Here is a 57671-nt window from a genome sequence, read left to right on the forward strand (position 1 = left end):
GCGGCGCCAGGTCGGCGGGCCGCTGCAGGGCGCAGGCGCGGTAGAAGGCCAGCACCTCGTTGACCAGCACGCCCATGGACCAGCCATCGGACACGATGTGGTGCATGGCGAAGCAGACCTGGTGGTGGTCGGCCCCCAGGCGCAGCACGTGGACCCGCAGCAGCGGCGCCGTCTCGATGTCGATGCGCTGCGCCAGGCAGCGCGCCAGCCAGTCCACCCGCGCCGGTTCCCGGGCGGCCGGCGGCAGGTCGGCGATGTCCTCGAAGGCCAGGGGCAGCTCTACCCACTCGGCCACCACCGCTTCCGGGTCGCCCTCCTCGTTCTGCCGGTAGGCGGTGCGCAGGATCTCGTGGCGCTGCAGCAAGCGCTCGAAAGCCTGGGCCAGGGTCGGCAGTGCCAGCGGCCCGCGCACGTCCAGGGCAGCCGGCATGATGTAGGCGGCGCTGGGGGCGGAAATCCGATCCACCAGCCACAGCCGCTGCTGGGCCAGGGACAGAGGGAGCGGCGCGAGACGCGGCTGTGGTGCCAGGCTCGGCAGCCCGTCATCGGCCGGCACGCGGGTGGCCCCCTGCCGGGCGATGCGCTCGGCCTGGGCGGCCAGGTCGCGGCACTCGAAGAAGTCCCGCAACTGCACGCCTTCCAGCCCCTCGGCCCGGGCCAGGGATACCGCCCGGGTGGCCAGCAGCGAATGACCGCCCAGGGCGAAGAAATTGTCGTCGCGCCCCACCCGCGAGATTCCCAGCACCCGGCGCCAGAGGTCCGCCAAGCGTTGCTCCAGGGCACCGACCGGTTCGGCGAAGGCCCCGTCCCCGGCGTCCTCGGAAGGCGCGGGCAGGGCCGTGCGATCCAGCTTGCCGTTGGGCCCCAGGGGGAAGGCGTCCAGCATCACCCACTGGGCGGGCACCATGTAGTCCGGCAATTGAGCCTGCAGGTGCGCCCGCAGAGCCGTGCGCAGGGCGGCGGGATCGCGGTGGTCCGCCGAGGCGCCTGGCACCCAGTAGGCCACCAGGCGCTTGTCGCCTTCCTGCTCCAGGGCCAGCACCAAGGCCTCGCGGACATCAGGGTGATCGGCGAGGCACGCCTCGATCTCCCCCAGTTCGATGCGGAAGCCGCGGATCTTCACCTGGTGGTCGGCACGGCCGACGTACTCGATCAGGCCATCGGCGCGGTAGCGCGCCAGGTCACCGGTGCGGTACAGCCGGCCGCCCGGCTGCGCGCCGAACGGGTCGGGCAGGAAGCGCTCGGCGCTCAGCCCCGGGCGGCCGAAATAGCCCCGGGCCAGCAGCGCGCCACCGATCAGCAGCTCGCCGGTCACGCCCACCGGCACCGGGTTCAGGCTCGCGTCCACCAGGTACACGCAGCGTCCGTCCAGGGGTCGCCCGATGGGCATGGTGGCCGGCAGCGGTTCGCGTCCCGCCAGGTAGTCGGCGCAGTCCAGGGCCGTGGCGGACACGGTGGTCTCGGTGGGGCCATAGGTGTTGAGCAGGCGCACGTGGCCGAGCCCCGCGCGGGCCCAGTGCTGCAGGCCGTCCGGTGGCATCGCCTCGCCGCCGATGTGCAGCTGGCGCAGGCGGCCGAAGTCCTGGGGCCCCCGCTCGGCGACGTCGCGCACCAGCATGTACCAGTAGGCGGTGGTCACGTCGATGACGCTGACGCCCTGCTCCACCACCTGGCGGCGGAAGGTCTCGCTGTCCCACAGCTCCGGTCCGCGCATCAGCACCGAGGCGCCACAGGTGAGGGCCGGGTACAGCTGTTCGACGAAGGCGTCGAAGTTGAAGGTGCCGAACTGCAGCGCGCAGTCCTCGGGCTGCAGGGCGAACAGCGCGGTGATCACCTGCACGTGGCGCGCCAGGGCGGCGTGCTCGATGCCGACCCCCTTGGGCCGCCCGGTGGAACCGGAGGTGAACATCAGGTAGGCCAGGTTGCGCGGCTGGGCCAGGGGCGCCGGGTCGTGGTCGGCGCCCGCCTGCAGGTCCTCCTGGTCCAGGCACAGGCAGCGCACGCCCGCGGGGACCGGCAGGCGCTCCACCAGGGCGCTGTGGCTGAGCAGCAGGCGCAACCCGCTGTCCTCCATCATCCAGCCCAGACGTTCGGCGGGGTATTGCGGGTCCAGGGGCACGTAGGCGCCGCCGGCCTTGAGGATTGCCAGCAGGCTCACCACCAGGTCGAGGGAGCGCTCCAGGGCGACGCCCACCGCCACGTCGGGGCCCACGCCGCGCTCGCGCAGCCGGTGGGCCAGGCGATTGGCGCGGCGGTTCAGGGCGTCGTAGTGCAGCACCTCGCCGTCCAGCTTCAGCGCGACCCGGGCCGGGGTGCGGGCCACCTGGGCCTCGAAGGCCTGGTGCACGCAAGGCAGCGCCTGCGCCGTTTCCAGGGGGCTCCAGGCCTCCAGCAGGGTCCGGGTCTCGGCCTCGCCGGTGAGACGCAGGGCGCCCAGGCAGCCCTCGGGCGAATCCACGAAGCCCTGCAGCAGGGTCACCAGGTGGTCGTCCAGGCGCGCCATCGTGTGCTCGGTGAAGCGGTCGCGGCGGTAGCCATAGTCCAAGGACAGCCGCTCGCCCAGGTGCACGGTCAGGGTCAGCGGGTAATTGGTGCGCTCGTGGTTGGCCGCCGCGGAGAAGCGCAACCCGGCGCCGTCGCTGCGTTGCAGGCTTTGCGCCACCGGGAAGTTCTCGAACACCAGGATGCTGTCGAACAGGGCGTCACCGGACGCCCCGGCCCAGCGCTGGATGTCGTACAGCGGCGTGTATTCCTGCTCCCGCAGCGCCAGGTTCAGGGCCTGCACCGTCTGCAGCCAGTCGCTCACGGTCTGGGTGGGCCGTGGCGCGGCGATCAGCGGCAGGGTGTTGATGAACAGGCCGATCTGCCGCTCGATGTCCGGCAGCTCCGCCGGGCGGCCGGACACGGTGGTGCCGAGGGCCACGCAGCGCTGGCCGGTGTAGCGCTGCAGGAGCAGCAGCCAGGCGGCCTGGATCAGGGTGTTGACGGTCACCTTGTGTTGCCGGGCGAAAGCGGCCAGGCGCGCCGACGTGGCTGCGTCCAGCAGGCGCTGACGCTCGCCATGGCCAGTGGCCTCCGGCGCAGGACGGGGCAGCGCCGCGGCCAGTTGAGTCGGTCCCTCCAGCGCGGCCAGCTGGCTGCGCCAGAAGGCCTTGGCGGCATCGGCGTCGCGCCCCCGCAGCCAGGCGATGTAGGTGCGGTAGGCGCCCGGCGCGGGGGGCTCGGGATCGCCGGCGTAGCGGCCGAGGATTTCCCCCAGCAGCTGCGCATTGCTCCAGCCGTCCATGAGGATGTGGTGGCTGGTGTGGATCAGGTGATAGCGGGTGTCGTCCAGGCGGATCAGGGTCAGCCGCAGCAGCGGCGGCCGGGCCAAGTCGAAGCCGCGCTGGCGGTCCGCCTCGGCGAAGGCATCCAGTGCCTGCTCGGAGGCCTGGCCCCGCCAGTCCAGGCATTCCAGGGGCAGGGCCAGCCCGCGCCGGACGAATTGCAAGGGTTGGGCACCATCGTTCAACCAGACGAACCCGCTGCGCAGGATGTCGTGGCGCGCCATGCCGGCCTGCCAGGCGGCTTCGAAGCGCGCCACGTCCAGGCCCTCGACGTCCACCCGCAACTGGTTGACGTAGGTGTCCTGCTCACCTTCGTACAGGCTGTGGAACAGCATGCCCTGCTGCATCGGCGACAGTGGGTAGAGGTCCGCCAGCTCGGCGGCCGGCAGCGGCAGGCTGTCCAGCTGGTCCTGGCTCAGGCCGGCCAGCGGGAAGTCCGAAGGCGTGGCGCCCCGCGGGCCACCGGCGGCGCAGTGCTCGATCACCGCCAGCAGCTCGTCGCGGTAGGCGTCCAGCAAGGTCTGGATGGTCGCCTCCCGGTACATGTCGCCGCTGAAGGTCCAGTCCAGGCTCAGGGCGCCGTCGTAGACCTGGCCGTCGATGGCCAGCCAGTTGAGGACTTCCGAGTCCTCGCTCTGGCCGGCGCCGCTGCTCTCGCCGGCGGGACGCAGCAGGGCCTCCGCGTCGAAGCTGGCGTCGAACTGGCCCAGGTAGTTGAAGGTGACCCGTGGCTCGGGCAGCCCGGCCAGTTCCTGGCGCGTCTCGGGTTCGGCCAGGTGCCGCAGGATGCCGTAGCCGAGGCCCTTGGACGGCACCGCCCGCAGCTGCTCCTTGACCGCCTTGAGGGTGCCGGGCAGGTCGTCCGCCGGGGTCAGGCGCAAGGGGAACAGCGCGGTGAACCAGCCCACCGTGCGGCTCGGGTCCAGGTCGTCGAACGGTGCCTCGCGGCCATGGCCCTCCAATTGGATGCGCACCGACGGCGCCTCGGTCCAGCGGCACAGCACCCGTGCCAGGGCCGCCAGCAGCAGGTCGTTGACCTGGGTCCGGTAGGCGGCCGGGGCCTGCTTCAGCAGGCGCTCGGTCTGGGTACGGTCCAGGCGCAGGTTCAGGCGCCGGGCATGACGCTGGGCCAGGCTGCCGCCGGGATGGTCCCGGGGCAGCTCGGGCAGGTCGTCCGCCAGTTGCTGGCGCCAGTAGTCCAGCTCCGCCCGCAGGGCCGGGTCGGCGGCATGGGCCTGCAACCGTTGCGACCAGGCCTGGAGGGAGCTGCTGCGCGGCGGCAGGACCACGTCGCGCCCGGCGAGGCGCTGCTGGTAGGCGCTCTGCAGGTCCTCCAGCAGCACCCGCCAGGACACCCCGTCCACCGCCAGGTGATGGATCGCCAGCAGCAGGCGCTGGCCGTCCGGCGCCTGGATCAGCGCGGCCCGCAGCAGCGGCCCCTGGCGCAGGTCGAGACTGGCCTGGGCGGCGTCACAGACCGCGGTGATCGCCTCGGCGTGCGCCACCTCGCGCACCCACAGGCTCTGGACACCGACGCCCGGCTGCCAGTCCCGGTAGCGGGCGCGCCAGTCACCCCGCTCGTCCTGGAAGAAGCTCAGGCGCAGCGCATCGTGATGCGCCAGCACGGCGTCCAGGGCCTCGGCCAGGCGGTCGCCGTCCAGGGGAACGCGGCTGCGCAGCAGCACCGACTGGTTCCAGTGGTGGGGCTGCGGCACCTGCAGGTCGAAGAAATGCCGCTGGATCGGCAGCAGCGGCAGCTCACCCTGGGGCGGCGCCTGTTCTCTTGACGGCGCCCCACCCTGCCCGGCCGCCGCGGCGAGGCTCGCCACCGTCTGGTGCTGGAACAGGTCGCGGGGGCTCAGTTGCAGGCCGGCCTCCCGGGCGCGGCTGACGATCTGCAGGGAGACGATGGAGTCGCCGCCCAGCTCGAAGAAGTTGTCCTCGCGGCCCACCCGGGCCATGCCCAGCACTGCCTGCCAGATGTCCGCCAGGGCCTGCTCGGCGGCGTTGGCCGGCGCCTGGTAGTCGCTGCGGGCGACCTGTTCCGGCTCCGGCAGCGCCTTGCGGTCCAGCTTGCCGTTGGGGGTCAGGGGCAGGCGCGGCAGCAGCAGGAGATGGGCCGGCACCATGTAGTCCGGCAGGGTCTGGCGCAGGTGCTCCCGCAGCTCCGCCAGCAAGGCGTCGTCGCCTGCCGTCTCGCCCAGCGCCACGTAGGCCACCAACTGGGCGCCCTGGCCGGTGTCCCGGGCCAGCACCGCCGCTTCCTGCACCCGCGGGTGGGCCAGCAGGCGCGCCTCGATCTCGCCCAGCTCGATGCGGAAGCCGCGCACCTTCACCTGATGGTCGATGCGCCCCACGTAGTCGATGCGCCCATCGGGCAGGTAGCGTGCCAGGTCGCCGGTGCGGTACAGCCGCCCGCCGGCAGGGCCGAAGGGATCGGGCAGGAATTTCTCGGCGGTGAGCGCCGGGCGATCGAAGTAGCCGCGGGCCAGGCCGGCACCGCCCAGGTACAGCTCGCCTGCGACCCCGACCGGCACCGGCTGGCCGCCGCCGTCGAGAATGTAGGCACGGGTGCCGTCCAGGGGCCGGCCGATGTTCGGCATGCCACCCGCCTCGCGCAGGGCGAAGGTGGAATAGGTAGTGTCTTCCGAAGGGCCGTACAGGTCGTGGACCCGCTGGATGCCCGGCACCTGGTAGAGGGCGTCCACCAGGCTCTGCTTCAGTGCCTCGCCGGCCAGGTTGACGATGCGCACGCTGGCCGGGATGCCGTCGGCCCGCAGCAGCGCGGCGATGGCCGAGGGCACGGTGTTGATCAGCCGTACCCGGTCTCGGGCCGGCAGCGACGGCAGCGCCAACGCGTTGTCCGCCAGTACCGCGAAGCCCCCGCGACAGAAGGTGACGAAGAACTCCCAGACCGACAGGTCGAAGCACACCGAGGTGGCCGCCAGCACGCCGCTGAGGTCCTCCCGGGTGTAGTGCCGCCGCGCCCAGTCCACCAGGGCGGTGGCGTTGCGGTGCTCGATGGCGACGCCCTTCGGCTTGCCCGTAGAGCCGGAGGTGTAGATGAGGTAGGCGAGGTCTTCCGGACGGGCACGGGCCGGCGGGTCGAGTTCCGCCGACGCCTGGGCGGCGTCCGGCTCGTCCAGGCAGAGGACCCGGGCCTCGCTGGCCGGCCAGCGCGAGCGCAGGGCCGAGACGCTCAGCAGCACCCCGGCGCCGCTGTCGGCGAGCATGTAGGCGACGCGCTCGGCGGGGTAGTCCGGGTCCAGGGGCACGTAGGCGCCGCCGGCCTTGAGCACTGCCAGCAGCGCCACCGGCAGGTCCACGGTACGCGGCAGGGCCACGCCCACCCGCGCGCCGGGCGCCACGCCCAGGGCGATCAACCGATGGGCCAGGCGGTTGGCGCGGCGGTTCAGTTCGGCGTAGGTGTAATGCGCCTCGCCGACGATCAGCGCCAGGGCGTCCGGGGTGCGCTGCACCCGTGCCTCGAACAGCCGGCCGAGGGTCTCCGGCTCGGCCAGGGGCTCGCTGTCGTTCCAGGTGTCCAGCAGCGTGCGGCGCTCCTGGGGATCGAGCATGTCCAGCTCGCCCAGGGGACGCTCGGGATGGCTCACCATGGCCTGCACCAGGTTGCGCCAGTGGTTGGCCATGCGCCGCACGGTGGCGGCGTCGAACAGGTCGCTGGCGTAGGTCAGCGCGGCATGCAGGTCGCCGTCCCGCTCGTAGGTGTCCAGGGTCAGGTCGAACTGGGTGACCCGGGTCTCCCCCGCCAGCCGGCCCAGGCGCAGGCCCGAGCGAGTGGCCAGGGCGTCCACCGCGCGCACCTCGGGCTGGTGGTTGTACATGGCCTGGAACAGCGGGTTGCGGCTCAGGCTGCGCTCAAGCTTGAGGGCCTCCACCAATTGCTCGAAGGGCAGCTCCTGGTGGCTCTGGGCGCCCAGGGCGGTATCCCGCACGTCCTGCAGGAAGGCCTCCACCGTGCGGGTCGGGTCGAGCTGGGTGCTCAGCACCTGGGTGTTGACGAAGAACCCGATGAGCCCTTCCACCTCGGCCCGGTTGCGGTTGGCGATGGGCACGCCGACGCGGATGTCGGCCTGGCCGGAATAACGGTGTAGGAGTAGCTTGAAGGCGCCCAGCAGGAGCATGAACGGCGTCAGGTTGCGTTGCCGGGCGAAGGCCCGCAGGCGCTCTACCCAGGCGCCCTCGAGGGCGAATTCGACGCGCTCGCCGCGGTGCGAGGGCACCGCCGGGCGCGGATGGTCCAGGGGCAGCTCCAGGGCCGGGTGCTCGTCACCCAGGCGCGCCTGCCAGTAGTCCAGCTGGCGCTGCAGCTCGCCCGCCCCGAGCCAGCAGCGCTGCCACAGGGCGTAGTCGGCGTACTGCACGGGAAGCGCCGGCAGCCCGGGCGCCTCGCCCAGGGCGAAGGCGTCGTAGAAGTGGGTGAACTCGTCGATCAGCACGTTCATCGACCAGCCGTCGGAGACGATGTGGTGCAGGGTCAGCAGCAGCACGTGCTCCGCCTCGCCGAGGCGTACCAGCACGATGCGCAACAGGTCGCCGCCCACCAGGTCGAAGGGCGCGCGGGCCTCGTCTTCGGCCAGCCGCGCGACCCGAGCCTCGCGCTCGGCCTCGGGCTGCCGGCTCAGGTCTTCGCGGCGGATCGCCGGCTGGAACGGCGGCCGCACCTGCTGGCGGACCTGGCCGCCTTCTTCGACGAAGCCGGTGCGCAGCACCTGGTGCCGCTCCACCAGGGCGGCGAAAGCCTGAGCCAGGGCGTTTTCATCCAGGGCGCCGTGCAGGCGCACCGCCCCCGGCAGGTTGTAGGCGCCGCTGTCGGGGGCCAGCTTCCAGAGGAACCACATGCGCCGCTGGGCATAGGACAGGCCGTCGCGCTCCGGGCTGTCCACCCCGGCCGGGATCGGCAGCAGGCTGAAATCGATGCCTTCCTGGCCCAGCACGTCGAGGAACATCCGGCGCTTCTCGGCGGGCAGCCCGATGAAACGTCGGGCCAGGTTCAGGGCGTCTTGTGCATTCATGTGTCGATCCGTCCGGCTGTCCGGGGGACGCCACGCATCCCCGCCATACCCAGTTGAACGAAACAACCTCGGCATCATTTAGCGGGGGATGGCCGCCGTTCGGGTGAAGGGGAATACACGCTGCACCGAGCCCCACGGCATGCGGCAGGGTTGCCCCCGGCGCAGGCGCCGGAAACGACGAGGCCGCCCGGCGCGGAGCAGCGGGCGGCCTCGTCGGGCAGAGGGGAAGGCTCAGGCTTCCAGAGCGGCCCGCAGCGCACGGGCGAAGCGCGTCGCCACCTCGTCCACCTGCTCGGCGCTGATCACCAGCGGCGGCAGAAAGCGCACCACGCTACCGTGGCGGCCGCCCAGCTCCAGGATCAGCCCGCGGCGCAGGCACTCCTGTTGCACCCGGGACGCCAGGCGGCCGTCGGCGGGCGGGTGGCCAAGAGCATCGGCGCGCCCCGCCGGGTCCACCAGCTCCACCCCCAGCATCAGCCCGCAGCCGCGGATGTCGCCCAACTGCGGGTAGTCCCGCTGCAGGGCGCGCAGGTGGCCGGCCAGGCGCTCGCCTATGGCGGCCGCGTGGGCGGGAATGTCGTGTTCCACCAGGTAGCGCATCACCGCCGAGCCAGTGGCCATGGCCATCTGGTTGCCGCGGAAGGTGCCGGCATGGGCCCCCGGCTGCCAGGTATCCAGGTGCTCGCGGTAGACCATCACCGCCAGGGGCAGGCTGCCGCCGATGGCCTTGGACAGCACCACCACATCGGGGACGATGCCGGCGTGCTCGAAGGCGAACATCCGTCCGGTGCGGGCGAAGCCGCTCTGGATCTCGTCGACGATCAGCGCCACGCCCGCCGCCTCGGTGATCCGCCGCAGACCGCGCAGCCAGTCCAGGTCGGCCGGGATCACCCCGCCCTCCCCCTGCACCGCCTCGACGATCACCGCGGCCGGCGGCTGCACGCCGCCCTCGGGGTCGTTCAGCAGGTTCTCCAGGTAGTGCAAATTGGCCTGCACGCCGGTGGCGCCGCCGAGGCCGAACGGGCAGCGGTAGTCGTAGGGGAACGGCAGGAACTGCACGCCGTTGCCCAGCAGCGCGCCCAGGGCTTTCTTCGGCCCCAGGTTGCCCATCAGCCCCAGGGCGCCCTGGCTCATGCCGTGGTAGCCGCCCTGGAACGCCAGGACGGTGCTGCGCCCGCTGGCGGTGCGCACCAGCTTGAGGGCAGCTTCCACCGCATCGGTGCCGGTGGGGCCGCAGAACTGGACCTTCGCCTGGCGGGCGAAGGCCTCCGGCAGCAGGCCGAACAGGTCCTGGACGAAGCGGTCCTTCACCGGCGTGGTCAGGTCGAGGGTGTGCAGCGGCAGTTCGTCGTCCAGCACCTGGCGGATGGCGTCGATCACCACCGGGTGGTTGTGGCCCAGGGCCAGGGTCCCGGCGCCGGCCAGGCAGTCGAGGAACACCCGGCCCTCCACGTCCTCCACCTCCAGGCCGCGGGCCCGCTTGAGGGCCAGGGGAATGCGCCGCGGGTAGCTGCGGGCGTTGGATTCCTGCTGCGCCTGGCGGGCCAGCAGCGGCGATTCCTCGAACCGGTAGAGCGTTTCCGTCGGGGCCGCGGCGGCACCGGCCTGCTGCGGGCGTTCGTCCACCTCGCGTGTAGCGACTTGCATAGCTGAACCCTCGATGAGTGTGGGGTGCCGGCACCGCCCCGTCCGGGGGCGGCGTGCACGGCTGTTCTGGTAACGGGTGGCCGGTGTGGCGATTTAGCGCGCCCGCCCGGCGTCGCGGGGACACCGGGCGAGGCACGGCCCTCAGAGCGCTTCCAGGCGGCTCATCAGGTCGTTGAGGCGCTCGGCCTTCTGCTCGGTGATGGCCGAGGCGTCCAGGGCGTCGATGTAGGCCGCCAGCTCCGCCACCGTGGCGGACTCGAACATCGCCCGCAGCGGCACGTTGCGTTGCAGGACCTTCTGCACCCGCGAGGCGATCTGCGTGGCCAGCAGGGAATGCCCGCCCAACTCGAAGAAGTTGTCGTGGACACCGACCCGCTCGACCTTCAGCACCTCGCTCCAGATCTGCGCCAGGCTGCGCTCCAGGTCGTTGCGCGGCGGCGTGTGGGCGCCCTGGGCCTGGCCGATCTCCAGGGCCGGCAAGCCGCGCCGGTCCAGCTTGCCGTTGGCGTTCAGCGGCAGGCGCTCCAGCAGCATCCAGTGCAGCGGCACCATGTAGTCCGGCAGGTCGGCGCGCAGGTCCTGCTTGAGCCGTTCGCGCAGGGCGCCCTGCTCCACCAGGCTACGCGCCGCCTGGTCGCCGTCCAGGAGCAGCAGCGCCGGGTCGGCCGGCACCACGTAGCCCACCAGCTGTTTACCGTTGGGCCCCTCCTGGACCGCCACCGCGGCGTCGCGCACCTCCGCGTGCTGGTGCAGGCGCGCCTCGATTTCCCCCAGTTCGATGCGGAAGCCGCGGATCTTCACTTGGTGGTCGATGCGCCCGACGTATTCCAGCACCCCGTCCGGCCGGCGCCGGGCCAGGTCGCCGGTGCGATACAGGCGCTCGCCGGTGGCGCCGAACGGGTGCGGCAGGAAGGTCGCCGCGGTGCGCCCCGGATCGCCCACGTAGCCACGCCCGACACCGGTGCCGGCCACGCAGAGTTCCCCCACCGCGCCCACCGGCACCGGCTGCAGGTCTTCGTCCAGCAGGTACAGGCGGTTGTTGTCGGTGGGCGTGCCGATGGGCAGGTAGGTGCCGCCGGTGGAAGCCTCGTCGACCCGGAACAGCGCCACGTCGTCGGAGCACTCCGCCGGCCCGTAGGCGTTCACCAGGCCGACCCGCGGGTGGCGTTGCAGCCAGGCCCGCGCCAGTTCGGGCGGCATCGCCTCGCCGGTGGGCAGCATCCAGCGCAGCGACGGCAGCGCGGCGTGCTCCTCGGCCAGCAGGCCCTGGATCAGCGACGGCACGCTCTCCAGCACGGTGATGCCGCGCTCGGCCACGTGCCGCAGCAGCGCCGCCGGGTCATGGGCGACCGTGTTGGGCACGATGTCCACCCGGGCGCCGCAGAGGGCGGCGGTGAGGAACTGCCAGACGGAGATATCGAAGCTCTGGGACGCGGTCTGGGCGATCACGTCGCGCTCGTTCAACCCCAGGTACGGCAGCTTGCTCAGCTGGTTGTTGAGCATCCCCGCCTGTTCCACCATCACGCCCTTGGGCAGGCCGGTGGAGCCGGAGGTGTAGATCACGTAGGCCAGGTGGTCCGGGCCGGTGACGATGCGCGGGTTGTCCGCCGGGCCGGCGGCGGCCTGCAGGGTTTCCCAGACCAGCAGGTGCGGTCGCGGTGCGTCGCCCAGCTCGTCCAGCAGCCCCTCGGCCTGGGCCTGGCTGGCGCGGGTGCAGACCAGCAGCGGGGTGCGGCTGAGGGCGAGGATGCGGGTCAGCCGCGACGACGGGTGCGCCGGGTCCAAGGGCAGGTAGCCGGCGCCGGACTTGAAGCTGCCGACGATCATCCCCAGCAGCGGCAGGTCGCGCTCCGCCAGCAGCGCCACCGGCTGGTCCGGGCGAACCCCGGCGGCCAGCAGCCCGTGGGCCAGGCGGTTGGCCCGCTGGTTCAGTTCGGCGTAGCTCCAGCAGCGTTCCAGGCAGGCGGCGGCGATGCGCTCGGGGTGGGCGGCGACCCGGCCCTCGAACAGCTGTGCGTAGCTGCGGCCCAACGGGTAGTCGCGCTGGGTGCGGTTGCAGGTGTCCAGCAGGAAGTCGCGCTCCGTATCCCCCAGCAGCGGCAGGTCGGCGAAGTCGCCGTGGAAGCCATCCACCAGCGCCAGCAGCAGGCGCTTGAAGTCCCCCAACAGGCGCGCCATGGTCGGTTCGTCGAAGAACCGCTGGTCGTAGGACAGGTGCAGGCCCAGGGCGTCGCCCGGGTAGCAGACCACGGTCAGCGGGAAGTTGGTGTGGGTGCGGCCCGACTCGGAGCGCGCGTTGAGGCTCTGGGCGCGGTCCAGCACCGACACTTCCACCGGCGCGTTCTCGTAGACGAACAGGCTGTCGAACAGCGGCTGGCCCTTGGGCAGTTCGCTGCAGGCCTGGATGTCCACCAGGGGCAGGTATTCGTGCTCGCGCAGGGCCAGGTTGCGCTCCAGCAAGTCCCGCAGCCAGTCGCCGACCCGGCGCCGTTCGCCGGCGGCGGGCATCGGCACCCGCAGCGGGATGCTGTTGATGAACAGGCCGACGGTGCGCTGCATCTCCGGCATGCCCACCGGGCGCCCGGCCACAGTCACGCCGAACAGCACGTCGCGCTCGCCGCTGTAGCGGCGCAGCACCAGGGACCAGGCCGCCTGGGCGAAGGTGTTGGCGGTGAGCTGGTGCCGCTGGGCCAGTTCCCGCAGGCGGCGACCATCGGCCACGTCCAGGCGCTCGTGCAGGTCGGCGACCCGCATGGCGCCGTTGTCGTGGAGGATCGGCCGGTCGCTGGGGATATAGGTGGGCCGTTCGAAACCACTCAGGGTCTCGCGCCAGAACGCCAGGGCGTCGCCGCGGTTCTGCCGCTGCAGCCAGGCGATGTAGTCGCGGTAGCGCGGCGCCGGCGCGAGGCTCGGCTGCTCGCCACGGCCCAGGGCCTGGTAGACCTCGAGGAAATCGCCCATCAGCAGCGAGCGGCACCAGGCGTCGATGAGGATGTGGTGGTTGCTCATGACGAACCAGTGGCGCGCCGCCCCCAGGCGGATCAGGCGCAGGCGGAACGGCGGCTCGCGCAGCAGATCGAAGCCCGCCTCGCGCTCCTCCACCAGCAGCTGCGCCAGGCGCGCCTCGTGATTCGCGTCCGGCTCGCCGCTCCAGTCGAGGAAGGCCATGTCCACCCGGCCCGGCCGGTGGATGATCTGCTGCATGCCGTCGCCGGCGTCCCAGCGGAACGACGCCCGCAGCGCTTCGTGACGCGCCACCACGGCCTCCCAGGCCAGGGCGAAGCGTTGCGTGTCCACGTCGCTGTCCAGGGTGTAGCGGTCCTGCATGAAGTACACGCCGGAGCCCGGCTCCAGCAGGGTGTGCAGCAGCAGCCCTTCCTGCATCGGCGTCAGCGGGTAGACATCGTCGATCTCGGCGAACGGCACCGGCAGCGCGTCCAGCTGCGCCTGGTCCAGCTTCGCCAGGGGGAAGTCGGACGGCGTGACGCCGCCCGCCTCGGGTTCCAGGCAATGGGCGATCAGCGCCTGCAGTTCGTCCAGGTAATCCTTGGCCAGGGCCTCCACCGTGGACGCGTGATACAGCGCCTCGCTGAAGGTCCAGCGCAGCTGCAGCTCGCCGGCGAAGACCTGGCTGTCCACCCCCAGCCAGTTGGGCAGTTCGGACTGCTCGTCGTGGGCGGTGCCGGCGGGTTCCTCCAGGGGCCGGAACAGCGCGTCCTCGGCGAAGCTCTGGTCGAACTGGCCCAGGTAGTTGAAGGTGATCCGCGCCTGGGGTAGCGCTTGCAAGACGGCACATCGCTCGGCGTCCGCCAGGTAGCGCAGCACGCCGTAGCCCAGGCCTTTGTGGGGCACCGCGCGCAGTTGCTCCTTGATGGCCTTGAGGGATTCGCCCGGGGTGGCCGCGGGGGTCAGGCGCAGCGGGTAGGCACTGGTGAACCAGCCGACGCTGCGGGTCAGGTCGATGCTGTCGAACAACGCCTCGCGGCCGTGGCCCTCCAGCTGCACCAGCGCCGAATCGCTGCCGGTCCAGCGGCACAGGGTGCGGGCCAGGGCGGCGAGCAGCAGGTCGTTGACCTGGGTGCGGTAGGCTGCCGGTGCCCGTTGCAGCAGGTCGCGGGTGCGCGCCGCATCCAGCCGCACGCTGACGCTGCGGGCCTGGCTCCGCCGATTGCCGCCCTCGGGCATGTCCCGCGGCAGGCTGGCCGGCGCACCGTCCAGGCGGCTGCGCCAGCCGTCCAGTTCCTCACGCAGGGATTCGCTGCTGGCGTAGGCCTGCAGGCAGCGGCCCCAGTCGCGGAAGGCGCTGGTCTTCGCCGGCAGCCGCGGCGGCTCGCCGGCAGCCAATTGGCGATAAACCGTCTGCAGGTCCTCCAGCAGCACCCGCCAGGACACCCCGTCCACCACCAAGTGGTGGATCGCCAGCAACAGGCGCCGGGTGTCCCCCGGACCCTCCGCCAGCACCGCCCGCAGCAGCGGCCCCTGGCCGAGGTCGAGGCTGCGCTGGGCCTGTTCGAACAGCGCCAGGCGCTCCGCCTCGTCCGCCACCTGGCGGGTCCAGAGCAGGTCGTGCGCCTCGGCGACGGGCCGGTGGTCGGCGCGCCAGGTGCCCGCGGCATCGCGAACGAAGCCCAGGCGCAGGGCGTCGTGGTGCTCACAGAGCAAATGCAGTGCCCGCGCCAGGTGCTGTGGCTCCAGGGCCATGGTCGGCTCCAGCACCAGGGTCTGGTTCCAGTGGGACGGCGTCTCGCCGGCCTGCTGGAAGAACCACTGCTGGATCGGCGTCAGCGGCGCCTCGCCCTGCACCGGGCCCTGGTCGATATCGGCCCGCGCGCTCACCTGGGCGGCCGCCGCCAGGGTCTGCACGGTCTGGAAGCGGAATAGCTCCTTGGGGGTGAAGTGCAGGCCGGCCTGGCGGGCCCGGCTGACCACCTGGATGGACAGGATGGAATCGCCGCCCAGTTCGAAGAAGTTGTCGTGCAAGCCCACTTGGTCGACGTTCAGCACCTCGCGCCAGATCTCGGCCAGCAGCCGCTCCGACTCGCTGCGCGGGGCGACGAAGGCCTGCCGCCCCTGGGTGACGTCTACCGCCGGCAGCGCCTTGCGGTCCAGCTTACCGTTGGCGGTCAGGGGCAGGCGCTCCAGCAACAGCAGGTGCGCCGGCACCATGTAGTCCGGTAACTGCACCTGTAGGCCGGCCTTCAGGGCGTCGCGCCAGGCCACCTGGGCGTCCTCGTCCCGCAGCGGCTCGGGCGTGCCCGGCACCACGTAGCCCACCAGGTGGCCGTCCAGCGCCAGTACCACGGCGTCCTGTACGTCGGGCAGGCCCTGCAAGCGCGCCTCGATCTCGCCCAGTTCGATGCGGAATCCGCGGATCTTCACCTGCTGGTCGGCGCGTCCCACGTATTCCACCTGGCCGTCGCGGCCCTGGCGCACGCGGTCGCCGGTGCGATACAGGCGGCCGCCGCCCCGGGGATCGAAGGGGTCGGCGACGAAGCGCTCGGCGCTCAGGCCGGGCCGCGCGTGGTAGCCCCGGGCGAGGCCGGCGCCGCCGACGTACAGTTCGCCCACCGCGCCCGGCACCACCGGGTTGAGGTCGGCGTCGAGGATGTACAGGCTGCGCGCCCCGATCCCGCGGCCGATGGGTACCCCGCTGGCCTCGGCCGGCAGCGTGTCCGCGACCCGGCTGGCCAGGGGCATCACCACGGTCTCGGTGGGGCCGTAGGCATTGAAGAAGACCTGGGGGACGAAGGCGGCGCGGATCACCCGCACGTGCTCGGGGGTCAGTGCCTCGCCGCCGGTGATGCACACCCGCACCGGCAGGGTCTCGCCACGCTGGCCGAGCCACTGGGCCAACTGCCCGCCGTAGCTGGGGGTGAAGCCGACGATGGTCACCCGCTCCTGGCCGATCAGCCCGCAGATCTCCTCGGCGCCCCACTGGCCCTGGGCCCGCAGCACCACCCGGGCGCCGCACAGCAGCGGGGTCAGCAGGCGCTCGCTGGCAGCGTCGAAGTTGATGGAATAGAAGTGCAGCTCGCAGTCGTCCGGACGCATGCCGAAGCGCTCGATCACCGCCTGGCAGTGCATGGCGATGGCACCGTGGGCCACCGCCACGCCCTTGGGCTGGCCGGTGGAACCGGAGGTGTAGATCAGGTAGGCCAGCTGGCGGGGGTCGACCGCCACCCCCAGGTCATCATCGGCCAGGGCGTCCAGGGCTGCGCCGTCCCGCTCCTGGCACCAGCCCTGCACGCCCGCGGGCAGCTCGCCCAGCGCCTCGAACAGCGCGGCATGGCCCAGCAGCAGGCCGATGCCGCTGTCCTCCAGCATGTAGCGCAGGCGCTCGGCCGGGTATTCCGGGTCGAGGGGCACGTAGGCGCCGCCGGCCTTGAGGATCGCCAGCAGGCCGATCACCAGCTCCGCCGAGCGCTCCAGGGCGAGGCCCACCCGCACTTCGGCACCGACGCCCCGTTCCCGCAGGTAGCGCGCCAGGCGGTTGGCCCGGGCGTTCAGCTGGCGGTAGCTGAGGGTCTTACCGGCGAAGGTCAGCGCCGGAGCGTCCGGAGTGGCCGCCACCTGCTGCTCGAACAGGCCGTGCACGGTGTCGGGCAGCGCCGACTGGGCCTGGGCCGCGCCGCTCCAGTCCAGGCCGGCCCGGCGTTCCATGGCGTCCTGCAGGGGCAGCTCGCCGAGACGCTGCTGCGGTGCGTCGATCATCGCCTTCAGCAGGGTCTGCCAATGACGCGCCATGCGCTCGATGGTGCCGGCGTCGAACAGGTCGCTGCTGTAGGTCAGGCAGCCATGCAGGTGGGCATCGAAGTCGGTCACCTCCAGGTTCAGGTCGAACTTGGTGGCCCGGGCATCGTTGACCAAGTACTCCAGGCGCAGCCCGCCGGCGATCTCGCGGGTCTGCTGGAACTCCCAGCGCTGCACGTTGCACATCACCTGGAACAGCGGGTTGTAGGCGGCGCTGCGCTGGGGCTGCAGAGCTTCCACCAGGTGGTCGAACGGCAGGTCCTGGTGGGACTGGCCTTCGATGGCGGTCCGCCGCACCTGCTCCAGCCACTCGCTCACCGTCATCCGCCCCTGGGGGCGCAGGCGCAGCACCTGGGTATTGAGGAACGCGCCGATCAGCCCTTCGCTCTCGGGGCGGATGCGGTTGGCCACCGGGGTGCCGATACGCAGGTCTTCCTGGCCACCGTAGCGGTACAGCAGCAGGCCGAGGGCGGCGGTCATGGTCATGAACAGGGTCAGGCCGTGCTCGGCGTTGAACGCCTTCAGGCGCCGCGCCAGGTCGTCGTCCAGGCTGAACCGGTAGAGGTCGCCGCGGTGGCTCTGCACCGGCGGACGCGGGCGGTCGAACGGCAGCTCCAGCAGCGGCTGCTCGCCCCCCAGTTGCTCGGTCCAGTAGGCCAGCTGGCGTTGCAGCTCGCCGGCTTCCAGCCATTCCCGCTGCCAGACGCTGTAATCCAGGTATTGCACCGGCAGCTCCGCCAGGGGCGAGGGACGCCCTTCCAGCTCGGCCTCGTAGAGGGCCGCCAGCTCCCGGGCGAAGATGTCCATGGCCCAGCCTTCGGTGACGATGTGGTGCAGGGTCACCACCAGGTAGTGATCCTGCGCGGACGCCCGCAGCAGGCACACCCGCAGCAGCGGGCCGCGCTCCAGGTCGAACGGCGCGTGGGCCTCCTGATCGGCGAAGCGCTGCAGCTCCGCCTGGAACGCCGCGGCGTCCAGGGCGGAATGGTCGATGCGTCGAAGGGGCAGCCGCTGCTCGGCGGCGACCTGCTGGCAGGGCACGCCGTCGACGCTGGGGAAGGTGGTGCGCAGGGTTTCGTGGCGGCGGATCAGCGCCTGCAGCGCGGCGTCGAAGCGCTCCACGTCCAGCGGGCCGCTCATGCGCGCCACGCCGCCGACGTTGTAGGCCGGGCTGTCGGGCTCCAGTTGCCACAGGAACCACATGCGCTGCTGGGAATAGGACAGCGGCACCGGCCGGTCGCGGTCGATGCGCGGGATCGGCCCCAGGCGGTTGCGGGCGCCGGCATCGCGGGCCTGGCGGACCTCCTGGACGAACGCCTCCAGGCGGCTGGCCTCGAACAGGCTGCGCAGGGGCAGGTCCACGTCGCAGGCCTGGCGCACCCGGGACACGATGCCGGTGGCCAGCAGCGAGTGGCCGCCCAGCTCGAAGAAGTCGTCGTCGAGGCCGGGCTGCTGGATGCCGAGCACTTCGCTCCAGATGGCGGCGACCCGGCACTCCAGTTCGTCACGCGGCGGACGGTGGCTGCGGGCCGTCCACTGGGGCGCTGGCAGGGCCTGGCGGTCCAGCTTGCCACTGGGGCTCAGCGGCAGGGTCTCCAGGCCCATGACCAGGGCCGGCACCATGTAGTCGGGCAGGCTGCGTTGCAGCGCCTGGCGCAGGTGCTCGTTAAGCTGGGCTTCGTCGCCCTCGGCCACCACGTAGCCCACCAGTTGATCGCCGGCGGCCCCCTGGCGGATCGCCACGGCCGCCTGGCGGACACCGGCCTGGGCCAGCAGGGCGGACTCGATCTCCTCCAGCTCGATGCGGAAACCGCGCAGCTTCACCTGCTGGTCGATGCGGCCCAGGTATTCCAGCACGCCATCGGCGCGCCAGCGGGCCTTGTCGCCGGTACGGTACAGGCGCTCGCCGTTGCCGTCGGGGCTCGGCACGAAGCGGCTGGCGGTCAGCCCCGGACGCCCCAGATAACCGCGAGCCAGACCACTGCCGCCGATGCACAGCTCGCCGGCCACGCCCACCGGGGACGGCTGTAATCCGGCGTCCAGCACCAGGCAGCGCACGTTGCCCAGGGGACGGCCGATGGGTACCAGCGGGCGGTCCTCCGCCACGCACGGCCAGTGGGTAACGTTGATGGCGGTTTCCGTGGGGCCATAGCGGTTGTGCAGCGCCACCGCCGGCAGGCGCGCCAGGATGCGGTCGCGCAGCTCGCCGGACAGCGCCTCGCCGCCGGAGAACAGCAGGCGCAGGCGCTCGCAGCGGTCGACGTCCGGTTCGTCGACGAACAGCCGCAGCAGCGACGGCACGAAGTGCAGCACGCTGACCCCGTGGGCCGCCACCCGCTCCACCAGGCGACGCGGGTCGCGGTGCTCGCCCGGCGCGGCCAGCACCAGGCGGCTGCCCGCCAGCAGCGGCAGGAAGCATTCCCAGACCGACACGTCGAAGCTGATGGGCGCCTTCTGCAGGAACACGTCCCGCTCGTCGAAGCCATAGGTCTCCAGCATCCAGTGCAGGCGCTCGCTCATGGCCCGCTGGGTGTTGCCGACGCCCTTGGGCTGGCCGGTGGAGCCAGAGGTGTAGATGACGTAAGCCAGTTGCTCGCCGTGGACCACCGCCTGCGGCGCAGCACCGTGGCCGGGTTGAGGCTCGAAACGGTCGAGCGCCAGGACCGCCAGCCCCGCCGGCACGGGCAGCGCGGTCAGGTGGCTCTGGGTCAGCAGCAGCGCCAGGCCGCTGTCCTGCATCATGTAGGCCAGGCGTTCGGCCGGGTAATCCACGTCCAGCGGCACGTAGGCGGCGCCGCGCTTGAGCACCGCCAGCAGGCCGACGATCAGCTCGGGCGAGCGCTCCAGGGCGATGCCCACCCGCTGCTCCGGGCCGATGCCACGCTCGGCCAGGGCACGGGCCAGGTCGTCCGCGCGGCGGTGTAGCGCCTCGAAGGTCAGCTCGCCGCCGTCCCAGGTCAGGGCGACCCGCCGGGGATGGCGGCGGGCCGTCTCGGCCAGAGCATCGGCCAGCAGCGGCCGCGTGCCGCCATCCGGGCCACGTCCCCAGGTGTCGAGCTGCGCGCGCTCGGCGTCGTCCGCCAGTTGGAAGGCGCCAATGGGGGTGTCCGGTTGCGCCACGGCCTGGCGCAGCAGCGCCTGGAAGTGGGCGGCGAGACGCTGCACGGTAGCGGCGTCGAACAGCGCGGTGGCGTAATCGAACGCCAGGGCGATGCGGCCGTTCTCGTCTTCCTCGGTCTGCAACTGCAGCTCGAACTTGGCGTCGCGGCTGTGCCAGGGCAACTCGTCGGCCAGCAGGCCGGGCAGGCGCTGCAAGGCGCGGCGGTCGCGTTGCTGGTGGTTGAACAGGACCTGGAACAGCCCCGGCGACTGGCCGCCCTGGGCGCCCAGGGCCTCCACCAGGTGGTCGTACGGCAGGTCCTGGTTGGCCTGGGCGCCCAGGGTGGCGGTGCGGGCCGCGGCGAGCACCTGGGCGAACGTCATGTCCGGGTCGAGGCGGCCGCGCAGCACCAGGGTATTGATGAAGAAGCCCACCACGCCTTGGGTCTCGGCGCGGCCGCGGTTGGCGGCCGGCACCCCGAGGCGGATATCCTCCTGGCCGCTGTAGCGCTGCAGCAGGCTCTGCCAGGCGGCCAGCAGCACCATGAACGGGCTGGCGTCATGGTCCCGGGCCATGGCGGCCAGGGCCTGGCAGAACGCCGGCTCCAGGCGCAGCGCCAGGCGCTCGGCACGGCCGTCGACGGCGGCCCCCCGGGGCCGGTCCAGGGGCAGCGCCAGGGCGGGATGCTCATCGCCCAGGGTGTCGCGCCAGTAGGCCAGCTGCCGCTCGCCCTCGCCGGCCGCCAGGGTCTCGCGCTGCCACGCCGCATAGTCGGCGTAGTGCACCGGCAGATCGGCGAGGCTCGGCGCCTGGCCCTGGGTGAAGGCTGTGTACAGGCGGGAGAACTCGTCCATCAGCAGGTTCAGGGACCAGCCGTCGGCGATGATGTGGTGCAGGGTCACCAGCAGCAGGTGTTCCTGTTCGTCCAGGCCGACCAGGCGCAGGCGCAGCAAGGGGCCCTGGGTCAGGTCGAAGGGCCGCAGCGCCTCCTCTTCACGCAGGCGACGGGCCTCGGCGTCACGGGCGTCGACCGGCAGGTGCTCCAGGTCCAGGCGGGCGAAGTCCAGGGGCATGTTCGGGTGGATGCGCTGCCAGGCGCTGCCCTCCCCGTCGAAGAAGGTGGTGCGCAGGGACTCGTGGCGCGCCACCAGGGTTTCGAACGCCCGGCGCAGGGCGCTTTCATCCAGGCGCCCGCGCAAATGCAGGGCGCCAGGGATGGTGTAGGCGGCGCTGGCGGGGTCCAGTTGCCAGAGGAACCACAGCCGTTGCTGGGCTGCGGACTGGGGCAGCGGCGTCGCGCGGGACTGGCGTGGCATCGCGTGGGCGACGGCACCCTGCCCCCGCTGCTGCGCCACCAGGGCGAGGAACCCGGCGAAGGTGGGCGCCTCGAACAGTTCGCGCGGTGTCAGCGCCAGGCCGAAGGCTTCGTTGACCCGGGCCACCACCTGCACGGCGCGGATCGAATTGCCGCCCTCGGCGAAGAAATGATCGTCGTCCGCGACGTTCGCCACGCCCAGGTGTTCGCGCCAGATTCCGGCCAGCACGTCCCGCAGGCCGTGGCCGGCGTTTTCGTGCTCCGCGGGCGCGGCCGCCCCGGCCCGTTCGTCACGGTGCAGGGCATACAGGTCGAGGCTGCCCTCGTCCAGGCCCTGGCGGCAGGCAGAACGCTGCAACTTGCCGCTGGAGGTCTTCGGCAATGCGCCGGGGTTGAGCAGCGCCACCACGTGGGGGGTTTCCCCGTGGACTTCCGCCACCGCCTGGCGGATCAGCCCGACCAGGGTCTTGGCCGGCACCAGCTTCTGCACCCGGCGCCCCACCTCGGCGGCGATGCCGATGCCTTCCTGTCCCTCCACGGTCACGGCGAACGCGGCTACCCGCCCCTTGCGCACGCCTTCCACCTGCCCTTCGACGGTCTGCTCGATGTCTTGGGGATAGAGGTTCTGCCCGCGGACGATGAGCATGTCCTTCAGCCGCCCGGTGACGTACAGCTGGGCGTCACGGCGGAAGCCCAGGTCGCCGGTACGCAACCAGGTGCGCCCGTCCCGCTGGACGAACGTGGCGGCGCTGGCTTCGGGGTTGCGCCAGTAACCGTGGGCGATGCTGGGGCCGGCGGCCCAGACTTCCCCGACCCGATCATCGGGCAGGCTGTCGCCGCTCAGCGGGTCCACCAGCATCACCGCATGTTCCGGCTGGGCGAAGCCGCAGCTGGCCAGGGCCAGGTTCTCGCCGGCCTCGGCGCGGTGCTCGCCCAGGGCCCGGGCGTCCAGATGCAGGCTCGGGATGCCCTCGCCGCGGCGGCCGCCGCTGACGAACAGCGTGGCCTCCGCCAGGCCGTAGCAGGCGAAATAGGCCGAGGCCTCGAAGCCGCAAGCGGCGAAGCGTGCGGCGAAGTCGTTCAGGCTGTCCTGGCGGATCGGCTCCGACCCGGAGAACGCCACCCGCCAACCGCTCAGGTCCAGCCGCGCCAGGGCGCTGTCGCTGATGCGCTCGGCGCACAGGCGGTAGGCGAAGTCCGGACCGCCGCTGACGGTGCCGCCGAAGCGGCCGATGGCGTCCAGCCAGCGCAGCGGCCGTTCGAGGAAGTACGCTGGAGCCATCAGCACCACCGGGATGCCGCTGTACACGCCCTGCAGCAACCCGCCGATCAGGCCCATGTCGTGGTAGAGCGGCAGCCAGCTGACGATCACGTCGGTCTCGGTGATGCCGAAGCCGTGGCGGATCAGCCGCTCGTTGGCCACCAGGTTGCCATGGCTCACCTGCACGCCCTTGGGGGTGGCGGTGGAGCCGGAAGTGTATTGCAGGAAGGCGATGTGCTCGCCACTCAGCGCCGGGGAGTGATAATCCTGCGGGGCTGGTCCAACCTCATCCACCGCCAGCCACTGTAGGCCCGGGTGGGTATCGGTGAAGGCAGCGAGGCCCTGGCCCAGGGCCGACGACGTGAGGATCAGAGTCGGCTCGGCGTCCGCCAGGATCGACAGCAGCCGCTCCTGGTGATGGCGGCGGGCGGACTCCGGCGGATAGGCCGGCACCGCGATCACCCCCGTGTAGAGGCAGGCGAAGAACGCCGCAACGTAGTCCACTCCGCTATGGAACAGCAGCACCGCCCGGTCACCGGGTGCGGCGCGGACCGCCAGGGCCGCCGCGATGCCACGCACCCGCTCGTCCAGCTGCCGGTAGGTCAGGCACTCACCGTCGCCGTCGTCAGACAGGAACCGCAGCGCCAGCCGATCCGGGGCCTCGGCCACGCGCAGGCGCAGGGCGTCGGCCAGGGTATCGAGGCGCGGCGCGCCCGGGAGATCGAATACGTCCTTCATGTCTTTACCTGCCTGGATCGGCTGCGTGTCGGTGGGTGGTGAGGGAGGGAGTCAGTGACTCGGCAGCGGCGCCCGCGCCGCCCCGTGGGGGCTGGCCGGCCGCGCATAGGCGTGCCCGTGGCGTTCGAGGAGGGCCAGGACCTCGGGCTCGCGCTCATGGATGAAAAAGTGGTGGCCGTCGAACAGGTCGACGGAACAGGGACCGCGGGTTTCCTCGCCCCAGGCCTGCAGATCCTCAGGCTCGACGTCGTCCTCGTGGCCCCCCAGCACGTGGATGGGCAGGTCCAGGGGTGCGCGGATCTGGTGGCGGTAGCGGCCACAGAGCAGGAAGTCCGCACGCAGGATCGGCAGCGCCATTTCCAGCAGCTCGCGGTGGGCGAACACCTCTTCCGGGGTGCCCTTCAGCGCCCGCAGGCGCTCCACCAGCTCATCGTCGCTCTTGGGCCTGGCGTAGTCCTGGAAATCCCGCCGGGCCGGCGCGGCGCCGCCGGAGACGAACAGCGCCCGGGGCGCGGGTGCGCCGTGCTGGCGCAGGGCGTGGGCAACCTCGAACGCCAGCAGGCTGCCAAGGCTGTGGCCAAACAGCGCGTAGGGCGCGTCCAGCTGGGGCAGCAATTCCATGGCGAGGCGGCCGGCGAGCGCCACGGCGTCCTCGGCGAAGGGCTCGGCGGCGCGCACGCCACGGCCCGGCAATTCGACCGGGCGGACCTCCAGCCAGGTGGGCAGACGGCGACGCCAGCGGGCGTAGACCATGGCGCTGGCCCCCGAATAGGGCAGGCAAAACAGGCGAAGCCCAGGCATGTCGGCCATCTCAGGCGATCGCTTGGTCCTGGTCCATCTTCTGCCGCAGGCTCAGCGGTCGCATGTCGGTCCACACCTCTTCGATATAGGCCAGGCACTCGGGCTTCAGCCCGCGCTTGCCGACCGCGCGCCAACCATTGGGAATCTCCTTGTACTCCGGCCAAATGGAGTACTGCTCTTCGTGGTTGACCACTACCTGGAACACCACGTCGTCACGATCGAAAACCATGTTCTCCCCTCGATTGCTGCGGGGGCACGGGCCCCTGCCCGACCTCCCACTGAGAAGAACGGATGGGTTTTGCGAATAATTAGCGTGGGAAAAAAGGGTTTCACATCCTCGGGATTGGCGCGTTCCCAGAGGGGACGCAGGTGAGCGAAAGGCCTCGACCGCTGCCAGAAAAGCAACGACTGATCAAGCACGCTCGATAATGATTCTCATTTGACAATAATCATCAGTCGCCCTATTTTGTCCGGCGTCTCAGGGATCCCAGACGTTCACCTTGCGTACCAACCTTCGCCGTACAGGTAAATTCCCATGCAGAAACAAGGATCCGTTGATTGTCTGGCCAACGGGTTACACGCCCCGTCGTTGCAGGCGTTCCTCGAACATCGTTCGGTTCTGGTGAAGACCGCTGCACGCATCACGGGCTGCCATTACCGGGCCGAAGACATCGTCCAGGACGCGTATTTCCGCCTGGAATCCGCCCCGCTGGTTTCGCTGTCGTTCAAGGCACAGATCAGCTACATGTTCCGTACCGTGCGCAACCTGGCCATCGACCATTATCGAAAGCAGGTGCTGGAGCGGCGGTATTCGGGGAGCGAGGCGGAAGGCCTCGAGGTGGAGATCAACGAGAGCGCGTCCCCCGAAGCGACTCACATCCATCAAGAGACCCTGGACATGCTCGAAGGCGCCCTGGGCCAGTTGCCTAAGCGAACGCGCTACGCATTCGAGATGTATCGCCTGCACGGCGTGCCGCAGAAGGAAATCGCCAAGGAACTGGGCGTGTCACCGACGCTGGTGAACTTCATGGTGCGCGATGCGCTGGTGCACTGTCGCAAGACGGTGGAAGCCGAACGCGCGCGGCTGGACAAGACCGCCTGACGCGACGAACGCGCGCCGGCTGGAATCAGGCGCGCTCGTCCCGATGGGGAATCTGGGGCGCATGCCCCTGGTTGTCATGGGTGCCGCCGGTCAGCTTCTCGCTGCGGCGTTCTTCCTGCCCGCGCTCGCGTTCGTCGGCGATATCGGCGGGGCTGGCATCCGGATCGTTGAGGGTTCGGGTGGCGGTGTCACGGCTCATCGCTTCACTCCTCTGGCTGGATGGAAAAAGCCCTGCCGAGGCAGGGCTTTCCGGGCTTCAGTTCTTCGGCGGGGCGTCGGTGGGCGTACCACCGGTGGTGCCGGTGCCAGCACCGGTCTCGGACTTCACGCCTGCGCTCTCGCTGCCCACCATGGAGTCGGTACCACTGCCAGCATCGGTGCTGGCGCCGGTGGTGGAGCCCTTGGTCTCACCTTTGTTGGTGGTGGTTTCGTTGTTCACGTGGCCTTCGTGCTTCGGTGGCTGGCTGGTGGGCGAGCCGCTGGCCGAAGTATCGGCAGCGAAGACGGGGAAGGAAATCACCGCGGCAATGGCGAAGGCGCTGATACGCTTGAGGGTCATGTGTCGATCTCCATGTCATGAGGGGGCTTACGGAAAATTGGGCCGCTCCCCCAGCATAAGGTGCTTCTTTCCTGACAGGCGGTAGTGGACAGCGGATGAAGCCGGCCGTTTACCGGTCGTTCGCCGGCCCACCGCCTTTCTGTCCATTGGGATCGTTGTGGTACGAGCCCGGTTTGCCCTGCTCGTCCCGCTGCGGCTTCAGGGTGGTACCCAGGTCGCGATCCTGGCGTGCATCCTCGGTGGTGTTGGAAACGCCTGCCTTTTCCTTCTCGTTGCTCATGGTTCACCTCGTTCTGGCTCGGAAAATCGGTTCGACCGGCTGGTAGCAGGGGCCTGTCGTGCGCCTCGGTCTTGCTCGCGGCGCATCAGGTACACCGTGAGAATGAAGCGCGCGGGAATCAGCGACATCACGCCCAGCATTCCGGTCACGGCAATGAGGGCGATGCCGGGTGGCGTCTGGCGCAGGTCGGTAAAGGCGCCCAGGCCCACCGCCAGCAGCAGCATCGCCAAGCCGAACCACTGGGCACGTCGGGCCCAGCGGAACCAGGGGTTGCCTACCATCAGGTCGAGATTCGCTTTGCTCACCGCCCGCCTCCGTTCACGCACCTTTGTAGATGGGAGGAAAGCGGTTTGCCGGAGGTTCTGCCCACATGGCGGGTTACGGACGGGCGGTCACCGCTTCGATGAGCTGAACCCGTACCGCGGGGACGGTCTGAGACAAAGACCCCAGCCGAAATAAGGAAAAGCACATGGATGCTCACCCGTTGATCATGCAGCTCATCCGCAGCGGCCTGGCTGCAGCGCTGGTGTCGTGTTTCATCCTCTACGTGAAGTCGGTGAAGCCCTTCGACCTCAGCCCCTTCTGGTACTACCTGGTGCTGATCCCCGTGCTGGCCGCGCTGGCGTTCTTCCCCCATGGCCATGCCTGGCTGATGCCCCAGGCGGCAGGCCGCACGGAGGGTGGCGACCTGCCGCTGCTGTTCCTGGCGGACTCCGTCGGCGTCCTGGCGGGGCTGGCGCTGGGCTGGATGGTGGCGCAGCTGCTGCGCCGCAGCCTGCGCGATCGATTCTGAGCCTGCCGGGGTCAACGTTTCGGCCGCAGCCGCTCCAGGATATCCGCGGTGACCCGTTCGGCCCGGGCCTCGGCGGACAACGCGCGCGCCAGCATGCCCAGTGCCACCTGCAACTCGTTACGGCTGGTCGGGCTGAGGGTGTCCCAGTCGCGGATCAGCGATTCGAATACCAGCACGCCCACCCGACCGGGTGAGTAGTCCGGCAGATCGTCGCGCTGGGCCAGTTGCGTTATCCGCGCCAGCAGTTCTTTCTCGGTCATGTCACCTCGCATGGCAGGGCATCGTTTGGCGGTTCGTCAATGCAGCGCCAAGGCGGTGGCGCAGATCACCAGGAACACGCAGAACAACGACCGTAGCAGGATTTCCGGCAGACGATGAGCCAGGCGCACGCCCCAGCTGATGCTGAGCAGCCCGCCCATCGCCAGCGGTATGCCCATCGTCCAGTCCACGTGCCCATGAAGGGCATAGGTGGTCAGGGTCACTGCGGTACTGGGCGCCGCCAGCGCAAGGGACAGGCCTTGGGCGACCACTTGTGTGGTGCCGAAGACGCTGGTCAGCACCGGCGTGGCCAGCACCGCGCCGCCCACTCCGAACAACCCACCGAGGATGCCGGCGAAGCTCCCCAGCGCCGCTAGCCATGGCCAGGGATGGCGCAGCGTTGGCGAGGGCGCCCGCTTGTCCATGAACATCCGGGCGAAGTTGTAGGCGGCCAGGAGCACCAGGAACACCACGAAGCCCACGCGCATTCGCTCGGCATCCAGGCGAACGGCATAGACGGACGCCAGCCAGGCGAAGGCGAAGCCGGATAGGGCAAGAACCAGGGCGTTACGCGGGTCTATGCGATTGCGCTGGTGATAACGCCACAGCGCCAGCAGGACATTGGGCACCACCATCACCAGGGCGGTGCCCTGGGCCAGTTGCTGGTCCAGGCCGAACAGCACGCCCAGTGCGGGAATCGCCACCAGGCCGCCCCCGATTCCGAACAGGCCTCCCAGGGTCCCCAACAGCAGGCCCAGCCCCAGGTCCAGCACTCCATTCCACAGCGTCATCGCGAGCCCTCTTCGTTGGAAGGCGCCATGGTAGGCAACGACCGCTAACCGGGAAACGCATAAGCCGGCACAATGGCTGTGCAGAACGCGCACAGGCAACTTTTCATGAATCCCGATTTACTTACCCAGCAACTGGCGCTGTTCCTCGATGTGCTGGAGGCTGGCAGTTTCTCCGCGGCGGCACGCCGACACGCCTTTACCCCGTCGGCCGTGGCCCGGCGCATCGATGCCCTGGAGCGCGCCCTGGGCAGCCAGCTGTTCGCCCGCACCACCCACGTGGTGAGGCCGACTCCCGCGGGCCTGGCATTCGCCGAGCGGGCCCGCCGCATTCTCGCCGAACTGCACCAGGCCCAGGCCGAGGCCGTGTCCCTGAGCAGCGCGCCGGAAGGGCTGATCCGCCTCGATGCGCCGGCACCGTTCGGGCGACGGCACCTGGCCCCTGCCCTAGCGGACTTCCTGGCCCAGTACCCTGGCCTCGACGTGCACCTGCGGCTCATCGACAGCTTCGTCGACCTGCGTGGCGATCACCTGGGCAAGGTGGACGTGATGGTGCGCATCGGCCCGCTGGCGGACAGCCGCCTGATCGCTACGCCCCTGGCGCCCATGACCCGCATCGCCTGCGCCAGCCCCGCCTATTTGCAGCGACGCGGCGTGCCGCGCCGGCCGGAGGAGCTGCTGGACCACGACGGACTCGACTGGGATGCGCTGGCCCCGCCGTTCGCCTGGCGATTCGAGGAGGATGGCCGGTTGCTGCTGGCGCGCCCGCGACGCATGCGGATGCTCGCCAACAACGCCGAGACCCTGTTGTTCGGCGTACTGGGCGGACTGGGCATCGCCCACCTGCCCACCTGGCTGTGCAGCGAGTACCTGGTCAGCGGCGAGCTGCTGCCGCTGTTCTGCGCCGAGGGCTTGCCGCCCACCGAGCCCAGCGGTATCCACGCCCTGCACCTGGAGGGCGAAGCCAGCTCCCGCAGCCGACTGCTGCTGGCGTTCCTCCGGCAGCGCTTCGGCCCCGTCGCGCCCTGGGACCTGGCGTTGCAGCAGGCCCTGGCCAGCAGCCAGGGATGAGCGGAAACGAAAAGGCCCGGCGGATGCCGGGCCTTTTGGGGTCACGCGCGGAGCGGCTCACGCCTTGACGCGGGACTTGTACTCGCCGGTGCGGGTGTCGATCTCGATGGAGTCGCCGATCTCGCAGAAGGCGGAAACCTGCACTTCGGAACCGTTGTTCAGGCGGGCAACCTTCATCACCTTGCCCGAGGTGTCGCCACGCACGGACGGCTCGGTGTAGGCGATCTGGCGAACGATGGTGGTCGGCAGTTCGACGGAGATCACCTTGTCGTTGAAGAAAACTGCCTCGCAGACATCGGTCATGCCGTCTTCGATGAACGGCAGCACCGCCTCCAGGTCGTCCTTCTCGATCTCGTACTGGTTGAACTCAGTGTCCATGAACACGTACAGCGGATCGGCGAAGTAGGAGTAGGTGACTTCCTTACGCTCGAGGATAACCGGCTCCAGCTTGTCGTCGGCCTTGTACACGGTCTCGGTAGCGGAACCGTTGAGCAGGTTCTTCAGCTTCATCTTGACGACCGCGCTGTTGCGGCCGGATTTGTTGAACTCGGCCTTCTGGATGATCCAGGGCGAGCCATTGACCATGGCTACCTGGCCAGCGCGGAACTCTTGAGCGGTTTTCATACGGATATCCGATGGATTGATGACAAAAAACAGGCCGCACATCATAGCCAATTTGCCTTGAGGTGTAACCCTACGGCCCTTCCGCCCCGCCGGCCGGGCTCCGCTCAGGCCGCAGCCCGGGCCGCGAACGCCGCCAGTGCAGTGGCCAGGTCCGGACGCTGGATGAGTCGCTCGCACCAGGCCTCGGCGTGATCGCGGAGACGGTCCAGTTGCCCGGCGACGCCGGCCCAGGCCGCCCCGGCGCCCTCCCCCCGGTTCCAGCCGTACCAGAACGCCCGCGAAGCCTCGGCCAGCTCGGCCGGCAGCGCCTCGTCATAGCGGGCCAGGAAGGCGTCCAGCTTGTCCCAGTGGGCGTCGTCCGCCTGGGGATAGATGTGCCAGAGCAGCGGCCGCCCGGCCCATTGCGCCCGCAGGAACGAGTCCTCGCCGCGCACGGCGTTGAGGTCGCAGCACCAGAGCAGGCGGTCGTAGTCGTCCTGGGCGAGGAAGGGCAGCACGCAGACCTCCAGGGCGCCCCGGCGATGGTGGTCGCCCGCCTGGGAGCGACACCCCAGCCAGGCATCGACATCGGCCAGGACGCGCCCCTCGGGCACCAGCAGGCAGGTGGGTCTTCGGTCGTCGTCGGCCAGGGCCTCGAGCCAACCGGCCAGGTCAGCGTTCTCGTAGGCGAACAGCGAGACCAGCCGGACACCCTCGCGGACTGGCACGCCGAGGCCCTGGAGGAACGCGAGCCGACAGGACGCATCCGCCTGGAAGGCACGCCGTCGCGCCACCAGGTCGCGCTCCCGCAGCAGGCCGCCGGTATCGGCGGTGAATCCGGGAAAGAAGAAGAACTTGCGCAGGCCGTTGTCCTGCAGGGACGGCAATCCATGGCAGCCCTCCACCCAGTCCTCGGCGCTCAGGTAGTCCAGGTTGATCCAGACCGGCGGACGTGCGCGCAGGACCATGGCCTGGCGGTAGGGCGCCGGCAGCTCGCAGGCGAAGGCCTCGATCACCACGTCGGCGGGCTCGGTAGCCGTCCAGGCCGGCTGCCACTGGCGGACCTCCACGCCCTGGATCGTCTGCGCAGGGGCCGCCGGGTCCGCTGTGGGGCACAGGCGCTGGAAGGCGGCCGGTTCGTCGATCCACAAGCGGACCCGCAGCCCCTGCTCGGCGACCAGTTGGCGCGCCAGGCGCCAGGTGACACCGACGTCGCCATAGTTGTCGACGACCCGGCAGAAGATGTCCCACTGGGCGGATACGGTAACCGACATGATCCCTCCGGCTGTGCCGGCCGATGATAACGCTACGCGGCGCGGTGACCAGAAACGAAAAAGCCCGGCGCTGGGCCGGGCTCTTCGTCTTTCTATCTGGCGGTGAAGGTGGGATTCGAACCCACGATACGATTTCTCGTATACACACTTTCCAGGCGTGCTCCTTCAACCGCTCGGACACTTCACCGGATCTCGCCGTACCAGTCTGGTCCGTCGAGGCGCGCTAATGTAGTCGAACGATTTTTCGATGGCAACTCTTTTTTCAACTTTTTCATGCAGTTAAGCCGAGGCGCCCGGACCTGGCTCATTGCCACGGCCACAGCCGCTACACAACAGGCATCCCAGGGAGGCCACCAGCCCGCTGAATAGCAGCAACGCGAGGCCCGCCGGGTTGTGGGTATGAGGGTCGGCAGAGAGGGTCAGGGAAGCGGCCAGCGCCAGCAGCACCAGCGGCAGACAAAGAAAGGAAAGGATGCGTGGCATGGCGGGCCTCCGGCGAAACGAATGGGCCGATCCTCGCGGATCGGGCACGGCACGGCCAATTGCCTGGGCCAATCGGGTCGATAGGGCTGACCTGCCGGTCAGTCAAAGCGCTTTACCTGGTACCGGGGCCTGCGTAACGTCGGCATCTTCGCAGCCAACCGTGCCTTAAAAGGAACTGCCATGAGCGACCTGATCAGCTACCAACTCGAAGACGGCATCGCCACCCTGACGCTGAACAACGGCAAGGTGAACGCCATTTCCCCAGACGTGATCGCCAGCCTGAACGCCGCCCTGGACCGCGCGGAACAGGACAAGGCCATCGTCATCCTCACTGGCCAGCCGGGCATCCTCTCGGGCGGCTACGACCTCAAGGTGATGACCTCCGGCCCGCAGAACGCCGTCGACCTGGTCGCCGCCGGCTCCACCTTGGCCCGGCGCATGCTCGCTCACCCCTTTCCGATCATCGTCGCCTGCCCGGGCCACGCGGTGGCCAAGGGCGCCTTTCTACTGTTGTCGGCGGACTACCGCATCGGCGTCGAGGGCCCGTTCAACATCGGCCTCAACGAAGTGCAGATCGGCATGACCATGCACCACGTGGGCATCGAGCTGGCCCGCGACCGCCTGCGCCGCTCCGCCTTCCATCGCTCGGTGATCAACGGCGAGATGTTCGACCCGGTGAGCGCCGTGGACGCCGGCTTCCTCGACAAGGTGGTCGCCGTCGGCCAGTTGCAGGCCACCGCCCTGGCCGCCGCGCAGCAATTGAAGAAGATCAACATGACCGCCCACCGCACCACCAAGCTGAAGGTTCGCCAGGCATTGCTGGAGACCTTGGACAAGGCCATCGAGCTGGACAAGCGCCACCTCGGCTGAATCTTTGTGGCGGCGTCCGCTCCACGCCGCCGCACCTCCCCTGCCCGCTCGTGCATTCGCCTTCCCCCCACCGCTCACGAAATTTCGCTCCTGGCACGGGCGTTCTGTCCAGTCTGTATTACTGTTAGGTAGAGCCTCCACGGATGCAGGCCAATCCGCGTCGCCCTTACCAGACATGCAGTTCTTGGAGCCCTCCCGCCATGAAGATCATCCACAAGGTCGGCATCGCTGCCGCCGCGGTACTGTTCCTGACCACCAGCCTGTTGTCCGTGACCCAGATCAGCCAGGTCCGCTCGACCCTGCGCAACCAGGTCGAGGCCAACATCATCGAGACCAGCAACTCCCTGGCCCGGCAGATCGAGAACTGGCTGAACGCCAAGCTGCGGCTGATGGACCTGATGGGACAGGCCATCGACAGCCGCTTCAGCCCCGAAGAAATCCAGCACCTGATCCGCCAGCCCATGCTCAAGGATGAATTCCTGCTGGTGTTCGGCGCCCTGGACAGCGACGGCAAGCCCATCAAGAACACCGATACCTGGCAGCCCAAGCCGGACTGGGATGGTCGGGCGCGCCCTTGGTACTCCACTGGCAAGGCCTCTTCCCAGGCGGTGCTGACCGAGCCCTACACCGACTCCACTAGTGGCGAGATCCTGATTTCCGCCGTCACCAGGCTGACCAACGCCGGAGCGTTCCAGGGCGTACTGGGTGGCGACATCCGCCTGCAGAAGGTGGCGGACGCGGTGAACACCCTGGACTTCAACGGTGCCGGCTATGCGTTCCTGCTGACCCGCAACGGCAACATCATTTCCCACCCGGACGCCAAGCTGAACGGCAAGGCCTACAGCGAGCTGTTCGGCGGCCAGAGTCCGGCCCTGGAGAGCACGCTCAAGGAAGTGGACACCGACGGCAAGGAGCTGCTGGTCGCCTTCACCCCGCTACCCAACCTGAAAGGCATGGACTGGTACATCGGCGTGGTGCTGGACAAGCACATCGTGATGGCCGAAGCGGACGCCCTGACCTGGCGCGCGGTGATCGGCACCATTCTCGGCGTGGTGATCAGCCTGCTGGTGCTGGGCTGGCTGATGGCCCGGCTGCTCAAGCCGCTGGAATGGCTCAATCGCTCCCTGAACGAGGTCAACCGTGGCGGCGGCGACCTCACCCAGCGCCTGCCGGCCCAGGGCAGCGACGAGATTTCCCTGGTCTCCCGGGAATTCAACGGCTTCCTGCAGAACCTGCAGACCCTCATCAGTGACGTCATGAACAGCTCTAACCGGGTCCGCGAGAGCACCACCCTCACCTCCAGCGAGGCCGACCTGGCCGCGCGGCGGCTGCAGGAACAGTTGATGGAGCTGGACCAGCTGGCTACCGCCATGCAGGAAATGGCCTCCACCGCCGAGGAAGTGGCGCGCAACGCCCAGGCGGCCGCCCAGGCGGCCCTCGCCGCCAACCAGGAGACCGAGAACGGCGTCGCCGTGGTGTCCCGGTCCACCGAGGCGATCAAGCGCCTGGCCAACGAGATGGACGAGACCAGCCATGCCATCAACGAACTGGCCAAGCTCAGCCACAACATCGAGTCGATCCTCTCGGTGATCACCAGCATCGCCGACCAGACCAACCTGCTCGCCCTCAACGCCGCCATCGAGGCGGCCCGTGCGGGCGAGTCCGGCCGCGGCTTCGCCGTGGTGGCGGACGAGGTGCGTTCCCTGGCCTCGCGGACCCAGCAGTCCACCCAGGAAATCCGCCAGATGATCGACCAGTTGCAGAACGGCGTGAAGCAGGCCGAGGCCCGCATGCAGCAGAGCAGCGACACCGCCAGCCGTACCGCCGAGGAAGCCGGCGCGGCCAACGAGATGCTCGGCCGCATCCGCGACGCCATCACCCGCATCAACGACATGAACCTGCAGATCGCCACGGCAGCGGAACAACAGAGTGCCACCACCGAAGAGATCAACCGCAATACCACCAACATCCGCGACATCAGCCACGAGGTGGCCGGCGGTGCGGACAAGCAGGTACAGCAATGCGCGGTGATGGTGGATCAGGTGGGCCAGCAGAATCATTTGCTGGGCCGCTTCAAGGTCTGACCCCCGAAAGGCGCCACCCGGTGCCTTTCTTCATTTCACCCGCCAGACGGGCCCGTTGTCGCATCCAGTGCACACCTATACACTGGAGTGCCCTTTTCCCAGCGGATGCGTCTCGTCATGGTCTATCTGCCGCGCCTGGCCCTGGTCGGCGTCGCCTTTCTCATCAGCGCAGTCGCCGGCCTGCTGCTGACGCTGGTGCGACCGTTCCATCCTGACAACAGCCGCCTGTGCGCCCGCCTCTACGCCTGGCCGATCCTGCGCCTGCTGGGCATCCGCATGGAGGTGGACGTCGATACCCTGGATGCCTTGCGAGAGAGCTGCGTGGTGATCGCCAACCACCAGTCCAACCTGGACCTGTTCATCCTGGGCTCGGTGGTGCCGCGGCGCACCGTGAGCGTGGGCAAGAAGAGCCTGAAGTGGATTCCGCTGTTCGGCCAGGCCTACTGGCTGGCTGGCAATATCCTGGTGGACCGCGGCAACCCACGCTCGGCGAAGCGCGCCATGCGTGTCACCCATGCCGCCCTGAAGGAGCGGGATACCTCCATCTGGGTGTTCCCCGAAGGCACCCGCAGCCTCGGCCGGGGCCTGCAGCCTTTCAAGAAAGGCGCGTTCCAGATGGCGGTGGCCGCCGGGGTGCCCATCGTGCCGATCTGCGCCAGTTCCTACGTGGGGCGCCTGCATTTCGGGCGCTGGCGCAGTGGACGGGTGCGTATCCAGTCGCTGCCGCCGATTCCTACCGAGGGACTGAGCGCCCGGGATGTCCCGGCCCTGATGGAACGCTGCCAGGCCAGCATGAGCGCCTGCATCGAGCGGCTGGACACCCAGGCCTCGCCGCGAGGCTGGGCGGAGCCGGCCTGAACTTCATTCGGCCGGCCGCCTCACAGGTTCAGGAGTGACGACAGCCGTCGCCGGAATCTGAGAAGGAACGCGTGAAATGGGTCGAGTGGTCGCCGCCGCGGCGTATGCGAAGGGTCACAAGGTCGCCGATATCTCCCTGGACCAGGGCAAGGAATGGGCGTCCCGCCCGGATCATTTCGTCTGGATCGGCCTGCATGACCCGGAGCCCGCCGAGCTGCTGCGGTTGCAGACCCAGTTCGACCTGCATGAACTGGCCTTGGAAGACGCCCTGGCGCAACACACCCGGCCCAAGCTGGAAACCTTCGGCGACGCCCTGTTCCTGGTGCTGTACTCGCCCGTCGAGGAAGACGGCAAGCTGGTGTTCGTCGAAACCCAGCTGTTCGCCGGCAAGGGCTACGTGATCAGCGCCCGCTATGGCGAGTCCCACTCCTTCACGCCCGTCCGCCAGCGCTGCGAGGCCCGGCCGCTGCTGCTGGAGCACGGCGAGGACTTCGTACTCTACGCCCTGCTGAACTTCGTCATCGAAAACTACCGGCCGCGCCTGGAACACGATCGGGCCGAGTTGGAGAAGATGGAACAGCGGGTGCTCAACTGCCCCCTGACCCAGTCCGACGTGGAACGCATCCACGGCATGCGCCGCGAGCTGCTGCGCCTACGCCGCTACGTGGCGCCCCTGGTGGAGATCTGCCAGGAGCTGCAGCACCTGGAATTCCCTTTCATCGACAAGCACATGCGGCCCTACTTCCGCGACCTGGCGATCCACGTGAATCGCCTGCTGGAAGATCTGACTGGGCTGCGGGAGATGGCCGACCACGCCTTTGAGATCGGCATGCTGCTGGAGTCGTCGCGGCAGAGCGTGGTGCAACGCAAGTTCGCCGCCTGGGCGGCGATCCTCGCCTTTCCCACGGCCATCGCCGGCATCTACGGGATGAACTTCCAGAACATGCCGGAGCTGACCTGGCACTACGGCTACTTCATCGTGCTGGGCGTCATCGGCGTGGGGTGCAGCGGGCTGTACGTCAACTTCAAGCGGCTCGGCTGGCTCTGACCGCCGAGCCGGGCCTTAGCGCTGCTCCTGCTCCAGGGCCTCGATGGTCTCCCGGGGCTGGCTGACGAACCGCATCATCCATTCCGCCACGGTCAGGCCATGGTGGTCGTCCTGCAGGCTGTCGATGGCCTGGTCGTAGAGTTCATCCCCCAGGTGCTGGCGGCGCAGGTCCAGCAAGGCGCGGGAATAGGCGTGAATGAATTCCGGATGGCCCTGGAAGCACAGCACCTGGTGGCCGATGCGATAGGCGGCGAAGGGGCAGAACGCACTGGACGCCACTACCGTGGCGTTGTCCGGCAAGGCGGTTACCTGGTCCTGGTGGCTGATCAGCAGGGTGAGGTCATCGAGGCGGGGGGTCATCCAGGACGCCTGCTCTTCCAGGCGGTAGCGGTGGGTCCCGAGGCCCCAGCCCTGGCTCGCCCGCTCGCTCTTGCCACCCAGCAGGAGCGCCAGCAACTGGTGACCGAAGCAGATGCCCAGGAGCTTGTCGCCGCGCTGGTAGCGATCCAGCAGGTACGCCTTGAGGGTCTGGATCCACGGGTCGCTGCCGAAGGAGTCGGCCTTGCTGCCGGTCACCAGGTAGGCATCGAAACGCTCGTCATCAGCGGGATACTCGCCCTGCACCACGTTGTAGACGAAGAACTGCGCGGGAACCGGTTGGCGGGCGAACAGCTGCTCGAACATGCGGCCGTACCCGTGGTACTGGTCGATCAGCTCGGGACGGAGAACATCGGTTTCCAGAATGCAGATGCGTAACGGCATGGAGGTTCCTGAAACGGCAGGCAAAGTGTGCGTTTTATTTAACACACCCTGCCTGGGAGGGAAAGTGAAAGCTTCGCCTGGCCCGAGTCTTCGCCATGCCAGGCGACCGGCTACGAAGCGGCTGGTCGGCCTGTCAATAAAATTTGACAAGCCGCCGGCATGTTTCAGCGATACGTATCGCCCCGCTCCGCTCGGGCCCGCAAGCCCTCGGTGGGACGGAAGCGTTCGCCATAGCGGGCCGCCAGCGCGTCGGCACGCTCGACGAAGGCGCCCAGACCGTACTGGTTGATGAACTGCAGCGCCCCGCCCGTCCAGCTGGCAAAGCCGATGCCGAAGATCGACCCGACGTTGGCGTCGGCGACCGAGGTCAGCACCCCCTCCTCCAGGCAACGCAAGGTTTCCAGCGCCTGGACGAACAAAAGCCGGTCGCGAACATCCGCCGCTGGCACCGGGTCGCCCTGGCCGCCGAAGTGCTTCGCCAGGTCCGGCCAGAGCCGTTTCTGCCCGCCCTCGTAGTCGTAGAAGCCCGCCCCGGCCGCCTTGCCGGCCCGCTGGAAGGTGCCGGTCATGCGCTCGATCACGCCATGGGCCGGGTGCTCCGGCGCCGCCTGGCCGGCTGCCCGCAAATCCTCCTCGGTCTGCCGGCGGATGTGACTCATGAGACTCAGGGAGACCTCGTCGGAAACCGCCAGCGGGCCCACCGGCATCCCGGCGTTGCGGGCCTCGTTTTCGATCAGCGCGGCCGGCACCCCTTCGCCCAGCATGGCGATGCCTTCCTGGGCGAAGGTGGCGAACACCCGCGAGGTGAAGAAGCCCCGGCTGTCGTTGACCACGATGGGTGTCTTGTGGATCTGCTGCACGAAATCGAAGGCGCGGGCCAGGGTCTGCTCGTCGGTGCAGGCGCCGCGGATGATTTCCACCAGGGGCATCTTGTCCACCGGGCTGAAGAAATGCAGCCCGATGAAGCGCTCCGGTCGCGCCACCGCCTCGGCCAGGCCACTGATGGGCAGGGTCGAGGTATTGCTGGCGATCACCGCCTCGGCTCCGGCCGCCCGCTCGGCCGCGGCGCTCACCTGCCCCTTGAGCGCGCGGTCCTCGTAGACCGCCTCGATCACCAGGTCGCAGCCGGCGAAGTCCTCGTCGCGCTCGCTCGGCTGGATGCGGGCCAGGAACGCCTCGCGCTGCTCCGCCGTCATCCGACCCTTGGCCACCTGGGCGTCCAGCAGGGCCGCCGAGCGCTGGCGACCATGCTCCGCCGCGGCCAGGGAGACGTCCTTGAGCACCACCTGGATGTCCACCGCCGCGGCCACGTGGGCGATGCCCGCCCCCATCATGCCGGCGCCGATCACCCCCAGGCGTTTCACCCGGCTGCGGGGCGGGCCGGCGGGGCGTGAACGTCCGGAGGTGATGTCGTTGAGCTGGAACCAGAAGGTCCCGATCATGTTCTTCGCCACCTGCCCGATGGCCAGCTCGGTGAAATAGCGCGCTTCGATCAGCTGTGCGGTGTCGAAGTCCACCTGGGCGCCCTCCACGGCCGCGCAGAGGATCTTCTCCGGCGCCGGCAGGCAGCCACGGGTCTTTTCCCGCAGGATCGAGGGGGCGATGGACAGCATCTGGGCCACGGCGGGGCTGGCCGGGGTGCCGCCGGGAAGCGCGTAGCCACGCGTGTCCCAGGGCTGGGCCACGGCCGGGTTGGCCAGAATCCACTGCCGCGCCCGGACCAGCAGGTCCTCGCGGTCGCGGGCCAGCTCATGGACCAGCCCGGCCTTGAGCGCCGCCGCCGGCCGCAGCTTCCGGCCCTCCAGCAGGTAGGGCAGCGCCTTCTCCAGGCCCAGCAGACGCACCATCCGCACCACCCCGCCGCCGCCGGGCAGCAAGCCCAGGGTGACTTCGGGCAAGCCGACCTGCACGGAGGGTTCGTCCAGGGCGATGCGCCGGTGGCAGGCCAGGCAGATTTCCCAGCCGCCGCCCAGGGCCGCGCCGTTGATGGCGGCCACCACCGGCTTGCCCAGGGTTTCCAGGCGGCGCAGGTCCTGCTTGATCCGCAGCACCATGCGGTAGAAATCGCCGGCGGTGTCGGGCGTGGCCTGCACCAGCTCGTTGAGGTCGCCACCGGCGAAGAAGGTCTTCTTGGCCGAGGTGACGATCACCCCGGCGATGCTGTCCTTCTCCGCCTCCAAGCGCTCGATCACGTGGGCCATGGCATCGCGGTACACCGCGTTCATGGTGTTGGCGCTCTGCCCGGGCAGGTCGATGGTCAACACGACGATGGCGTCGTGGTCTTTTTCGTAGCGAATGGCATCGGTCATGGCAAAGGCTTCCGTCGGGCGCGATTAGAGACGTTCGATGATGGTGGCGATACCCATGCCGCCGCCGACGCACAAGGTGGCGAGGCCGTACCGCTGCTGGCGGGCCTCCAGCTCGTCCAGCAGCGTGCCGAGGATCGCGCAGCCGGTGGCGCCCAAAGGATGGCCGAGGGCGATGGAGCCGCCATTGACGTTGACCCGCGCCTCGTCGACGCCCATTTCCCGCATGAACCGCAGCACCACCGAGGCGAACGCCTCGTTGACCTCGAACAGGTCGATGTCCTCCACCCGCAGGCCGGCCTTGGCCAGTACCTTGCGGGTGGCCGGCGCCGGGCCGGTGAGCATGATGGTCGGGTCGCTGCCGGTGACCGCGGTGGCGACGATTCGCGCCCGGGGCGCCAGGCCCAGGGCGGCGCCCTTCTGTGGCGAGCCGATGAGCATGAGGGCCGCGCCGTCGACGATGCCCGAGCTGTTGCCGGGGGTGTGCACGTGATCGATCCGCTCCAGGTGGCTGTACTTGCGCAGCGCGGTGGCATCGAAGCCCATGCGCCCCATGGCCTCGAAGCTGGGCTTCAGCTTGCCGAGGCCCTCCAGGGTGGAATCGGCGCGGATGAATTCATCGTGGTCCAGCAGGACGATGCCGTTCTGGTCGGTCACCGACACCAGGGAGCGGGCGAAGGCGCCGGCATCCCGGGCGCTCGCTGCCTTGCGCTGGGAGCGCAGGGCGAAAGCGTCCACATCGTCCCGGGAAAAGCCCTCCAGGGTGGCGATCAGGTCCGCGCCGATGCCTTGGGGAACGAACTGGCTGTGCAGGTTGGTAGCCGGGTCCAGGGCCCAGGCACCCCCGTCGCTGCCCATGGGCACCCGCGACATGGACTCCACGCCGCCGGCCACCACCAGGTCCTCGAACCCCGAGCGCACCTTCATCGCCGCCAGGTTCACCGCCTCCAGACCCGAGGCACAGAAGCGGTTCAGCTGCACGCCGGCCACCCGGACGTCCCAGTCCGCCACCAGCGCAGCGGTCTTGGCGATGTCCGCACCCTGGTCGCCCACCGGGGTCACGCAGCCGAGGACGATGTCGTCCACCTCGCCGGTGTCCAGGTCGTGGCGCCGCTGCAGCGCCCGCAGGAGTCCCGCGGCCAGGTCCACCGGCTTGACGCTGTAGAGGGCGCCGTCCTTCTTGCCTTTGCCGCGGGGCGTGCGCACCGCGTCGTAGATGTAAGCCTCGCTCATGTGATCCTCTCGGAGCCGGTGATCGGGAAGACAGCATAGGGTCCAGCCGCCGCGCGTGTCGGCCGTGACGGCATGACGCACGTACCCGGTCGGCCACGACGACCTTGCCCGGACGAACGGTTGTTCGATCCGACGATCCGTCAAGGCGCCCACGCGAACCGTCTGGCACAGGCATTCGGCGCCTCCAACGCGGTACGAAGGGTGGAATTGCCCTCATTTCCGTGCCCTTATCGGGGCTTTTCGGACCATCGTCCCTGACGGAGGGCGCGGAATTATCTAAACCTTAACGAATCGTACCCAATGATGTCGCCGGGTCTGCCGGGACATCATCGATCCATGCCACGGGTCTTTCCTTCCGCCAGGCCGTCGGAGCGGACCAAGGAAACCCAACAACAAAAAAGGCGCCGGCCATGTTCAAGCACCCCAAATTGCGGCAAGCGAGCCTGATCCTGTTCGCGACCACCGTCATCCTGATCCTTCCCAACCTCACCCGCTGGTTCGGCTGAGCGCCAGCAGGCGCGGCCGCTGGGCTAGCCCGACGCGCTGACGTAGGATGGGCGCCCTTCGCACTGCCAAGGAATGCCGAATGCGCGCCCTGCTGCTCACCCTGCTCGTCACCTGCCTGCCGGCGACCGCTGCGGAGCTGACGATCGAGACCCCGAACGGCGCCCATGCCTGGACGACCGCCGACCTGCTGGCACACCCCGCACGAACGGAAATCGACATCCCGCAGGACGTTTCCTACAAGCGCGCCATGCACTACCAGGCGGTTCCGCTGGCCACCTTGCTGACCGGCCTGAAACCCGACGACACCCTCCAGGCGGTAGCCCTGGACGGCTTCGCCGCGGAGCTGCAGGCCGCCCCGCTGCTGGCGGCCCAGGGCGCCCGGGCCTGGCTGGCGATCGAGGACCCGGCTCACCCCTGGCCCCCACTGGGCGATGAAAAGCCCAGCGCCGGCCCGTTCTACCTGGTCTGGACCGACCCCGCCGCCGGCCGCATCGTGCCGGAACAGTGGCCGTTCCAGATCGCCCGCCTGCGCTACCTGGCGCCCATCGCCCAGCGCTTTCCCGCCCTGTTGCCGGCTGCCGATGCCAGCCCGGCGGTGCGCGAGGGCTTCCTCGCCTTCCAGAAGAACTGCCTCGCCTGCCATCGCCTCAACGGTGCGGGCGACGCGGCGTTCGGCCCGGACCTCAACCTGCCCTACAGCCCCACCGAGTATTTCGCCGACGATTTCCTCGGCCGCTACATCCGCGACCCGCAAAGCCTGCGCCGCTGGCCCCAGGCAAAAATGCCGGCCTTCAGCCGGGAGATTCTCGACGACGACACGCTGCACCACCTGATTGACTACCTGCGTCACATGGCCAAGCGAAAGGCCTGACCGGGGAACTATCGCCCCCGGGTGCCCACGAACCTAGGGTCTGCAGAACAGCCCGGCAGGACCGGGACGGGCATGATGGGGCGGTTCGCGCTCGACTCTCCTTCGCCTCGCCCTCCTCCTTCCTGCCCGCGCCTGCAGTCCACGTGGCCGGTACGCGACCGGCTGGACCCACCACCCGCCGGAGGACGGTCTCGTGGAAAACTGGATATTCGGTTTCGATCAGCAACGCCTGTTGGACGCCTGCCTGGTGTCGGGCGTCTCCATCGTCAGCTATCTGATACTGCGCGCCGTGCTCGGCGTGCTCAGCCGCCGCCTGGCGACCTTTTCCACCCGCCATGACAACGCCTGGTACGGCTTCGCCAGCGAAGTGCTGGCCAACACCAATCGTCTGCTGCTGGCGGTGTTCTCGCTCCAGATCGGGCTCAAGCTGGTTGAACTGTCGCCCCGCTGGGAAAGCACCTTCAACCATGGCTGGTTCATCGCCCTGGCGCTGCAACTGGCGCTCTGGGTGGACGCCGGGGTGCGCCTGTGGACGGTGAACTACATCAACAACGAGCGGCACAACCCGGTGACCAGCGTGATCATCGCCTACATGGTCCGGGGCGCGCTGTGGTCGGTCTCGCTGCTGGCGGTGCTGTCCAACCTCGGGGTGAACATCACCGCCTTCGTCGCCAGCCTGGGGGTCGGCGGGATCGCGGTGGCGCTGGCGGTGCAGACCATGCTCAGCGACCTGTTCGCCTCCCTCTCCATCGGCGTCGACAAGCCGTTCGAGCGGGGCGACTTCGTGGTGTTCGGCGACATCGCCGGCACCATCGAGCACATCGGCATGAAGACCACCCGCATCCGCAGCCTGAGTGGCGAGCAGATCGTCTGTTCCAATGCCGAGCTGCTCAAACAGACCCTGCATAACTACAAGCGCATGGCCGAGCGGCGCATCGTCTTCGGTTTCGGGCTGTCCTACCGCACCCCGGTAGAGAAAGTGCGGGAAATGCCCGGCGTGGTGGAGCGGATCATCCGCTCGACGCCCGACACCCGCTTCGATCGTGCCCACCTGCTGGCCTTCGAGCAGACCGCCCTGCGCTTCGAGGTGGTGTATATCGTGCTGACCGCCGACTACAACCGCTATATGGACATCCAGCAGCACATCAACCTGGAGATCATGCAGGCGCTGTCGGAACGGGACATCCAGTTCGCCTTCCCGACCCAGAACCTGGTGATGAACGACCCCCTGTTCGCCGCCAGCGCTGCCGGAAAGGAACGGCAGGCCGCCGCGCCACGCAATGCCCCTGCCTGGCAGCAGGACGGCACGCGACGGACCTAGGTTTCACGCAAGTGCACCGCCGGTGGCCCGGCCAGTGCGGCTGGGCTTCGGCGTGGCGACTGGCTTCAGAGGCGCTGACGGAACAGCGCCTGGTGTGCCCGGCACTGCTCGGCGCTGAGCATGAACACCCCGTGGCCACCGTTCTCGAATTCCAGCCAGGCGAAGTCCACCTCGGGATACAGCGCCTCCACGTGGACCTGGCTGTTACCCACCTCGACGAACAGCAGCCCCGCCTCGTTCAGGTGATCGGCCGCCTCGGCGAGGATCTGCCTCACCAGGTCCAGGCCATCGTCGCCGCAGGCCAGCCCCAGGGCCGGCTCGTGGTGATACTCCGCGGGCATGTCGGCGAAATCCTCCGCGTCCACATACGGCGGATTCGAGAGGATCAGGTCGAAGCGCTGGCCCGGCAGACCCTGGAAACCGTCGCCCTGGACCGCATAGACGCGGGTCTCCAGCCCGTGGCGCTCGATGTTCAGGTTGGCCACTTCCAGGGCGTCGAAGGACAGGTCGGCCAGGACCACCTCCGCCTCCGGAAACGCCTGGGCACAGGCGATACCGATACAACCCGAGCCGGTGCAGAGATCCAGCACCCGGGCCGGCGGCTGGGCGAGCCAGGGCGAGAAGCCCTGCTGGATCAGCTCGGCGAGGGGCGAGCGCGGGATCAGCACGCGTTCGTCGACGATGAAGGGCAACCCGCAGAACCAGGCTTCGCCCAGCAGGTAGGCGGTGGGCACGCGTTCGTCGATCCGCCGCTGCAGGAGGAAGCGCAGGTACTCCCGCTCGTCGTCCTCGAGGGCGCAGTCCAGGTAAGCGTCCGCCATTTCGTAGGGAAGGTGCAGCGCCCCCAGGATGAGCTGGCGGGCCTCGTCCCACGCGTTGTCGCAACCGTGGCCAAAAAACAGATCTTCCTGATGGAAACGACTGACAGCCCAGCGGATGTGATCGCGCAGGGTTCGCAGGCGGGATTCGGACACGACAGGGCACCTCCATGGATGAGAGGCGGATTCTAGCAGCCACGCCCCCGCTTTACCCATGGCCCGGCCCAGGGCGGTTTTTCCACGGGGGCCTGGCAGACCGGCGGTCTCGAGGCGGGCGGGCGTGGCGCACCGCCCCTGCCGGTGACGAATGGCCCGGACGGTTCACAGAACGCTCGCGGCAGCGGACAATGGCGGCTGAGTCGTATGAGGAGTCGTGTCCATGTCCGCACCGAAAACCATGCTGCAACTGACCGGCCGGGGTTATCTGCCCGCCAGCCTGGGGCAGGCGACCCTGTTGATCATCGATGCCCAGGAGGAGTACCGCAGTGGCGTGCTCAGCCTGCCGGGGCTCGATGCAGCGGTCGCGGAAATCGCTGCGCTGCTTGCCGAGGCCCGGCGGCTGGGATCGCCCATCGTCCACGTGAAGCACCTGGGGGTACCCGGCGGCCTGCTCGATCCCCAGGGCGAGCGCGGCCGTCACCTGCCCGAGGTGGCCCCGGACGGCCAGGAGATCGTCGTGGAGAAACGCCTGCCGAACGCCTTCGCCGGCACCGAGCTGCACGACCGCCTGCAGGCCATCGGCAACCTAGACCTGATCGTCTGCGGTTTCATGACCCACTCCAGCATCAGCACCACGGTGCGGGCAGCCAAGGACTACGGCTACCGCTGCACCCTGGTGGACGAGGCCTGCGCAACCCGGGACCTGCCGGATACCCGCGGCGGGGTGGTTGCCGCCGACGAGGTGCACCGGCTGGAGGTCATCGCCCTGGCGGACAACTTCGCCTGCGTGGTCGCCAACGCCCGGGCCTTGCGCTGACCCTCCCGCCTGCCTCGAGCGGGGCCTGCCGGAACAATCCCGCCCTGCCCCGGTCACACGCCGACCTGAATAAGAGGACATCCGGATGAAATTGTCCGATGGTTTCGACGCCCGCCGCTTGCGTCCGAAGGGCCCGTGCCGCTGGCGCTGGCGTTTCGCGGCGGCCCTCGCGGCGCTGTTCGCCGGCATCGGGGTGCTGCTGGCGATGGCGGGCCTGGCGGCGGTGCTGGGGCGTGCGACCACCCTGGGTCCGCTCAATACGACCCCGGTCAACGGGGCTGTCCTGCTGGTGCTCGGCGTGATGCTGCTCTGGGGAGGCGTACGCGCCTGGCGGGGCTGCCGGCGGCGAGGCACGCGCCACAGCGACCTGAGCCTGGCCCCGCACCTGATGAAGAAGGACTGACGAACCGGCTCTTCCGAGCCGCTCGCCCCACCGCTACACTGCGCGCCCCCGTCCGGAGGCCCCATGCAAGACGACGATTTCTCCCTGTTCAGCCAGGCGGTGCGTGGCGTCAAGCCGATCACCCACGATCGCGCCGACACCGGCAAGCCCAAGGCGGATCGCAGCCAAGTGGCCAGCCGTCGCCAGAACGCAACGGTGGGCACCGCCGAGCGCACGGTGGATGGCCTCTCCGATCAATTCGTTATCGACGTCGGCGGCGATGAGGAACTCTACTGGGGCCGCGACGGCGTGCAGGACAGCCAGTTGCGCAAGCTCAAGGCCGGTCAGGTCGCCTTCGAGGGCAGCCTCGACCTGCATGGCATGAGCGTGGAGAAGGCCCGGGAGACCCTGTGGGCGTTTCTCGCCGAGGCAGCGCGCTTCGAGGTGCGCTGCGTCCGGGTGACCCACGGCAAGGGCATCCGCCTGGATGGCAAGCGCCCGCTGATCAAGAGCCATGTCAACACTTGGCTGCGCCAGCATCCACAGGTGCTGGGCTTCACGTCCTGCTTGCCCAAGCACGGCGGCGCCGGCGCCCTCTACGTGCTGCTCAAGCGCACCATGCTGGAAGGACGCGACGAGTAGTCCTTCCGCCTGACTCAACCCGTCCGGACGCGCGCGCCGTGGCGGGAGAAGGTCCCGGCAGGCAGGGTGAAGAACTCGATCAGCCGCTGCAGATCTTCCGACTGGGCACTCATTTCCTCCGACGTGGCAGCCAGTTCCTCTGAGGCGGAAGCGTTCTGCTGGGTGACCTGGTTCAACTGGCTGATGGCCGCGCTGATCTGCCCCATGCCGGTGGCCTGCTCACCGGAAGCCGCGGCGATTTCCTGCACCAAGTCCGAGGTGCGCTGGATGCCGGGGATCATCTCCCGCAGCAGGCTGCCCGCGCCCTCGGCCGTCGACACGCTGGCGGTCGCCAGTTGGCCGATCTCCTGGGCCGCCACCTGGCTGCGCTCGGCCAGCTTGCGTACCTCGGCCGCCACCACTGCGAAGCCCTTGCCATGATCGCCCGCCCGCGCCGCCTCGATGGCCGCGTTCAGCGCCAGCAGGTTGGTCTGGTAGGCGATGTCGTCAATGATGCCGATGCGCTGGGTGATGCTTTTCATCGCCTCCAGCGTGTCCTCCACGGCCTCGCCGCCCTGGCGTGCCTCGTCGGCGGCCCGGGTGGCGAGGCCATCGGTAATCCGGGCGTTCTCGCTGTTCTGGGTGATGGACGCGTTGGCCTGCTCCACCGTGGCGTAGGTCTCCTCGACGCTGGCGGCCTGCTGGCTGGCGGCCTGGCTCAGGGACTGGGTAGTGGCGCTGACCTGGGCCGCGGCGCCGCTGAGGGCCTCGGTGGTATTGCGCACCTCGCCGATGGTCTGGGCCAGGCGTTCCACCATGCTGCGCATGGCCCTGAGCAGGCGGCCGGTCTCGTCCCGACGGTCCACATCGACCCGTAAAGTCAGGTCGCCCTCGGCCAGGCGCTCCGCCACCTCCACCGCACGGTCGATGGGCCGCGTGATGGAGCGGGCGATGAGCAGGCCGGTGAGCACGGAAAGCAGGATCGCCGCCACACCCATGATCCAGACCACCCGCCGGGTTTGCCGGTAGACGTCCTCGGCTTCCTCCCGCTCCTGCTTGGCCACGCGCAGCTGCAGATCGATCAATTGGCTCAGCTTGGCGCTGATGGGGTCGACGCTGCGGTACAGCGCGCCGTCATAGTCATCCAGCAGGCCCTGCTGGCTGCCTCTGCGCTGCTCGAGCACCTGGGCGACCTGGCGGATGTCCCGGTCCGCCGCATCGAACAGCGCCTCGGTGTCGTTCACCAGGCGGGTTTCCTCGGGGGTCAGCCGGGTGGCGGTATAGGTGCTCCACTCCCGCTTGATCCGCTGCTCGGCCTGGACGATGCCGGCATAGGCGGTCTGGGCATCCAACAGCCCGGCATTGGCCTTGTTCACCGCGTCGATGACGTTCACCGCGTAGTCGTCGGCGATCACCTTGAGGCCCCGCAGGGGCACCACCCGGTCCTGGTAGACCGTCTCCAGCCCCTGGTTGGTGTCGCGCAACGCCTGGATGCCAACGTAGCCGTTCACCACCAGCAGCAGCACCGGTATCAGGAACGCCAGGCCCAACCGCTGGCCAATCCTCATGTTCTTGAACATCTTGCCTCTCCCTCGCTCGGCCTACGCACACACGGAAACGCTCCACCCGAAATGCTCCGGGCAGAACTTCGACTCAAGGGGAAACACGATGTCCGTAAGAATGTCGCCCGGGCGACACCCGGTCATCGCGGCCCCCGCCTGGAACGGCAGGTGGCGGCGACGACGATTGGAACGCGGCCACAGCAGAATGCCCCACGGAGGACAGCGTAGCGGCTGCGGCATTTTTTGCCGTACGCCGGACAGCCGGCGCACGGCGGTGGATCAGCCCAGCATGGCGATGTGACGGGGATGCTGCGCCACCCGCTCCAGCCAGGCACGCACCGCCGGGAAACCTTGCAGGTCGAAGCCGGTTTCCGGCGCGACGTGGGTATAGGCGTACAGCGCGATATCGGCGATGGAGTAATGCTCGCCCACCAGGTAGGGCGTGCGCTGCAACTGCTGTTCCATGACCTTAAGGGCCCGCGCGCCTTCCTTCAGGGCCGAGTCATACTCCGCGCGACGCGCCTCCGGCATCCCCTCGAACAGCTTGATGCGGCGCGCCTCTGCCAGGTACGGCTCGTGGCTGAACTGCTCGAAGAACTGCCACTGCAGGACCTGGGTGCGCAGGCGCGGCTCCTGGGGCAGCAGGTCGCTACCTTCGGCCAGGTAATTGAGGATGGCGTTGGACTCCCAGAGAGTCGATCCATCCTCCAGTTCCAGGACCGGCACCTTGCCGTTGGGGTTCTTCTCCAGGAACGCGGGGCTCTTGTGTTCCTGCTTGACGATATCCACCGGCACCCATTCGAACGACTTGTCCAGCAGATTCAGGATCAGCTTGACCTTGTAGCAGTTGCCGGAGCGGTAGTCCCCGTACACCTTGACCATCGGGCGTCTCCTCAGGCCGCTTGGGCGGCCAGTGCGACACGCACCACGCTGGCGAGGCGGCTGAGGCCTTCGCTCAAGCGTTCCGGCGCGACATGGCTGAAATTGAGCCGCAGGTGGCCCGGGTTCAGGTCGGGGTCGATGAAGAACGGTTCGCCGGGCATGAACGCGACGTTCTGCTCCAGGGCCGGCGCCAGCAGCGTACGGGTATCCAGCGGGCGTTTCAGGGTGAGCCAGAAGAACAGGCCGCCCTGGGGCACTTCCCAGGTGGCGAGATCGGCGAAATGCTCCTGCAATGCGGCCTGCATCGCATCGCGGCGCTGGCGGTAGAAGTCCCGCAGTTCGGCGAGGTGGCTGCGATAGCGCTCGCTGCCCAGCCATTGCAGGGCCTGCCACTGGCCGATGCGGTTGGTGTGCAGGTCCGCCGACTGCTTCAGGCGCAGCAGGTAGGGGAACAGGTCCGGGCTGGCGATCAGGTAGCCGACCCGCAGCCCCGGCAGCAGGGTCTTCGACACGGTGCCGGTGTAGATCCAGCTGGCCTTCTTCAGGCGGGTGACGATAGGGGTCGCGCTGCCGGCATCGAACACCAGTTCACGGTACGGCTCGTCCTCGATCAGGGTCACGCCGAACTCGTCCAGCAGCGCCGCCACCGCGTCGCGCTTGGCTTCGCTGTAGCGCACGGCGGACGGGTTCTGGAAGGTGGGGATGAAATAGGCAAAGGCTGGCTTGTGCTGCTCCAGGCGCTGGCGCAACGCGGCGATCTCCGGGCCGTCGGCTTCCTGGGGCACCGCGATGCAGTTGGCGCCGAACAGCTGGAACGCCTGCAGCGCGGCCAGGTAGGTCGGCGCCTCCAGCAGAACCTCAGTACCCGGGTCGATAAACAGCTTGGCCGCCAGGTCCAGGGTCTGCTGGGAGCCGCTGACGATCAGCACCTGGCTAGCGTCGCAGGGCACGCCCAGGGCCTTGGCCTCGGCGGCGATGGCTTCGCGCAGCGCCGGCTCCCCTTCGCTCATGCCGTACTGGCCTACGCTGGTCGGCATGGCCGACCACTCCACCTTGGGCAGCATCGGCTCGGCGGGCAGGCCACCGGCGAACGACATCACCTCCGGGCGCTGCGCCGCGGCGAGGATTTCACGGATCAAGGAGCTTTTCAGGCGGGAGATGCGTTCGGAGAAGGCCATGCGGGGGTCACCAGTGGCAAGCGGGGGGAAATGGGGCAAACTGCTTGACCGAAACTACGACGCCCCGGCCGAGACCGTCAATATGCCCGACCTGAAAAAAGCCGCCGCCCAACAGCAGGCCATGGAAGCCTTTTTCTTCGGTTACCAGGCATTCACCGCTCGCCCCGACGCGATCCTCGCCCGCCGCGGGCTGTCTCGCGTTCACCACCGCATCCTGTTCTTCATCGCGCGCTACCCGGGCCTGAGCGTGAAGCAACTGCTCGGCTATCTGGACGTGAGCAAGCAGGCTCTGAGCGTGCCGCTGCGGCAACTTATCGAGATGAAGCTGGTGGTGAGCGTGGCGGCCGACGACGACAAGCGCCGCCGCCTGCTGGGCTTCACCGCGGAGGGCGCCCGGCTGGAGCGTACCCTGCGCCGGGAGCAGACCCGCCTGCTGGAACGGGCGCTCGCACTCACGGGGGAACAGGCCATGGCCGGCTGGCTGGACGTGAATTGCGCCTTGGGCGCCGCCCACGAGCGCGATGGCCAGGCATGTATATCGCCATCTGCCCCGCCTGCCGCGCCGGCCAGGGTGAGACCGTCCTCGGCCGCCTGAGCAGGTCTGCGGGACTGTACCGGGATCTCGCCCGACGGCTGTATGGGGCGGCCGGCCGCCGGGCCGCTTAGGCTTTCCGGGTTCGATGTCGGGGACGGCATCGGCCGATGGCCAGGCGACGCCGCGTCGCGCCTGCAGTGCCCAGCCCGAGGAATCCATGACCGATAATCCCGCAACCCGCCCACGCTTCCTGTCCGACACCTCGCCTTCGGCGATCGTCGCCGGCCTCATCGCCACGATCACCGCCTATACCAGCTCCCTGGTGCTGATATTCCAGGCTGGCCAGGCAGCCGGCCTGAGCGACGCCCAGATCGCGTCCTGGATCTGGGCGCTGTCCATCGGCATGGCGATCACCACCATCGGCCTGTCCTTGCGCTTTCGTGCGCCCATCGTAGTGGCATGGTCCACGCCCGGCGCGGCGTTGCTGGTCACCAGCCTGCCCGGCGTGGCCTACGAAGATGCCATCGGCGCCTTCGTGGTCTGCGCCATCCTGCTGACGCTGGTGGGCCTCACCGGCGGCTTCGAACGCATCATGCGCCGCTTGCCGGCATCCCTCGCGGCGGCGCTGCTGGCGGGCATCCTGTTCAAGATCGGCAGCGGCATCTTCCTCGCCGCCCAGACGGACACCGCCCTGGTGCTGTCGATGTTCTGCAGTTATCTGGTGGTCAAGCGCGTGCAGCCTCACTACGCCGTACTGGCAGCGCTGGTGGTGGGCAGTGTCGTTGCCCTGGTATCCGGGCTGGTGAATTTCGAGCGGTTCAGCATCAGCCTCGCGCGTCCGATGTGGACCACACCGCACTTCTCCCTGACGGCGATCATCAGCATCGGCATCCCGCTGTTCATCGTCGCCATGGCGTCGCAGAACATCCCGGGCATCGTCGTCCTGCGCAGCGACGGCTACCAGACGCCCGCCTCCCCACTCATCTCGGTCACCGGCCTCGCCTCGGTGCTGCTGGCGCCGTTCGGCTCACATGGCATCAACCTGGCGGCCATCAGCGCCGCCATCTGCACCGGCCCCCATGCCCATGAAGACCCGAGCAAGCGCTACACCGCGGCCGTGTGGTGCGGCCTCTTCTACGGCGTGGCGGGCATCTTCGGCGCCACCCTCGCCGCCCTCTTCGGCGCCCTCCCCTCGGCCCTGGTCCTGTCCATCGCCGCCCTGGCGCTGTTCGGTTCCATCAGCAATGGCCTGACCGCCGCCATGCAAGCACCCGAGCAGCGAGAAGCGGCCCTGGTGACCTTCATGGTCACCGCATCCGGCATGACCCTGTTGGGGATTGGTTCGGCCTTCTGGGGATTGATCGCAGGGATGCTGGTCTTGCTGGTGCTGAACGGCGGCCGTGGCCAGATTTCCGCAGTGCGCTGAACGCCCTGCAAATGGGGCTACCGCTCAAGGAACAGGTGTTAAAGGAGAAGGAGAGGTGGAACGCGAGATCGACGCCGAATGGCCGATTTCGATGGTGCCCGGAGCCGGGGTCGAACCGGCACGCCCTTTCGAGCGAGGGATTTTAAGTCCCTTGCGTCTACCGATTTCGCCATCCGGGCGGTAGCGCGTCGAGTCCGGAAAGCCGAAAGGCGGGACTCGAAAGAAGGGCAAGGACTATATACAGCTCGCCCCACCCGCGCAAGGCACGCATCCCGTTGATCGAAAAGGAAAACCGAACGGCGCCCTGAAGAGCGCCGTTCATGCTTCAGACGATTTCCTGCAGGGAGATATCCGAAATGCCGGTGATGGGCAGCTGTTCCATGATGGCGCTACGGCCCCCCAGGGGGTGTTCCGGTACCACGAAGCCATGGTGTTCGAACAGCTCGGCCGCGGCGTCCTCCAGGGACAATTGATCCGCATAGGAAAAATGCGTCATCGGCTCGCCATGCAGCAGATACGAAATAGCGAACGTGGGTTGGTCGGTCATGAGGAAGCCTCTGAAAGGGATACCTGTTCTCAGACCGCGGCGGTAGGGGTTCCGTTTCCCTCTTGCGTGCCCTCGGGATGCGCTCGTTTATGGATGTTGCCATTGGCTACAAACAAACGATTGGAATAGCGCCGATAGACTGATCGACGCTCATCAAAGCACCCATGAGTGGGTTGTCATCGGCAAAACTGTCTACGGCTGTCACTTTTAACAGTAATCAGCACGAGCACTCTGGAACTCCCATTTGTATCAGCTTCGAGCCGATGCTCACGGTTTATCGTGATGAAACTTCATCCTGAAGTACACCGTATAGGGAGATCATCATGCAAACCGCCGCACAATTCGCCGCCACCCTCATCGAGACCAACTTCGACTCTGCCGAGATCCAGGCGCTGTTCAAAGCCTCGGAACTGCCAAAAGAGGAATTCCTGCAGAAGCTGGGCTCGCAACTGGTTGAGCATAACGGCACGCTGGTCAATGGCCAGGCTTCTGCCAAGGGACTATTCCCGCTTCACAAGGTCATCAATTTCGAAGTGGTGGAATTCGATATCACCGTTACGAACCCCAGCAACGGGCGCTACATCGTCGAGGTCGTCAGCAAGATCATGGGTTACAAAGTTGGCGATTCCTTCCTGAGCTTCGATAACGGAACGCTCAGCCGCCATGAAACCGTGGGAAATTCCACACTGGGAGCGGAATACGATGTCAAACTTCAACTCAGCGGCGGCTTCAATGTGAGTTTCGAAGCCTCTGTCTGGATCGACATCGGTTTCCTGAGTAAAAAAGCGCACTTCGGGCCCAAATGGCTGTTCTGAAAGACATCAAAGACGGCTACTAAGCGAAACGCGTCCAAAAGCCTTTCCTTACTCTAAGTTGTGTTAGGAAGTTGCTAAAGGATAGAAGCTGGAAGCAGTTCGTACTCTACTTCCGCCGCTGGTCAAACATTGCAGATGAGCAACAAACCGCCCCAGTTGTTGGCAGCCCAGGCCAAGGCGCGCGTTGTGTTCAATGCAAAAGAAAAAGCCCCGTCGATTTTCATCGACGGGGCTTTTGAATATGGAGGCCGATGTCGGAATCGAACCGGCGTACACGGATTTGCAATCCGCTGCATAACCACTCTGCCAACCGGCCTCATGTCAGCGGCGTGCCGTCTGACGGGGCGGAATTGTGTACTAGTTTCAACGAGTTGGCAACCCCCCGCTGAGTCGAAATGGACGGCGCACTCCTGATGCGTGAGCCTGGGACGATGAAGCCGCTCAGGCCGAGACCTGGCGGCGCCTGGAGCGTCGGCGCGCCAACAGCCCCGCCGCCAGGTCGAGACTGGCGCAGAACACGAAGTACACCACGGCCACGAACAGGAAGATTTCCGTAGGGTGCACCATCACCCGGTTACTGACCTGGGTGGCGACGAAAGACAGCTCGCCCACCCCGATGACGTAGGCCAACGAAGTGTCCTTGATCAGCGCCACCCATTGGTTGAGAAACGACGGCAACATGATGGGCAGGGCCTGGGGCAGGATGACCAGGCGCAGTACCTGCCCCGGGCGCATGCCCAGGGCCCGCGCGGCGGCCCACTGCCCTTCCGGCAGGCTGCGGATTCCCGCATGGACCGAATGGGCGAGGTAGGCACCGCCAATCAGCGACAGTGCGCAGACCACCGTGGCGAGCGCCGGGACGTCCACCTTAAATAAGATGGGCAACAGGAAATACGCCCAGAAGATCAGCATCAGCACCGGAATCGCCCGGAAGAACCCCAAGACCGCGAGGAGCGGCAAGCGGCGCCGGCCGCGGATCAGGGTAAGAGCAACTCCCAGCCCGAGGCCGATGATCGCCGAGGCGAGCCCCGAGAGCACACTGAGTGCCAAGGTGAGCGCCGCCCCACCCAGCGGTCCGTCTGGGTAGGCGCCCAGGAGGAAATAGCCGAGGTTGTCCCGGATCACGGTGAAGTCCATCAGATCACCCCCCGGCGAAAGCGCTTGCGCTGCTGGAGCATCTGCCCGATCACTTCGATGACCGCGATGGTGGCGATATATAGAAGAGTGGCGATGCCGAATGCCTGGAAAGTCTTGAAGGTCTCGGTCTCCACTTGGCGGGAGGCATAGGACAGCTCGGCCAGCCCGATGGCCATGGCCAGGGACGAGTTCTTCAGCGCGTTCATATACTGGCCCAGCAAGGGCGGCAAGGCGGTGCGCAAGGCCTGGGGCAGGATCACGTAGCGCCAGACCTGCGCCGGCTTCAGGCCGAGTGCAAGGCCGGCGGCCCGCTGCTCGTCGCGGACGGACGCGACACCGGCGCGAAACTCCTCGGCGATGAAGGCACTGGTGTAAAGGGTGAGCCCCCATAGCCCCGCGATGAACTCGAAACTGGGCCACTCCAGATGGGCCGGGCCGAGCGCCACCTCATGGGGCATGTTCAGCCAGGCCACCAAGTCCTCCGGCAACAGCGAGGTTACGCCGAAGTACCAGAAGAACAACTGGATCAACAGGGGTGTGGTGCGGAACACCATCAAGTAGGCCCGGGCAGGCCAGGACCAGAGGCGCCGCGGTGACAACCGCGCGAGACACAGTGGAAACCCCAGGGCCGTGGAAAACAGGCACGCCAGCGCTGAGAGGACCAGGGTGAGCAGGAAACCATCGAGAAGCCAGGTCAGATATTGCGGTGCGAGCAGTTCGCCGAACATGCGCGAAATTTCCCAGAGAAAACCAAAAAGGCCCGCATCGAGTCATCGAAGCGGGCCCCGCGACAGGCAGTCTGTCAGCTCTTGTCGCCGATCTTGTACAGGCGCTCCAGCGGCGTCTTGGTCTGGGGGCCGAACCAGCTGTCGTAGATTTTCTGCGCCTGGCCGTTGGCCTCCAGCTCCAGCAGAGTCTTGTCGACGAACTCGGTGAGCGCCGTTTCGCCCTTGGGAATCCCGACCCCGATCAGGTCGTTGGAGATGGTGAAAGGCGGAACCTCGTACTTGTCGCGGTCCGGCACGTTGGCCAACAGACCGATCAGCTTCGGCCCGTCCTGGGTAATCGCCTGGACATTGCCGTTGCGCAGGGCAGTGAACGCAAAAGGCGTATCGTCGTAGGCCACCACTTTCGCACCCGGGAATTTCTTGCGCAGCACGCCTTCGTTGACGGTCCCCTTGTCGACACCCACGCGCCAGCCATTGAGGTCCTCCTGGGACTTCAAGGTGCCTTTCTTGACGATGAACTGCTGACCCGAGGCGAAGTACGGGATGCTGAAGTTCACCTGCTCGGCGCGCTCCGGCGTGATGGTGAAGTTGGCCAGCACCAGGTCGACCTTGTTGGCCACCAGCAGCGGCACACGGTTGGCCGGGTTGGTGGGCTGCAGCTGCAGCTTCACGCCGAGCTTGTCGGCCAGTGCCTTGGCATAGTCCACATCCAGACCTTCGATCTGCTTGCTCTGGGGATCGACGAAACCGAACGGCGGGTTGCTATCGAATGCGGCCACCCGCAGAACGCCCGCCTTCTTGATATCTTCCAGGCGGTCGGCATGAGCCAGACCCGACACGACAGCGAGTGCAAGAGCGGTAAGAGCAGTCAGCTTTTTCATGGTCTTCCAATTCATGAAGGAGGCGCCGTCGGTGCGGTTCACGCGACGTCACGTCTCGCTTGGAGGAATGGCTGCAGGTTCGGTGAAACCCTCGCCGTAGAGAGGAAGGATGGCTTCCTTGAGGTGAAATTCTGGCAAATCGGAGCGACGTTTTAGAAGGAACGAATTCAGCTAGCTCATGCTTTAACGATCTAAAAAAATATTACAAATCGCCTCATAGCATAAAGCATCATCGTAAATTCTTTGTGTATCACGTTACCTCCAGGCAAACAGGTGCGAGGCAACGGATAGCTTGCAGCACGTCATGGCTGCAGGCGCGAGATGGCCCAGGAAGCTCCCGACCAGCGATAGAGCAGCCTCTCATGCAACCGCTCGCGGCCATTGGCCCAGAATTCCACTTCGTCGGCGATGAGTTCGTAGCCGGTGTAAGTGGCGGGTTTGTCGAGAGGCGCCATCTGGGCGAAGCCCCGGGCGACGCTTCGCAGGCGCTCGACATCCATGAGCGGTTGGCTTTGCCGCGAGGCGGTGGACATGGCGTGGGTGAATAACGGCCGGGCGCTCCACAGCTGGCGCGCGGTCTCGTCCGGCAGGCGGTCGATGCGCCCCCGGATGGCGATCTGTTCGCTGGTCTCGCGCCAGTAGAGCAGCGCCGCCGCGCAAGGGTTGGCCGCCAGTTCCCTGCCCTTCCGGCTGGTGGAGTGGGTCGCGAAAATGATGCCGCGGTCGGATACCTCGGAAATCACCATGGTCCGTACCGACGGCTGCCCCGTCTCGCTGGCGGTCGCGAGGGTCATGGCCAACGGTTCCCTGACGCCCACCCGCATGGCGCGCTTGACCCTGGATGCCAGCAGAGGAATCGGGTCCTCGGGAGGATCGAGGTACTCGGGGAAATCGACCGTCAAGTCTCCGCTCAACGCCTCGAAGGGGGGAATGGTCATGGCATCGTTTTCCTGAACGGGCGAGGTGACGGCCGCCGGGTCCTGTAGCGGCCTCGCGTGCGTCTGACACTGTGTACGGAGCTGTTTGGAAAGGCTCTGGGCGTATTCCAGGCGAGGCTTCCGCGGACATCCACCCTGCCCGGCAACCACGGGACGCCGGCCTAAAAAGAAGATCAGGCCACCAGCCGTTTTGGCATGACTGCCGAAACAGTGATCGCCGACCTCACCTCACGGGCCCACCTGAATGCTGCCCGTCCACCTAAGACCAAACGAGGGACGCCGCGAAGTGGCTCGCTCGCCTGACAGCCACATTTCAAGTTCACATCACCCGGACGCCTGGCCGCCGACTGATTCCGGAACCAACGAGCCATGCCACCCGGTTTTCGAGCGACATGGTCCAGGCACAAGTAATCGACGATTACTCGGCCAACGCCGGCGTGTCATGCCGCTTGGGAATGCCCTCACGACGGATGACCGGAACAGGGATGCGCAATGCTCGCATCTGTTCCGTCGGGTTCATGAACTCCCGGGCGCGGGCGATCAGGCCGTCCTTCATCTCGAAAGAGAAGATGAAGTGATTGTGATAGTCGCCGACCGGGTAGCCGGGGAAATGGATCTCGCCCCGTCCCTCACACTCCACCCAGAAGATGTTCGGGTCCTGGCCGGGATGGATGCGGATGTTGTACCACTTCCAGTCGGGCAGGCACTTCAACGACCACGCAGCGTGTTCCGCCATGCTCTGGTGCCCGTGGATCTTGATCGGCTTGCCGGTTTCGGTCGTCCACAACCCACAGATGCCGTCGGGCTGGAACAGGTGGTGCCGGGTCAGTCGGTCCTGCCCGAGGCTGTGCATGTAGCGCTCCACCGTGGCGTAGTTGCGCTGGCGCAGCGCCTCGTCATCAGTCGCATCCGCCTTGGACTGCACGAGCGTCAGCGACGGGCTCCCTGCTTGGGTGAAGCCGGGGAAACCATGGGTCCGTTCGTGATCGAGGATCGACAGGTATTCCTTCAGCCCGCCGAAATAGAACAGCACGCGCGGCTGGTTGCTGTGGACGTTGGTGCCGAAGATCCAGGACTTCACCTGGGCGAAGACCGTGTAGTTGGCCATCTGGCTGCACTGCTCCGACCAGGTCGACAGCGCTTCGGGCGTCGCCTCGATGGCCGCGCCCGGCCTGTCCTCGGCCCAGCGGATCGCATCGC

General features: G+C 68.2%; 42 protein-coding genes, 3 tRNA genes and 1 pseudogene (1 of these 46 only partly in view). 16 read left to right on the forward strand and 30 right to left on the reverse strand.

Translation table 11 applies throughout. The features are described 5' to 3' along the window. From FM069_RS01955 to FM069_RS01975, 5 genes are all read right to left on the reverse strand, one after another. Positions 1-8362, reverse strand: partial view of a non-ribosomal peptide synthetase gene (locus FM069_RS01955; RefSeq protein ID WP_143486565.1) — the 5' portion only. Its footprint begins 1931 nt before the window's first position; the window shows 8362 of its 10293 coding nt (coding positions 1-8362); the start codon lies at positions 8360-8362; its stop codon lies off the left edge, out of view. Between the two features lie 231 nt (positions 8363-8593). Then, positions 8594-10009: an aspartate aminotransferase family protein gene (locus tag FM069_RS01960; RefSeq protein WP_143486567.1), complete on the reverse strand. Its 1416-nt coding sequence runs from the start codon at positions 10007-10009 to the stop codon at positions 8594-8596. A 141-nt stretch (positions 10010-10150) separates the two neighbouring features. Next, complete coding sequence (locus FM069_RS01965) at positions 10151-23173, reverse strand: non-ribosomal peptide synthase/polyketide synthase (protein WP_143486569.1); 13023 nt, start codon at positions 23171-23173, stop codon at positions 10151-10153. A gap of 51 nt (positions 23174-23224) precedes the next feature. Further along, on the reverse strand, positions 23225-23983 hold the full coding sequence (locus tag FM069_RS01970; RefSeq protein ID WP_178106639.1) for a thioesterase II family protein: 759 nt from the start codon (positions 23981-23983) through the stop codon (positions 23225-23227). Between the two features lies 1 nt (position 23984). Then, the gene (locus FM069_RS01975) at positions 23985-24203 is read right to left on the reverse strand and encodes an MbtH family protein (protein WP_143486573.1); all 219 of its coding nucleotides are present in this window, start codon (positions 24201-24203) and stop codon (positions 23985-23987) included. 306 nt (positions 24204-24509) lie between these two features. Here FM069_RS01975 and FM069_RS01980 point away from each other — a divergent pair, with 306 nt between their 5' ends. After that, a complete protein-coding gene (locus FM069_RS01980) occupies positions 24510-25076 on the forward strand; it encodes an RNA polymerase factor sigma-70 (RefSeq protein ID WP_143486575.1) in 567 nt (188 codons plus the stop codon). A gap of 25 nt (positions 25077-25101) precedes the next feature. Here FM069_RS01980 and FM069_RS21535 read toward each other — a convergent pair whose 3' ends face one another. The 4 genes from FM069_RS21535 to FM069_RS01990 all read right to left on the reverse strand — a co-directional run bounded on the left by FM069_RS21535 (position 25102) and on the right by FM069_RS01990 (position 26220). Further along, the gene (locus tag FM069_RS21535) at positions 25102-25275 is read right to left on the reverse strand and encodes a hypothetical protein (RefSeq protein ID WP_178106640.1); all 174 of its coding nucleotides are present in this window, start codon (positions 25273-25275) and stop codon (positions 25102-25104) included. 57 nt (positions 25276-25332) lie between these two features. Then, entirely contained in the window at positions 25333-25635 is a 303-nt protein-coding gene (locus FM069_RS01985; RefSeq protein WP_143486576.1) for a hypothetical protein, read from the reverse strand. Positions 25636-25744: 109 nt separating this feature from the next. Next, on the reverse strand, positions 25745-25915 hold the full coding sequence (locus tag FM069_RS21540; RefSeq protein WP_178106641.1) for a hypothetical protein: 171 nt from the start codon (positions 25913-25915) through the stop codon (positions 25745-25747). Beyond that, positions 25912-26220, reverse strand: a complete 309-nt coding sequence (locus FM069_RS01990) for a hypothetical protein (protein WP_143486578.1) — start codon at positions 26218-26220, stop codon at positions 25912-25914. Before FM069_RS01990 ends, FM069_RS21540 begins: the two co-directional genes overlap by 4 nt. Before the next feature lie 164 nt (positions 26221-26384). Between FM069_RS01990 and FM069_RS01995 the strand changes: the two genes are divergently transcribed. Beyond that, positions 26385-26708: a hypothetical protein gene (locus tag FM069_RS01995; protein WP_143486580.1), complete on the forward strand. Its 324-nt coding sequence runs from the start codon at positions 26385-26387 to the stop codon at positions 26706-26708. Positions 26709-26719: 11 nt separating this feature from the next. Here the strand turns inward: FM069_RS01995 and FM069_RS02000 are convergent, their stop codons facing one another. Then, entirely contained in the window at positions 26720-26968 is a 249-nt protein-coding gene (locus tag FM069_RS02000) for a hypothetical protein (RefSeq protein ID WP_143486582.1), read from the reverse strand. 36 nt (positions 26969-27004) lie between these two features. Then, positions 27005-27757, reverse strand: coding sequence for a sulfite exporter TauE/SafE family protein (locus FM069_RS02005; RefSeq protein ID WP_143486584.1), 753 nt, complete (start codon positions 27755-27757; stop codon positions 27005-27007). 105 nt (positions 27758-27862) lie between these two features. Between FM069_RS02005 and FM069_RS02010 the strand changes: the two genes are divergently transcribed. Next, positions 27863-28825 (forward strand): LysR family transcriptional regulator, encoded by a 963-nt coding sequence (locus FM069_RS02010; protein WP_143486586.1) that lies wholly within the window; start codon positions 27863-27865, stop codon positions 28823-28825. Between the two features lie 57 nt (positions 28826-28882). On the opposite strand, the gene efp is transcribed toward FM069_RS02010, so the two are convergent. The 4 genes from efp to FM069_RS02030 form a co-directional block, all read right to left on the reverse strand. Beyond that, positions 28883-29449, reverse strand: coding sequence for an elongation factor P (efp, locus tag FM069_RS02015; protein ID WP_143486588.1), 567 nt, complete (start codon positions 29447-29449; stop codon positions 28883-28885). Positions 29450-29553: 104 nt separating this feature from the next. Next, positions 29554-30702, reverse strand: a complete 1149-nt coding sequence (gene earP / locus FM069_RS02020) for an elongation factor P maturation arginine rhamnosyltransferase EarP (RefSeq protein WP_143486590.1) — start codon at positions 30700-30702, stop codon at positions 29554-29556. A 97-nt stretch (positions 30703-30799) separates the two neighbouring features. After that, positions 30800-30889 (reverse strand) — tRNA-Ser (locus FM069_RS02025). 92 nt (positions 30890-30981) lie between these two features. Further along, complete coding sequence (locus FM069_RS02030) at positions 30982-31185, reverse strand: hypothetical protein (protein ID WP_143486592.1); 204 nt, start codon at positions 31183-31185, stop codon at positions 30982-30984. A 180-nt stretch (positions 31186-31365) separates the two neighbouring features. Here FM069_RS02030 and FM069_RS02035 point away from each other — a divergent pair, with 180 nt between their 5' ends. The 5 genes and pseudogenes from FM069_RS02035 (at position 31366) to FM069_RS02050 (ending at position 36045) form a co-directional block, all read left to right on the forward strand. Beyond that, on the forward strand, positions 31366-32055 hold the full coding sequence (locus tag FM069_RS02035; protein WP_143486594.1) for a crotonase/enoyl-CoA hydratase family protein: 690 nt from the start codon (positions 31366-31368) through the stop codon (positions 32053-32055). A gap of 200 nt (positions 32056-32255) precedes the next feature. After that, positions 32256-33281, forward strand: a pseudogene (locus FM069_RS22210) (cache domain-containing protein); the annotation flags it as partial. A 117-nt stretch (positions 33282-33398) separates the two neighbouring features. Next, positions 33399-34139, forward strand: a complete 741-nt coding sequence (locus FM069_RS22215) for a methyl-accepting chemotaxis protein (RefSeq protein ID WP_407681552.1) — start codon at positions 33399-33401, stop codon at positions 34137-34139. A gap of 117 nt (positions 34140-34256) precedes the next feature. Beyond that, on the forward strand, positions 34257-34997 hold the full coding sequence (locus tag FM069_RS02045) for a lysophospholipid acyltransferase family protein (RefSeq protein ID WP_143486596.1): 741 nt from the start codon (positions 34257-34259) through the stop codon (positions 34995-34997). A gap of 76 nt (positions 34998-35073) precedes the next feature. Next, a complete protein-coding gene (locus tag FM069_RS02050; RefSeq protein ID WP_143486597.1) occupies positions 35074-36045 on the forward strand; it encodes a magnesium and cobalt transport protein CorA in 972 nt (323 codons plus the stop codon). Between the two features lie 15 nt (positions 36046-36060). Here the strand turns inward: FM069_RS02050 and FM069_RS02055 are convergent, their stop codons facing one another. The 3 genes from FM069_RS02055 to FM069_RS02065 all read right to left on the reverse strand — a co-directional run bounded on the left by FM069_RS02055 (position 36061) and on the right by FM069_RS02065 (position 40346). Beyond that, on the reverse strand, positions 36061-36807 hold the full coding sequence (locus FM069_RS02055; protein ID WP_143486598.1) for an amidotransferase: 747 nt from the start codon (positions 36805-36807) through the stop codon (positions 36061-36063). A gap of 164 nt (positions 36808-36971) precedes the next feature. Beyond that, complete coding sequence (locus tag FM069_RS02060) at positions 36972-39116, reverse strand: 3-hydroxyacyl-CoA dehydrogenase NAD-binding domain-containing protein (RefSeq protein ID WP_143486599.1); 2145 nt, start codon at positions 39114-39116, stop codon at positions 36972-36974. 24 nt (positions 39117-39140) lie between these two features. Then, positions 39141-40346, reverse strand: a complete 1206-nt coding sequence (locus tag FM069_RS02065) for an acetyl-CoA C-acetyltransferase (RefSeq protein ID WP_143486600.1) — start codon at positions 40344-40346, stop codon at positions 39141-39143. A gap of 586 nt (positions 40347-40932) precedes the next feature. On the opposite strand from FM069_RS02065, the gene FM069_RS02070 reads away from it, so the two are divergent. Both FM069_RS02070 and FM069_RS02075 read left to right on the forward strand, forming a co-directional pair. Continuing rightward, entirely contained in the window at positions 40933-41724 is a 792-nt protein-coding gene (locus FM069_RS02070) for a cytochrome c (RefSeq protein WP_143486601.1), read from the forward strand. A gap of 193 nt (positions 41725-41917) precedes the next feature. Then, entirely contained in the window at positions 41918-43045 is a 1128-nt protein-coding gene (locus tag FM069_RS02075; protein ID WP_143486602.1) for a mechanosensitive ion channel family protein, read from the forward strand. Positions 43046-43110: 65 nt separating this feature from the next. Here the strand turns inward: FM069_RS02075 and prmB are convergent, their stop codons facing one another. Beyond that, on the reverse strand, positions 43111-44019 hold the full coding sequence (prmB, locus tag FM069_RS02080) for a 50S ribosomal protein L3 N(5)-glutamine methyltransferase (protein ID WP_143486603.1): 909 nt from the start codon (positions 44017-44019) through the stop codon (positions 43111-43113). A gap of 223 nt (positions 44020-44242) precedes the next feature. On the opposite strand from prmB, the gene FM069_RS02085 reads away from it, so the two are divergent. The 3 genes from FM069_RS02085 (at position 44243) to FM069_RS02095 (ending at position 45863) form a co-directional block, all read left to right on the forward strand. Beyond that, complete coding sequence (locus FM069_RS02085) at positions 44243-44839, forward strand: cysteine hydrolase family protein (RefSeq protein ID WP_143486604.1); 597 nt, start codon at positions 44243-44245, stop codon at positions 44837-44839. An 85-nt stretch (positions 44840-44924) separates the two neighbouring features. After that, positions 44925-45242 carry a hypothetical protein gene (locus tag FM069_RS02090; RefSeq protein WP_143486605.1) on the forward strand — a complete coding sequence of 106 codons (318 nt, stop codon included), beginning with the start codon at positions 44925-44927 and terminating at the stop codon, positions 45240-45242. A 63-nt stretch (positions 45243-45305) separates the two neighbouring features. Further along, a complete protein-coding gene (locus FM069_RS02095; RefSeq protein WP_143486606.1) occupies positions 45306-45863 on the forward strand; it encodes a Smr/MutS family protein in 558 nt (185 codons plus the stop codon). Positions 45864-45877: 14 nt separating this feature from the next. On the opposite strand, the gene FM069_RS02100 is transcribed toward FM069_RS02095, so the two are convergent. The 3 genes from FM069_RS02100 to FM069_RS02110 form a co-directional block, all read right to left on the reverse strand. Next, complete coding sequence (locus FM069_RS02100; RefSeq protein WP_143486607.1) at positions 45878-47422, reverse strand: methyl-accepting chemotaxis protein; 1545 nt, start codon at positions 47420-47422, stop codon at positions 45878-45880. 261 nt (positions 47423-47683) lie between these two features. Then, complete coding sequence (locus FM069_RS02105; protein WP_143486608.1) at positions 47684-48286, reverse strand: glutathione S-transferase family protein; 603 nt, start codon at positions 48284-48286, stop codon at positions 47684-47686. An 11-nt stretch (positions 48287-48297) separates the two neighbouring features. Continuing rightward, entirely contained in the window at positions 48298-49464 is a 1167-nt protein-coding gene (locus FM069_RS02110; RefSeq protein ID WP_143486609.1) for an aminotransferase-like domain-containing protein, read from the reverse strand. A gap of 82 nt (positions 49465-49546) precedes the next feature. Here FM069_RS02110 and FM069_RS02115 point away from each other — a divergent pair, with 82 nt between their 5' ends. Both FM069_RS02115 and FM069_RS02120 read left to right on the forward strand, forming a co-directional pair. Continuing rightward, positions 49547-50059 carry a MarR family winged helix-turn-helix transcriptional regulator gene (locus FM069_RS02115; RefSeq protein WP_143486610.1) on the forward strand — a complete coding sequence of 171 codons (513 nt, stop codon included), beginning with the start codon at positions 49547-49549 and terminating at the stop codon, positions 50057-50059. 157 nt (positions 50060-50216) lie between these two features. Next, positions 50217-51425 carry a benzoate/H(+) symporter BenE family transporter gene (locus FM069_RS02120; RefSeq protein ID WP_143486611.1) on the forward strand — a complete coding sequence of 403 codons (1209 nt, stop codon included), beginning with the start codon at positions 50217-50219 and terminating at the stop codon, positions 51423-51425. Between the two features lie 92 nt (positions 51426-51517). Here the strand turns inward: FM069_RS02120 and FM069_RS02125 are convergent. Together FM069_RS02125 and FM069_RS21545 are read right to left on the reverse strand one after the other, a co-directional pair. Next, positions 51518-51604: transfer RNA gene (locus FM069_RS02125), tRNA-Leu, on the reverse strand. A gap of 146 nt (positions 51605-51750) precedes the next feature. Continuing rightward, positions 51751-51921, reverse strand: a complete 171-nt coding sequence (locus FM069_RS21545) for a hypothetical protein (RefSeq protein WP_178106642.1) — start codon at positions 51919-51921, stop codon at positions 51751-51753. A gap of 374 nt (positions 51922-52295) precedes the next feature. Between FM069_RS21545 and FM069_RS02130 the strand changes: the two genes are divergently transcribed. Beyond that, entirely contained in the window at positions 52296-52787 is a 492-nt protein-coding gene (locus FM069_RS02130; protein ID WP_143486612.1) for a hypothetical protein, read from the forward strand. A 242-nt stretch (positions 52788-53029) separates the two neighbouring features. Here the strand turns inward: FM069_RS02130 and FM069_RS02135 are convergent. The 6 genes from FM069_RS02135 to FM069_RS21775 form a co-directional block, all read right to left on the reverse strand. After that, positions 53030-53103 (reverse strand) — tRNA-Cys (locus FM069_RS02135). Positions 53104-53228: 125 nt separating this feature from the next. Further along, positions 53229-53924, reverse strand: a complete 696-nt coding sequence (locus tag FM069_RS02140; RefSeq protein ID WP_143486613.1) for an amino acid ABC transporter permease — start codon at positions 53922-53924, stop codon at positions 53229-53231. Continuing rightward, positions 53924-54652 (reverse strand): amino acid ABC transporter permease, encoded by a 729-nt coding sequence (locus FM069_RS02145; RefSeq protein WP_143486614.1) that lies wholly within the window; start codon positions 54650-54652, stop codon positions 53924-53926. Before FM069_RS02145 ends, FM069_RS02140 begins: the two co-directional genes overlap by 1 nt. 74 nt (positions 54653-54726) lie before the next feature. Further along, positions 54727-55533, reverse strand: a complete 807-nt coding sequence (locus FM069_RS02150) for an ABC transporter substrate-binding protein (RefSeq protein ID WP_143486615.1) — start codon at positions 55531-55533, stop codon at positions 54727-54729. A gap of 302 nt (positions 55534-55835) precedes the next feature. Then, positions 55836-56471: a pyridoxal 5'-phosphate synthase gene (locus tag FM069_RS02155; RefSeq protein ID WP_143486616.1), complete on the reverse strand. Its 636-nt coding sequence runs from the start codon at positions 56469-56471 to the stop codon at positions 55836-55838. Positions 56472-56889: 418 nt separating this feature from the next. Beyond that, positions 56890-57405 carry a PhzA/PhzB family protein gene (locus FM069_RS21775; protein WP_233281967.1) on the reverse strand — a complete coding sequence of 172 codons (516 nt, stop codon included), beginning with the start codon at positions 57403-57405 and terminating at the stop codon, positions 56890-56892. Positions 57406-57671: the final 266 nt, after the last annotated feature.

It is taken from the genome of Pseudomonas mangiferae, from assembly GCF_007109405.1.
GTDB classification, from domain to species: Bacteria; Pseudomonadota; Gammaproteobacteria; order Pseudomonadales; family Pseudomonadaceae; genus Pseudomonas_T; species Pseudomonas_T mangiferae.

Coding starts and splice junctions, on each gene's coding strand:
- FM069_RS01960 (WP_143486567.1), bottom strand. CDS start 10,009: ATGCAAGTCGCTACACGCGAGGTGGACGAACGCCCGCAGCAGGCCGGT.
- FM069_RS01965 (WP_143486569.1), bottom strand. CDS start 23,173: ATGAAGGACGTATTCGATCTCCCGGGCGCGCCGCGCCTCGATACCCTG.
- FM069_RS01970 (WP_178106639.1), bottom strand. CDS start 23,983: ATGGCCGACATGCCTGGGCTTCGCCTGTTTTGCCTGCCCTATTCGGGG.
- FM069_RS01975 (WP_143486573.1), bottom strand. CDS start 24,203: ATGGTTTTCGATCGTGACGACGTGGTGTTCCAGGTAGTGGTCAACCAC.
- FM069_RS01980 (WP_143486575.1), top strand. CDS start 24,510: ATGCAGAAACAAGGATCCGTTGATTGTCTGGCCAACGGGTTACACGCC.
- FM069_RS21535 (WP_178106640.1), bottom strand. CDS start 25,275: ATGAGCCGTGACACCGCCACCCGAACCCTCAACGATCCGGATGCCAGC.
- FM069_RS01985 (WP_143486576.1), bottom strand. CDS start 25,635: ATGACCCTCAAGCGTATCAGCGCCTTCGCCATTGCCGCGGTGATTTCC.
- FM069_RS21540 (WP_178106641.1), bottom strand. CDS start 25,915: ATGAGCAACGAGAAGGAAAAGGCAGGCGTTTCCAACACCACCGAGGAT.
- FM069_RS01995 (WP_143486580.1), top strand. CDS start 26,385: ATGGATGCTCACCCGTTGATCATGCAGCTCATCCGCAGCGGCCTGGCT.
- FM069_RS02000 (WP_143486582.1), bottom strand. CDS start 26,968: ATGACCGAGAAAGAACTGCTGGCGCGGATAACGCAACTGGCCCAGCGC.
- FM069_RS02005 (WP_143486584.1), bottom strand. CDS start 27,757: ATGACGCTGTGGAATGGAGTGCTGGACCTGGGGCTGGGCCTGCTGTTG.
- FM069_RS02010 (WP_143486586.1), top strand. CDS start 27,863: ATGAATCCCGATTTACTTACCCAGCAACTGGCGCTGTTCCTCGATGTG.
- efp (WP_143486588.1), bottom strand. CDS start 29,449: ATGAAAACCGCTCAAGAGTTCCGCGCTGGCCAGGTAGCCATGGTCAAT.
- earP (WP_143486590.1), bottom strand. CDS start 30,702: ATGTCGGTTACCGTATCCGCCCAGTGGGACATCTTCTGCCGGGTCGTC.
- FM069_RS02030 (WP_143486592.1), bottom strand. CDS start 31,185: ATGCCACGCATCCTTTCCTTTCTTTGTCTGCCGCTGGTGCTGCTGGCG.
- FM069_RS02035 (WP_143486594.1), top strand. CDS start 31,366: ATGAGCGACCTGATCAGCTACCAACTCGAAGACGGCATCGCCACCCTG.
- FM069_RS22215 (WP_407681552.1), top strand. CDS start 33,399: ATGGAGCTGGACCAGCTGGCTACCGCCATGCAGGAAATGGCCTCCACC.
- FM069_RS02045 (WP_143486596.1), top strand. CDS start 34,257: ATGGTCTATCTGCCGCGCCTGGCCCTGGTCGGCGTCGCCTTTCTCATC.
- FM069_RS02050 (WP_143486597.1), top strand. CDS start 35,074: ATGGGTCGAGTGGTCGCCGCCGCGGCGTATGCGAAGGGTCACAAGGTC.
- FM069_RS02055 (WP_143486598.1), bottom strand. CDS start 36,807: ATGCCGTTACGCATCTGCATTCTGGAAACCGATGTTCTCCGTCCCGAG.
- FM069_RS02060 (WP_143486599.1), bottom strand. CDS start 39,116: ATGACCGATGCCATTCGCTACGAAAAAGACCACGACGCCATCGTCGTG.
- FM069_RS02065 (WP_143486600.1), bottom strand. CDS start 40,346: ATGAGCGAGGCTTACATCTACGACGCGGTGCGCACGCCCCGCGGCAAA.
- FM069_RS02070 (WP_143486601.1), top strand. CDS start 40,933: ATGCGCGCCCTGCTGCTCACCCTGCTCGTCACCTGCCTGCCGGCGACC.
- FM069_RS02085 (WP_143486604.1), top strand. CDS start 44,243: ATGTCCGCACCGAAAACCATGCTGCAACTGACCGGCCGGGGTTATCTG.
- FM069_RS02090 (WP_143486605.1), top strand. CDS start 44,925: ATGAAATTGTCCGATGGTTTCGACGCCCGCCGCTTGCGTCCGAAGGGC.
- FM069_RS02095 (WP_143486606.1), top strand. CDS start 45,306: ATGCAAGACGACGATTTCTCCCTGTTCAGCCAGGCGGTGCGTGGCGTC.
- FM069_RS02100 (WP_143486607.1), bottom strand. CDS start 47,422: ATGTTCAAGAACATGAGGATTGGCCAGCGGTTGGGCCTGGCGTTCCTG.
- FM069_RS02105 (WP_143486608.1), bottom strand. CDS start 48,286: ATGGTCAAGGTGTACGGGGACTACCGCTCCGGCAACTGCTACAAGGTC.
- FM069_RS02110 (WP_143486609.1), bottom strand. CDS start 49,464: ATGGCCTTCTCCGAACGCATCTCCCGCCTGAAAAGCTCCTTGATCCGT.
- FM069_RS02115 (WP_143486610.1), top strand. CDS start 49,547: ATGCCCGACCTGAAAAAAGCCGCCGCCCAACAGCAGGCCATGGAAGCC.
- FM069_RS02120 (WP_143486611.1), top strand. CDS start 50,217: ATGACCGATAATCCCGCAACCCGCCCACGCTTCCTGTCCGACACCTCG.
- FM069_RS21545 (WP_178106642.1), bottom strand. CDS start 51,921: ATGACGCATTTTTCCTATGCGGATCAATTGTCCCTGGAGGACGCCGCG.
- FM069_RS02130 (WP_143486612.1), top strand. CDS start 52,296: ATGCAAACCGCCGCACAATTCGCCGCCACCCTCATCGAGACCAACTTC.
- FM069_RS02140 (WP_143486613.1), bottom strand. CDS start 53,924: ATGGACTTCACCGTGATCCGGGACAACCTCGGCTATTTCCTCCTGGGC.
- FM069_RS02145 (WP_143486614.1), bottom strand. CDS start 54,652: ATGTTCGGCGAACTGCTCGCACCGCAATATCTGACCTGGCTTCTCGAT.
- FM069_RS02150 (WP_143486615.1), bottom strand. CDS start 55,533: ATGAAAAAGCTGACTGCTCTTACCGCTCTTGCACTCGCTGTCGTGTCG.
- FM069_RS02155 (WP_143486616.1), bottom strand. CDS start 56,471: ATGACCATTCCCCCCTTCGAGGCGTTGAGCGGAGACTTGACGGTCGAT.